Source organism: Mycobacterium sp. ACS4331 (assembly GCF_001667265.1).
GTDB lineage: Bacteria > Actinomycetota > Actinomycetes > Mycobacteriales > Mycobacteriaceae > Mycobacterium.
This window is the reverse complement of the sequence record NZ_LZHW01000031.1, coordinates 115,343-173,013: the sequence shown is the minus strand read 5'-3', so window position 1 is coordinate 173,013 and position 57,671 is coordinate 115,343. Positions and strand designations below refer to the sequence as shown.

The window sequence follows — 57,671 nt, the reverse complement described above, 5'->3', positions numbered from 1 at the left end:
CACGTCACCGTGGCAGATCGCGAAGTCGGTGCTGATCTTCCTCGGCGTCCCGTTGTTGGCCGGGTACCTGTCGCGGCGCCTGGGGGAGAGGGCCAAGGGGCGTGACTGGTACGAGTCGACGTTCCTGCCCCGCGTCGGACCCTGGGCGCTGTACGGTCTGCTGTTCACCATCGTCGTGCTGTTCGCCCTGCAGGGTGAACAGATCACCAGCCGCCCAACCGATGTCGTGCGCATCGCACTGCCGCTGCTGGCGTACTTCGCGATCATGTGGGGAGGCGGCTACCTGCTGGGTGCAGCCCTGCGGCTCGGGTATCCGCGCACCACGACGCTCGCGTTCACCGCGGCGGGCAACAACTTCGAACTCGCCATCGCGGTCGCCATCGCCACGTACGGCGCGACCTCGGGTCAGGCGCTGGCCGGAGTGGTCGGCCCGCTCATCGAGGTGCCGGTGCTCGTCGCACTCGTCTACGTCTCACTGGCCCTGCGCCGCCGGTACACCGATCGCACACCGCAGGAGAGCGCGCCATGACAGCCAAACCCGCGGTGCTGTTCCTGTGCACCCACAACGCGGGCAGATCCCAGATGGCGATGGGCCTGTTCGCACATCTTGCGGGCGATCAGGCGGAGGTCTACTCCGGCGGGTCCGAACCCGCCGAGAGCGTCAACCCGGCCGCGGCGCAGGCCATGGCCGAGATCGGCATCGACATCACCGGCCAGACACCCCAGCGCTGGACCGAGGAGATGGTGCGGGCCGCCGACGTCGTCGTCTCCATGGGCTGCGGCGACAGCTGCCCGCTGTTCCCCGGAAAGCGTTACGAGAACTGGGAACTCGACGATCCCGCGGGCCAATCGGTCGACGTGGTGCGGCGCATTCGCGACGACATCGACAGCCGCGTGCGTCACCTTCTGCACGACCTCGACATCGCCGTCGCGCGTTGACCTCCTGCGGCCTGGGTGCTCAAGTCCACCTGACCGTCGCGGTGGCGACCTCGCTCAGCGCCTCGCCGTCATCGACCACGTAGGTGAAGGTCCAGGTCACAGGGACAAGCAGGCCCCCCAACAGGCCGCCCGGCACCCACCCCTCGATCACGAAGGTGCCGTCGGGAAGAAGCTGGAAATGTGTGATGGGCTGCAGGTCGAGGCCGAGCAGTGGATTGTCGATGGACGTCGGTGAACCCACCAGGAATGCGGTGAGATCCGAACGCGGATTGTCCACATCGGTGTCATTGTCGAGAACGTTTCCAGTGAACGTCATCGACGTGAGGCCCAACACTCCCGGCGAGGTTCCAAACATGTCGTCGTTGGCGACCGGGGCGTCGTTCACCGCCTGAATGTGGAATGTGAGGGTCGAGGTTGCGGTGGAGCCGGACTCATCGATCACGGTGTATTCCACAGTTTCGGTTCCGGCGAAGTCCGCGTTCGGCGCGTAGGCGAACTGGCCGTCGGCGGTCACCGTGAGCACACCGCCCACAGTCACGATCGTCGTTGTCCCTCCCGCCCCCACCGGCTGGCCCCCGATCGAGTGGAGCGTGACGTGTTCACCGTCCACATCGACCCCGGTCGGCAACAGAGCACCGGTCACCGCCGTGTCTTCGAGGGACTGAATCTCCACGGCGGGGGCCTCTGGCACGTCATCGACCGCGTGGATCGTGACCGGCACCGCGACCGAGGTGGTTGCACCCTCGCTGTCGGTGACGTGCACGCCGAACACATCGGTGCCGTTGTAGTTCAGGTCGGGGACGTAGACGAACGCTCCCGATTCGTCGACGGTGACGGTGCCGTGTTGTGGCGGCTCGTCGAGGCTGAACACCAGCGGGCCGCCCTCGGGGTCCACCGCCGTGATGACCCCGCTGACCGTCCCGTCCTCGTCCACGGTGACCTGAGGGACCGAGACCCCCGTTGGGGCGTCGTTCACCGGATTGATGATGAGACTGACGGTGGCGGTGGCGGCATTGCCGGCGGCGTCGTAGACGGTGTATGTGAACGAGTCAGTGCCGTTGTGGTTGGTCGTGGGCACATAGGTGATGGTGTTGTCGGGGTTCAGGGTTGCGGTGCCGTGCGAGGGCACAGAGACGTCGACGATCTGCAGGTGACCCACGTCGCCGGAGGTGTCATTGGCGAGCACGTCGACAGTGACGGCGTCGTCTTCGTCGAGAGTGACCTCATCGTCCTCGGCGTGCAGGTGAATCTCGGGCAGGAACACCTGGAACGTGGATTTGATGGCGCCCATGAGTTCGTACTCATCGCCGATGGTGTAGGTGAATTCATCCTCGCCGGAGAACCCCGGATTCGGGGTGTAGGTGAAGATGCCGTCGCCGTGATGGACCAGGGTGCCGTGAACGGGATCCGTGTATGAGATCACCGTCAGCGCGTCGTCGTCGGGGTCGAAGTCGTTGTCCAACACCGAGAATGTGACCGGGGTGTTGAACTCGGTCGTGATGTGCTCGGGAACCGCGACTGGGGCCCGGTTGGGCGCGGTGATGTCCAACGTGATGACGGCACTGCTGGTGTGGTTGAACACGCGGCCATGCAGGCCGTGCAGGTGCATGCCGGCGTCACTGATGGTGACGGTGAACTGATCGGTGCCGGTGTAGCCGGGATCGGTGAGTGTGTAGGTGAATTGGCCGGTCTGCTGGTCGACGGTGACGACACCGTGCTCCGGGGTGCTCACGGTGTAGGTCACCGGATTGCCGTCTGGATCGAAGCCGCCGAAGCTGATCGGTCCGCTGACCTGCCCGGCGTCCAGCGACAATTCGATCGTCTGGGCCACCACGCGTGGGCGCCGGTTGAAGAACGTGTTCTGGATCTCCCGAACGGCCCACGTCAGCACGTTCCAGAGGAACGGCGGTGCGGCGGGCACACCCGGGGACAGCAGGGGAGACAGGATCGCCGAGATCGCCGCGGAGACGACCGCGGGGACGGCCACCACAGCGGCGACGGGGATGGCGATGAGCCCAGCGAGCGGGTTGGACCGGCGGATCGCCGGCGGGGGCGCAGTTGTGGTCTGGCTCGCCTGTTCGATCTCTGGTGCGAGGGGGGAGTCCTCCACCGCGGCGGGGTCGGAGGGATCGAGGGTGGACGCCTCCGGGGGTGACGTCGTCGTGGACTGTGCGCCGCTCGTGGTGTGGGCCAGTGCTCTGGTGCCGTTGTCGGTCTGGATGTCGGTCCCGTTGTCGGAAACGTTGTCGGGAAGGATCACCTCGCCGACCGGCGGTGTCGAGATGTCAGTGCTGTCAGGGTCTTTGGGGCTTTCCCCCTCGACTGGAACCGGGGTGGGCTCCTCCACGATGACGACCTCGGGTGTCGTAGTCTGAGGCACGGATTCGGCTGGAGTCTGCGCCTGCAGCTCCGCGGTGGTCGTCGCGATGTCGCGCGGGTCCAGGGTCGCCGCGTCCTGGGCTTCGCCGGACACCGAGCCGGAGGTCTTCGAGTCGGTGTCGTTCGGCGCTTCGATGTCTGCGCGCGCGGTGCCCAGAGTGACCCCGTCGAGTGTTGTCTCGGCCGGTGAACTCACGTCACCTGTGCCGGTGGCTGCCGCGGTCCTGCTTCGCGTCCTCGGCAATGTCGGCCGGACCGTGGTCTCGGTGGATCTCCGGAGCCTGGGCGACCTCGTCTCGGTGCTGTCACCGTTGTCGCGCTGTGAGGAGGCGGATTGTCCAGCAGTGGAGTCAGACGTGCCCGAGCCCGCCTCTGTGTCGGCGTGCGCGATGCCGATGCCATGAAAGGTGCTTGCGGCAAGGCCGACGCCCAACGCGACGGCCAGTGCGCCCACTCGGCCGACATAGCGGGAGCAGTCGGCTGTCGATTGGTTGCGGGGGGTGGATGTGGGCACGGGGGCTCCTCGCTGCAGGGGAGTGGGCATGACTGATCGATACCCAGCGGTGTCCGGGACAGCGGACCCGAAAAGCCCTGCAACAGAGGGGCGGTGGCGCTATCGCCAGGGCCCCGGAACTCTGTGCAATCCGGCTGTGCGGACCGGGCGGTCCGCGCAGGTTCAATTTACCCACGCGTCGACGAGTTTGCGGGCCGAAACTGTGAAATTGCTGTATCCGCCTGAACTGTGTTCGGCCGTCGAACTGGGGACTTGTGACTCTGGTGGTCCGCATCGTGGCGCCGCACCGTGGAGGCGTGCCACTGCTTCGATCGTGAGTTGTGCTGATGTCGAACAAGAACATCCCGGACGACGACCCCGTGCTGGCCGCCCTCGCGTTGGCCACGCGGGCCCCCTCGGTGCACAACTCCCAGCCATGGCACTTCCGGGTCGGGTCACACAGCATCCAGGTCCACGCCGACACCGCCCGCCGCCTGCCTCACACGGACCCGGACAGCCGCGATCTCATCGTCAGTTGCGGTGTGGTGCTGCATCACTGCACGGTCGCGTTGGCGGCACTGGGGTGGCGCGCCACCATTCAGCGCATTCCCGATCCCGCACAGCCGGACCACCTCGCGGCTCTGCAACTGCACCGGGGGCCGCCGGACGCGGTCGACATCGCCATGGCGGCGGCGATCCCGCGGCGACGGACCGACCGGCGGCCCTACAGCACCTGGCCCGTGGCGCTGGGCGACATCGCGCTGATCGGGGCCCGCGCCGCTCGGCTCGGTGTGGTGATTCGGCGATGTGAGGTGGACGGCCCCCTGCGTTCAGTTTTCGCCGACGCGGTGCCCGCACCTCTCACCGACGATCGCCACCTCGCGGAGTTGCCGTCGTGGAGGGGGCACTACGCGGCGACCAGTGGTGTGCCCGCGCGCAACGCTCCGGCACCCGACCCGACCGACCGACTGCCGGGCCGGTTGTTCGCCGGTCCCGCCCCGGATGGTGGCGACCACGGTGTCCTGGTGGCGATGGGCACACGGGGGGACGACGACGTGGCACGGCTTCGCGCGGGTGAGGCCACCAGCGCTGCGCTGTTGACGGCCACCGCCAGCGGGCTCGCGACATGTCTGATGTCGGAGGTGTTGGAGGTGCCCGAAACCCGCGCACGGCTGCGGGAGGCGCTGTTCGACCACGCCCATGTCCCGCAGACGCTCCTTCGCATCGGATGGCCCTCGGTGAACTCAGATCCGCTGCCGGCCACGCCGCGTCGGCCACTGACGGAGATGGTGTTCAGGTTGGACGGCTCCCCGTTCAGGTAGCCGGCAGGATGGCCCGATCACAGCAGGGGTGCCCACCAACGCAGCTCGGTTCCTCCGGATTCGATTGCCGCCACTGACATTTCACCACCGCAGTCCTGTGCGCGCTTTCGAAGGTTGGCCAACCCGCTCTCGGTGCCGGTGTCGCCGATGCCGGAACCGTTGTCGATGACCGCGATGCACAGGTCGTCGTTCACGCTGACGCGGATGGTGATCTCGGTGGCGTGACCGTGCCGGACCGCATTGCTGACCGCCTCCCGGACCACCGCCTCGGCGTGGTCTGCCATGTCGGCCTCGATCACCGACAGCGGACCGCTGTAATGCGCCACCGTGCGGACTCCCGCGGTGTCGAACTGGGCCAGCACGTCGTCGAGTCGTTGCCGCAGCCGGGTGACGGTGCCGCCCTGCAGGTCGAAGACCGTGGTCCGGATGTCGGAGATGACCTTCTGCAGATCGTCGACGCATTGGGCGATCCGGCCTTGGACGTCGGTGGATCGTGCGCGTGGGATGGTGCCCTGCAGTGAGAGTCCAACGGCGAACAGTCGCTGAATGACCTGGTCATGCAAATCGCGAGCGATGCGATCGCGGTCGGTCAGAACGTCGAGGTCATGCATCCTGCGCTGCGTGGTCGCCAGTTCCCACGCCAACGCCGCCTGGTCCGCGAAACCGGCGACCATGTCGAGTTGTCCGTCGACGAACGGCGGACTCCCGGGTGCTCGCAGCGCGAAGAGGACCCCGGCGATGCCCTCGGAGGTCCGCAGCGGAAGCACCAGCGCTGGACCCGCCCCGCCGAGCACCCCGGACAGCACATCGAGTGCATCCGTTCGGAACGGTTCGAGCTCCGAGATCGCCTGCCCGACAGACGTTCCCGCCACGGACATCGAGGCACCGGCGACAGCGTCGAGGTCAACTGACCCGGCCACCGCGGTGATCAGCAGTTCGTCGGTGCTGCCGTGCGGGACGTCCTCGTAGGCGGGCACAGCGACCACAGTGGCGTCGGCGTTGGTCAGCTTCAACGTCTCGTCGGCGATGAGCTGGAAGACCCGGGCCGGGTCGGACCCGGACAGCAGCTCGGTGGCGATGTCGCGGGTGGCTGCGATCCAGGCCTGCCGGGTCTGCGCCTGCTGGTACAGCCGGGCATTCTCGATCGCAATGCCCGCGGCCGCGGCGAGCGCCTGTGCCAGCACCTCGTCGTCCTTGTTGAACGGCCGCCCCGTCCGCTTCTCGGTGAGGTACAGATTCCCGTACACGGTGTCCCGGATGCGCACTGGAACCCCGAGAAAGGTCCGCATCGGGGGATGGCCCTGGGGGAATCCGACCGATTCGGGGTGATCATGAATGTCGTCCAGCCGGATCGGTGTCGGGCGGTCGAAGAGCAGGCCCAGGACACCGCGGCCCGACGGCAGAGAGCCGATGGCCTCCCGGGTGGGATCGTCGATGCCCTCGTAGACGAATTCGATCAGCTGGTGTCCGGCGCCGCGCACGCCGAGGGCGCAGTATTCGGCGTCGAGCAGTTCACGGGCGGTGTGCACGATGGTGCGCAGCGTGTCGTCCAATTCCAGCTGTGCGGTGACCGTGAGTACGGCGTCCACCAGGCCGTCGAACCGGTCACGGCGGTTGATGATCTGTTGTATCCGGTCCTGGACCTCGCACAGCAGTTCACGCAGTCGCAGGTGCGACGACGCGTCACGCAGTGTCTCGTCGCCGTTCTCCCCGGGTGATGCCCCCATCCCCACTCACCGATTGTGTCACTCGCGTCTGCGGTGACAGCGGATTTCCGCTGTCAATCGTGCCGTGGCAGTCGGTGCTGGTCCTGATGGATTCTGGAGACGAACACCGCGGCCTGCGTCCGGCGTTGCATGCCGAGTTTGGCGAGCAGCCGCGACACGTAGTTCTTGACGGTCTTCTCCGCAAGGAACATGCGGTCGGCGATCTGCCTGTTGGTCAGTCCTTCGCCCAGCAGATCCAGCAGCACCCGTTCCTGCGGGGTCAGCCTCGCGGTGGGATCGGCCGGTCTGTCCAGGCCGCGCCGCAGTTTGGCCATCAGGACCGCGGCCGCGCGATTGTCGAGCAGCGATCGCCCCTCCCCGACATCCTTGATGGCCTGGGCCAACTCCATTCCCTTGATGTCCTTGATGACATAGCCGCTGGCGCCGGCCAGGATCGCGTCCAGCAGCGCCTCGTCTGAGGTGAACGACGTCAACATCAGGCAGTGCAGGTCCGGAAGCTCGGACAGCAGCTCACGGCACAGTTCGATGCCGCTGCCGTCGGGCAGACGAATGTCGAGGACAGCGACGTCGGGCCGCGCCGCCGGGATCCGGGCTCGCGCCTCGGCCACCGAACCCGCTTCGCCGACCACCGTCAGGTCCGCATCGGTGCTCAGCAGTTCGATCAGGCCGCGGCGGACGACCTCGTGGTCGTCGACGAGAAAGACGGTCACCATCGGGCTGCTCCTTTGACGAGCCGAGTCGGGCGGCGCCTCCCGTTGACCGGCCCGTCGCCATTGTGGACCCATGACCTCGCATCGCGCTGCTGACCGGGCCGATCGGCGGTGCCGGATCGAGCTGGCAGGATCAGGTCACGGCCACGCCGACGAGATGACCGATTGCGTAGGTGAGGGCCAGTGCCAGCCCACCGCCGACGAGATTGCGCACCATCGCGCGCTGCTTCGGTGCCCCACCGAGCGCCGCCGAGACGGCGCCCGTGCACAGCAGGGCCACCAGCACCGCCACCACGGTCACGGGAACTCGCCACGACAGTGGCGGTAGCGAGATGGCAAGCAGGGGAAGCAGCGCGCCGATGGTGAACGCCAGCGCCGAGGAGGCCGCAGCCTGCCAGGGATTGGTCAATTCGTCTGGGGTGAGGCCGAGTTCGATCTCAGCGTGGGCGGCGAACGCGTCGTGCTCGGTGAGTTCCTCGGCCACCAGGCGAGCGGTGCCCGCGTTGAGTCCCTTCGCCTCGTACAGCGCGGCCAGTTCGTCCAACTCCGCCGCCGGGTCCTCACGCAGTTCTCGGCGTTCTTTCGTGAGAAGCGCCTTCTCCGTGTCGCGTTGAGTACTGACCGACACGTATTCGCCCAATGCCATCGACACCGCACCCGCTGCCAACCCCGCGATTCCGGCGGTGAGGACGGGGCCGCGCTCGACAGCGGCGGCCGCCACGCCGACGACGATGCCCGCCGTCGACACGATCCCGTCGTTGGCGCCGAGGACTCCGGCCCGCAGCCAGTTCAGTTTCGAAGACACGGAACCCACATGGGGCTCCGCCGGATGGGCGGAATTCACCATGGAAGGAAGGTAGTCAGCGGCGCAGCCCTGTGCCAGCAAAGATAGCCTGTCATAACCCAGGTCCGGTGTGACGCAGCGACTTCGCGGGGGTGGTCCTCGCCGCGGCGCGGGGCGTTCCCGCGGGATGAATCAGAGTCGGTGCGCGGCGGCGGCCAGCGCTGGTTGAATGAGTGTGCGCGAGGATCGGGGTGGTCGGTGCGATGACAGCGGAGCATGCGAACGACACGGCCGGGCGGCTGCGGCCGTGGGCGGAACCTGCGCTCGTCGTCCTGACAGTGGGGGCGTTGGCCGGCGGTGGGGTGGCCTGGCTGGCGGGCGCGGACGCCGTCGCGGACCGATGGTGGATCGCGGGCACGGTGATCGCGGTGGTGCCCGCGGTCGTGTGGGTGCTTGCGGCGCTGCGCCGGGGCAGGCTCGGCGTGGACCTCATCGCCGTCCTCTCCCTCGTCGGCACTCTGCTCGTGGGGGAGTACCTCGCCGGTTCGCTCATCGCGGTGATGCTCGCCGGAGGGCGGGCCCTGGACGCCGCTGCGACGCGGCGGGCATCTCGGGATCTGCGGGCTCTGTTGGAGCGCTCGCCGCGGTTCGCCCGCCGCCGAGTCGGCGCCGAGGTCACTGTGATCCCGGTGGCAGAGGTGGCAGTGGACGATGTCCTCGTCGTGGTGTCCGGCGACGTCGTGCCGGTGGACGGCAGAGTCCTCAATGACCTTGCGGTGCTGGATGAGTCGGCGCTGACCGGAGAGTCGCTCAGCGTCGAACACAACCGCGGAGATCTGGTCCGAAGCGGTGTGGTCAACGCTGGTGCCGCCTTCGAGTTGCGGGCCACGGCGAGCGCCGAGGACAGCACCTACGCGGGGATCGTGCGCCTGGCGCAGCAGGCCGGAGCGGAGAACTCGCCGGTGGTGCGACTCGCCGACCGATACGCGGCGTGGTTCCTCCCACTGGCGCTGGTGATGGCGGCGGCAGCCTGGCTCGTGAGCGGGTCGGCGACGCGCGCGGTGGCGGTCCTGGTGGTTGCCACGCCGTGCCCACTGCTGTTGGCCGCGCCGGTGGCGATCGTGTCCGGGCTGTCCCGGGCATCGCGTGCCGGTGTCGTCATCCGCGGCGGCGGAGCCCTGGAGAACCTCGGCCACGCGACAACTCTCGTGATGGACAAGACGGGCACCCTGACGATGGGTCAGCCGACGGTCATCGACGTTCTCACCGCGCCACAGTGTGCCGCCGACGAGGTTCTGGGGCTGGCGGCCTCCGTCGACCAGGTGTCCCCGCACGTGCTGGCCGAGGCGATCGTCACCGAGGCGCTGGCCCGCGGACTGCGCCTCACGCTGCCCGGCGATGTCGCTGAGGTGGCGGGTCGAGGAGTCACCGCGACCGTGGCGGGAAAACGCGTTGGCGTCGGGAAACTGGTCGAGGGCATTCCCACCAGCCCCTGGGCGCAGTCCGCGGTGAACCGCGCCCGCCTGGACAGCGCCGCGCTGACGTGGGTGAGCGTCGACGGGACGCCGATCGGGGCGATTCTGCTGCGGGATCCGCTCCGCCGCCAGGCCCCTCGTACGATGCGGCGACTGCGGCAGGCCGGCTTCAACCGGCTGGTGATGCTCACCGGCGACCGGGTCGAACCCGCGCGCGAAGTCGCCACGGTGCTCGGCCTCGATGAGGTGTACGCGCACCAGAGCCCGGAAGACAAGGTCGCGGCGGTGCGCGCCGAGAAGCAGAAGGCCGTCACCGTGATGGTGGGCGACGGTATCAACGACGCCCCGGCGCTGGCCGCGGCGACAGTGGGTGTCGCGATGGGGGCACGAGGTGCGACCGCGTCGTCGGAGGCCGCCGACATCGTGCTCACCACCGACCGCCTGGACCGGCTCGCCGACGCGATGGACATCGCCAGGCGCTCGCGGCGCATCGCGGTCCAGAGCGCGGTGGTCGGGATGAGCCTGTCACTGCTGGCGATGGCGGTCGCCGCGGTCGGCCTCCTGCCCCCAGCGCTGGGTGCGTTGCTGCAGGAGGCGATCGATGTGGCCGTCATTCTGAACGCGATTCGCGCGGTGCGTGGCGATCCGGACGCCCAGCTGACCCTGACGTCGAACACCGAAGCACTCCTGCGCCGCTTCTCGGCCGAACACGACGAGCTGCGGGAGGTGATCGCACTGGTCCGGGACAGTGCGGACCGGCTGGTCGAGGCGCCCGACGCCCGAGCGCTCGCAGCCGTCAAGGACGTCGAAAGGCAGTTGGAGCAAAGGATTCTGCCGCACGAGGAGGCGGAGGAGAATCAGCTGTATCCCGCGTTGGCCACCCCGCTGCGGAGCAGCGAGGCGACCGCGACCATGAGTCGCACGCACGCCGAGATCCGCCGTCTCACTGAGCGCATCGGCACCCACGTGCAACTGGCCGAGTCGGCCGGCGGCATCCAGCCTGACCAGGTCACCGACCTGCTGGCCTGCCTGTATGGCCTGTCCACCCTGTTGCGCCTGCACTTCGTGCAGGAGGAGGAGAACTACTTCGCGCTCGCCGATGACGAGGACGGCGGCTGAAAGCCCACGCTGCGGCCCCTGTGGTGCTCACCGACCGCACGGGAGCGGATGCCCAGCAGCATCCGTCTCTCCATGACGAAATGCGGTATGTCGAACCAGAAGTGGCCCGCCAAACCGCCGCACCCGCGCGCCAGGAGCCGAACACCGCCCTTCGCCGGAACAAGCGTGAAGCTCCATGTGCCGCGGGCCTTGTGCCCCTGCATCAGGCGGGTGAAGTCGGGCCTGGACACCAACACCAGGTGTGAGCCCGGCACCACCTCGGCGACCAGCTGGCACGCCGCCTCGCCGTAGCGGCGGGCCAGCCAGATGGTGTCCCCGACATGCAGGCGTTGCCACTCCAGATGAATGTGCTCGGCATTGTGGATGTCGGCACCCACGGCGCGCTCCAACCAGGAGTAGCTGTAGAACCCGCCTCGGTCTTCGCCGATCTGCGCCAACCACGGCCACACCGAATGGGGCGAAGCCGGGATCCAGACGGCGCGGGTGGTTCGCGGAACGGGGGAGTCGACCATCTCGTCGCCAGGCAGGGCGCCGACGACCTCGTCGGGAGTGGCGCCCCAGGTGTAGATCCACGGTCGCACCCAACCTCGATAGACCGCGGCCACCCACACCGCGGCCATCGCCGCGGCGATGCCGAACCGCTGCTTGCCCATCTCCACACCATCGCACGGACGGGCCGGTCTGCAGCAGGGTCGAAGGACCGCAGTCACAAGGTCCTTTGCGGGAGTCGCGGGCCCCGATCACCTCCGCGCGGCCGCTACTGCGAGTTGACCGCCTGATCGAAGACGAATCGGCGGCCGCTGACACGCACGGGACGGATTCGGACGTAGTGCTCCTTGTCGCTCGACACCCACGGGCGCAACCCGGTCTGCCTCGCCACGTCGATCTCTTCGTCGGAGTGCAGGATCCGGGCGACACCCCTGACGATGACGCTCCAGCCCTGCGCGTCATCGTGGGCGTCGACCTCGAACAGCACATTGCGGTTGATGGCCGAACTGACCAGTTTCGTGCCCTCGGCGGTGCGGAACACCACGCTGCGGTCCTGAACGGCGAAGTTCACCGGGAACACTTCGGGTTCACCGTCGGCGGCGGTGATCAGCCGTCCCAGCGAGGCGCTGGACATCAGAGTCCAGCACTCACTCTCCGGCAGAATGTTGGCGAGTCGGTTCCCGTCGGTCATGGTTGGTCAGATTACGCAACGATCGCCGGCCGGGATGCCCGAGGGCGGACCCATCGTCTGAACAGCGCACGGACATCGTGGGGGTTGAAGAAGGGACCAAAGCCCGTCGTCGGCGGTGCGGTTGCGGCAGGCTGTTCTCTGTGGGGCCGCGTTCGGGGTGCTTGAGCCGCCAGGAGGTCAGTCAATCCTCGGTCCCGGATGTGCTCGCAGCGCTGGGTGCGTCGACGGATGGCCTGTCGACTGAGGAGGCCGCCGCCCGACGGGCCGAGATGGGGTCGAACTCGGTTCGCACCCATGGCGTCAGCGTGATCCAGCTGCTCGGACGCCAGTTGAAGAACGCTGTGCTCGCGCTGCTGGCGGTCACGGCCGTGGCATCGTTCTTCCTCGGCGACAGCACCCAGGCGATCATCATCGGCGTCATCCTCGCCGTCAGCGTCGGCCTGGGATTCGTCAACGAGTACCGGGCCGAGCGCGCCACCGCGGCGCTGCACTCCCGCATCCGGCACACGGCATCGGCCCTGCGCGACAACCAGATGACCAAGGTCGATGTCGTCGACCTGGTTCCGGGGGACGTGATCCGTCTGGAGCTGGGTGAACTCGTGCCCGCCGATGTGCGTCTGCTCGAGGTCAACGGACTGGAATGCAATGAGAGCATCCTCACGGGCGAGTCCACCGCCGCTGAGAAGTCGGCAACCGAGCCCGCTGGGGCCGATCTGGCGGACGCGTCGAATCTCGCCTTCATGGGAACCGTGGTGAGCGCGGGCAGTGCCACTGCCGTGGTGTACGCGACCGGAGCCGACGCGGAGTTCGGCCGGATCGCGGCGGGCCTGGGGGAGCGCGAACCGGAGACCGAGTTCCAGCTCGGCCTGCGACAATTCTCCTACCTGCTGTTGCGAGTCGCGCTGACGCTGACGGTCGTCATTATCGCGATCAACCTGTTGCTGGACCGCCCGTTGATCGAGTCCGCGCTGTTCGGTCTGGCGATAGCTGTCGGTATCACGCCGCAGCTGTTGCCGGCCGTGGTCAGCACCAGCCTCGCGGCAGGTTCGCGCCGGCTGGCTCGGCGCCGAGTCCTGGTGAAACGACTGGTGTGCATCGAGGACCTCGGCGACATCGACATCCTGGTCACCGACAAGACCGGCACCCTGACCGAGGATCGGATCGTACTGATCGATGCCGTCGACCCCGGCGGTGACTATGCGGAGACGGTGCTGCGCCTCGGGATGCTGGCCACCGAGATCGACCCGTCGGTCGGGGGGACGTGCGCCAACCAGCTCGACGCGGCGTTGTGGGACGGTCGCGGGCCCATCGCGGATGCCAGGCGGATTGCGCTCCTCCCGTTCGACCACACCCGCCGGGCCACCACAGCGCTCGTCGAGGACTCGGCCGGACGCACCCTCGTCTGCAAGGGCGCGCCCGAGCAGATCATGGCGAAATGCGGTTCGTCGCCGGTCGTCGCCCATCAGACCCTGGCTGCCCTGTTCGCCCAGGGCAGGCGGGTGGTCGCGGTCGCTACGCGCCCGGCGCCGGAACTGTCCAGCGTGTCCGCCGCCGATGAGGAAGGTCTGGAACTTCGCGGCTTCCTGGTCTTCGCCGACACGCCCAAACCGGCCGCCCGCGAATCGCTTCGGCAGCTCGCGGCGTTGGGTATCGAGGTGAAGGTCGCCACTGGCGACAATCCGGCCGTCGCTGAAAAGGTCTGCGCTGAACTGGGTCTGCCGATCAAGGGGGTGGTCAGCGGCACCGATTTGGAGGGGTTGACCTCGGGTCAACTGGATGCCGTCACCGCCGACAGTACGATCTTCGCCCGCGTCTCACCGGAGCAGAAAGCCCGGGTGATCTCCTCGCTTCGCCGCCGCGGGCGGTCGGTGGGCTTCCTCGGGGACGGCGTCAACGATGCACTCGCGCTCCACTCCGCGGACGTGGGTATCTCGGTCGACAGTGCCACCGATGTGGCCAAGGATGCGGCCGACGTTGTGCTGCTGGACAAGGATCTCGGCGTGCTGGCGACGGGAGTGGCCGAAGGTCGGCGCATCTTCGCCAACACGATCAAGTACGTCCTCATGGGGACCTCGAGCAACTTCGGCAACATGTTCAGCGCGGCAGCGGCCTCGGCGGTCATCACCTTCCTGCCCATGCTGCCCAGCCAGATCCTGCTCAACAACCTGCTCTACGACACGTCGCAGCTGGCGATTCCGACCGACCGGGTCGATGAGGAACAGCTGCGCGCTCCATCGCACTGGAACATCGACTTCATTCGTCGCTTCATGCTCACCTTCGGGCCGATCAGTTCGTTGTTCGACTTCCTGACCTTCGGCCTCATGCTCGGGGTGCTGCATGCCGGACCGGTCGAGTTCCGCACGGGTTGGTTCGTGGAGTCGCTGGCCACCCAGACCCTGATCATCTTCGCGGTGAGGACGCGGCGGGTGCCGTTCCTCCGCAGCCGGCCGAGCACACCGCTGGTGCTGGCCACAGCCGCGGTGATCACCGCCGGCGTCGTGCTGACCGTATCGCCGCTGTCCGGGTCTCTCGGGTTCACACCGTTGCCGTGGCAGTTCTTCGTCGCGCTGCTGGCGCTGGCCGTCGCGTACCTGATCCTCGTCGAGGCGGTCAAGACGGCGTTCTACGCTGAGCCCGGACTGATCACGGCCCGATTGGGTCGGACCCGCGGTCATGCTCATCGGGTCCATCGTCGCGCGGCGCGGTTCAACTCACGCTGGGCGAGGGTTGCTTCTCCATCTTCGGGCGGGTGAGTCGCGGACCTTCGGGTCGGGAACGGGGTTGTCCAGACCGGGGCCGTTGCGTCAGCGCATGGAGTCCAGGTAGAAGACCTCATTGCCGGTCGGATAGCCCCCGCCGATGGTGGCGATGTGGACATGGTCGAAGTGATTGGCCGTCTCGTTGCCGTAGTCGGCGGTCCAGCTGGGTGCCCCGATGCCGGGGTAGTAGCCCTGCCGCCAGATGACGTGCAGCACGCCCCACCGTTCGGCGTTGGCCAACGCCAACCCGGCGATCTGGTTGCCCAGGTCGATTCCGGTCTGGCTGCCGTGGTTGGGAATCATGACGTCGATCGCAAGCCCGTTGGGATGCCACTTCAGCGGATCCTGACGGTAGCCGCCGATGGTCTTGATCTCGGGGAACATCGCGCTGATGGCCCGGGCAACCCAGATGGTCTTGACCTGCAGTCCCCCCTCCGGGGCCACGCCCCGCGGCAACTCGAGCTGGAACACCTTGGGGTCGGGCGGGCGGGTGGCCGCGAGCAGCTCGGCATGCGCCGGCGCGGGTGCTGCCATCCCTGGAGTCGATGGCGCCTGGGCCGCCGGTTTCGCGGCGTGAGGCTTCTCGGTGTTGGTGCCCTGCACGTAGAGCATGCCTGCGGACAGCGCAACGGAGGCCATGATCGCCAGCCAGCGACCCCGTCCGTTCCCCAGCAGCTTCTTAGGCACGGAAAGCACTTTAGCGCTGTGGATCGCGGGCAAAGTGCGGAACCGGCGCCCGGAGTTGGGATGTCGACGCGGAAGGCGGCTGCCGCCCCGCACCACGGGTTGCGGGGCCACCGCTGGATAGGGTGCACGAGTGGCGGATCTGGTCTTGACCGAGGAGTTCGGTGAGGCCCTGGCGCGGCTGGCCGCCGGCGAACACCTCTTCCTCACCGGCAAGGCCGGCACGGGTAAATCCACGTTGATCCGGCACTACATGGCCACCACCGACCGCAACGTGGTGGTCCTCGCCCCGACCGGCATCGCGGCGCTCAACGTCGACGGATACACCATCCACCGGCTGTTCGGGTTCCGCACCACCACGACGCTGGGCGATGTCACCGGCGGCGCCTACCGGCCGGGCAGGTTCGCCAAGACCCTGGCGTCGCTGCAGACACTGATCATCGATGAAGCCTCGATGGTGCGCGCGGACGTCTTCGACATGGTCGCCGCCGCGCTGCGACGGTACGGTCCGATCCCCGACACCCCGTTCGGCGGCGTCCAGATCGTGCTGGTCGGCGACCTGTACCAGCTTCCGCCGGTCGTCGCAGAAGGCGAGCAGCACTACTTCTCCACCACATATGCGACGCCGTACTTCTTCTCCGCGCGCAGTTTCGAGAGCGCGGTTTTTCCGACGGTGTCCTTGACGACGGTGTTCCGCCAGCTCGGTGACGACCGGATGACGGCCATCCTCAACGAGATCCGTGAAGGTGTGCTGCTCGGCCATGCGCAGGAGCACCTGAATTCACGCGTCGACGGTGACTTCGTGCCGCCCGAGGATGAGTTCTGGTTGACGCTGGCGCCGACGAATCGGCTTGTGGCGGCGCGCAACCGGCAGCAGTTGGAGCGCCTGCCCGGTGACGAGATGGTGCACCGCGCAACCGAGACCGGCGACCTGTCGCTGTTCGACAAGCCGATCGAGGAGGAACTGCGGTTCAAGGTCGGCGCCCAGGTCATGATGCTGAACAACGACCCGCGCAATCGCTGGGTCAACGGATCCATCGGACGGGTGGTCGGTGTCGGCTACGACCGCTACGGCGCGGTGGTCGACGTCGAGTTCCCAGACGGCACAGTGGCTGACGTCGCGCCGTTCGTCTGGGAAGCGACCCGGCCGGTCGTCGACGGCGGGTCGCTGCGCCGCGAGGTCGTCGGCACCTTCACCCAGTTGCCGTTCAAGCTGGCCTGGGCGATCACGATCCACAAGAGCCAGGGCCAGACCTTGGACCGCCTCGTCGTTGACCTGACCGGGGGCATGTTCTCGACCGGGCAGTTGTATGTCGCGTTGAGCAGGTGCACGTCGCTGGCCGGCCTGGTGCTCAAACGCCCTGTGCTGCCGAAGGATCTGAAGGTGGACCGGCGCATCGCCCGGTACCTGCGCGGATCGGCGGGTGGGGGGCAGGCTCGGCGGTTCTGCGCGATCGGGCTGCTGACAGTCGGCGACGAGGGCCGGATGTCCCGCCCGCGACCCGTGGAGTTGGCTGTCGCGTTCGACGACGGTACCGCGGTGTCGACCCTGATCAACCCGCAGCGGGATCTGGCCGACGCGAGGACCGCCTACGGCATCGGGGTCTCCGATGTGCTGTTGGCCCCCACGCTGCGCGAGGCGTGGGCGGTGATCGCGCCGATGTTGGCTGGGTGCACACCCGTCGGCGTGGGCGTGGACGAGACTCTGGGTCTGATCGACTTCGAACTCAAGCGCCTCGGCCACGTCACGCCGATGCCGTTGGGCGTCGAGCTGCGCGGAGCCCGGGTGACCGGTGACACCGCACTGGAGCGCGCCCGCTCTTTGTTGAAGGCCCACGCCGCAGCCGAGGTCTCGACCGGGTCCATCCCGTTCGACGAACCCGATGCCACCGAGATCCAGTCCGGCCTGCTGCTGAGCCGCGATCCCGGGGTGCCCACGCCGGTGGCGCGGCATCTGCCTGCGCTCTCGGCGCTGCTGAGGCTCAGCCGTCAGGTGGGTGCGGTGCTGCTCGGCGAAGAGGCCTCACCAGCAGCTCCCGACGGCGACTGGGATGCGGCGGCAGCGCAGGCGGTGGCAGACCAACTGCGCACCGCGGCTGGCCGAACACCGTTGCCGGAACAGGTCGTTGCGCGTCTGCACCACGTGTCGGCGCTGCTGGGAATCGATGTCGTCGCCGGCGTGGCCGACGCCGTGCGCCACGACATCGGTGAGGTGTTGGTGCCGGGCGCGCGCATCTGCTTCACCGGCACCGCGATGAACGACTCGGGTTGTGTCGTGGACCGTGAGGAGATGGAGCGGATGGCCGCATCCGCAGGGTTGGCGCCGGTGCGCACGGTCACCAAGACCCGATGTGAGGTCCTGGTGACCGCCGAGGCGGGCACACAGTCCGGCAAGGCGCGCAAAGCTCTGGACTACGGCAAACCGGTGTTCACCGCCGATGAGTTCTTCGCCTGGATCGAGCGGACCCGCACCGCATATTGACTGTGCCGCCCATCGGGAGTAGGCCTGAACCGACGGGCGGGGGCAGTCATGGATGTCGACTATTGCGTGGTGGGGGCGGGGTTTGCGGGTCTGACCGCGGCACTTCGACTCACCCAGGCCGGTCACTGCGTGGCACTGCTGGAGGCGCGAGATCGGGTGGGCGGGCGCACGTTCACCGAAGCCCGCGAAGATGGAACGTGGATCGACCGTGGCGGCGCGTGGATCGGGCCGGGGCAGGACCGCATCTATGCATTGATGGATGAGTTTGACGTCCTCAGCTGCAAGCAGTACGTCGACGGGGACGCGATGATGTTCGTCGACGGCAGGTCGTATCGCTATAAGGGCACGATCCCGTGGTCGATGAGTCCGTTCGCCGTCGCCAACATCGGGGCGGTGTTCCTCGAGCTCAGTCAGATGTGCAGAACCATCTCGCCGGAGGCGCCGTGGGATGCGCCGAAGGCCCGCAGGTGGGATCAACTGACATGGGCGAAATGGCTTGACAGCCACACCTTGTCGAAACCCGCACGGCTGCTGCTGGAGTCGAGTGTCGCGGGCCTGTACACGTCGGCGGCGTCGGAGATCTCGCTGCTGTTCGTGCTCTACCAGATGGCGTCCGCAGGTGGACCAGGGTTTGTGCTCGGGGTGAAGGACGGCGCCGAGGACGCCCGTCCCCTCGGCGGCATGGGGGCGATCCACCGGGCGGTGACGGCCGAACTCGGCGACACCGTGCACCTTTCTCAGCCCGTGCGGGCCGTCAGTCAGGACGCCGAGGGCGTGACCGTGCGGGCTGAGGACATGGTGGTCCGAGCTCGCCGGGCCATCGTCGCGGTGCCGATCTGCCTCGCGGCCCAGATCATCTACGACCCGATGCTTCCCGTCGATCGGTCGCTGCTGCACCAACGGATGCCCAGTGGGGCGGTGTTCAAGATCGCCCTGGTGTACGACGAACCGTTCTGGCGGGCCGACGGGTTGTCCGGCCAGTCCTTCTCACCTGGATCGCTGGCCGGTCTGACCATCGACTCCTGCACGCTCGCGGCTGAGCCCGGCATCCTGACCGTCATCACGGAGGGTCCCGCGGCGCGCGTGCTGTGCGCCATGTCCGAGGGGGAGCGCCGCCGCGCCGTCCTCAGCGCGGTGGCTCAGCGTTTCGGAGGCAGGGCCTTGGCGCCGCGGGACTGGATCGAACACAACTGGACCGTCGAGCGGTATTCCGGCGGCGGCATGATCTCGCACACCCCGCCGGGCGTGCTCACCGAGTTCGGTCCGGCGTTGCGCGCTCCCTGCGGGCGAATCCACTGGGCCGGTACGGAAACCTCGGCGGTCATGTACGGGTTCATCGACGGCGCGGTGCGTTCGGGCGAGCGGGCCGCGGCCGAGGTGGTGCAGGCCGAGACGTCCACCTCGGGCACGCCTGTGTGACGGAGTTCACCAAAGAGCTTGGGCCACAGTCACTGTGGACTGAGTGCGCAGCAGCTTGCCAGCCCCTTCACAGGGGCGCCGTTCGGTAAGCTCGACCAGGTGTCGCGAGTGTTCTCCACTCTGGTGCCGGTGTGGGTCACCGTCACCTACGCGACGGTGCTCGGTCTGGTCTCCACCGTGCTGTGGGTGCTGGGCCCCGAGGTGCGCGACCGTGTGGTCGGTCATCTGAGCACCAATGTGGAGAACCTGGGCCACGGTCATGTGGGCACGCTGCTCGGAAGCGCCTTCGTCACGGCCGAGGGCCCGATCTATCCGCTTCTTCCGGGTTTGGTGTGCCTGCTCGCGCTGGCCGAGCTCCTCTGGCGCGGCAGGCGCCTGGTGCAGGCCTTCATGCTCGGCCACGTCGGGGCCACCCTGATCGTCGCTGCCGGACTCGCCGCCGCGATCAGGGCCGGCTGGCTGCCGCTGTCGACCGCCGGTGCGACCGACGTCGGCCTCAGCTACGGAGCCGTCGGCGTCCTCGGCGCGTTGACCGCGGCGATGCCGACGGGATGGCGTCCGGCCTGGGCCGGCGGCTGGTTGACCGTCGCGTGGGTGGTGGCGTCGATGTCAGGATGGGACTTCACCGCCGTCGGGCATGCTGTCGCTCTGGTCCTGGGGATGCTGCTGTCGACGCGGCTCCATGCGGATGCGCACTGGTCCGCGCTGCGTCGGGTGCTGCTCGGGGTCGGCATCGCCTTCGGCCTTCTGCTGCTGGTCGGATCCTGGCTGTCGACGGCCCCCGCCGCGGTGCCCGCCGGACTGGGGGTGGCCCTGCTCGCGCTGTGGCCGATCCGCGATCGGCGGCGGAGTTCTCGCACTGATCCGATCCACGGCAAACCTGTGGCTCAGGCGATCTCCGTGACCTCCGGCCGCTGCCGCCAGGCGTCGAGCACGGGGGCGACGGCCTCGACCAGCATGGGCAGCTGAGTCGCCATGGCCAGCACCGCCACGCTGGCCAGTTGGCCCGCGGTCTCGGTCAGCCGGAGCACCCGCTGGTCAACATGGCGCAGCCCGAGTTCGGTGGCCGCCGCATCGTAGGCGGCCACGGCCTCCGGCCCGGCCATGGCCAGATCGGACTCAACGGCACCCACGCAGACCATCTCGAAGTCCGACCACAGCAGGCCGTCGGCAGTGGGGATCATGTTGTAGTACGGCGCATCGCCGTGGATCGGCTGGACCGTCACCCCGGGAAATGCCGCCTCGAACGTCTCGCGGTCGGTGAGCACCGGCGCCAACACCTCCCACTCACGTTGTGCCCGAGCCAGATCCGTGGCGTCGACCAGGCCAGGCAGATGCTCCAGCGCTGCCAGCGATGCCGGAATGTATGCGCCGAACGGCGTCCAGAAACCGAGGCCGCTCCCGTCGTACTCGCGAAGTTCGGCGTGCAGGCGTGCGGTGTAGGAGGCCCGGTGCACCAGGTCGAGTTCGGGTTCGGGCATCTCCTCGACCATGCCCCAGAACGTGATCGAGAAGCCGTCACGGGGCACGGGCTCGCGCGGCACCAGTGGGCTCGGCCCCACCACGGGGCAGCCACGGTCGGCCAGCCAACGCGCCACGGCCAACTCGGCGCACTGCTGTGCGGTCTGAAGATCAGGAGCGTCCAGATAGGCCTGCGGCAGCACGGTGGGAACCCGCGCCACCACCGGCGATGGCGCCAGATGCACGATGACGGAGAACATGTCGTGGAGCACGCGCGGACTCTCGACCGTCAGGCCGAGATCCGTGGCAGCCGCCGTGGCGGCGGCGACGGCACGGCTGGTCCGCCCGGCGAGGTCGTCTGGCGTGAGCATCCCTCCCAGTATCGGAAGGGATCACGCCCGCGTCGAATGAATAAATCAGACCGGGGCAGGAACGCGCGCCTTGGCCGCCGAGGCGCTCATCTCCTGGCGCAGCGCGGTGAAGTCCGAGATCGTCTTGGTCGACACGGTCGCGACCGGGCGGGCGTTGCGGCCGGTCGCGTCGGTCTTGGACACCATCACCACACTGTCGATGTAGGGCTGGATCGTCGTGGCGTTCTGCACCGTCGCGACGATGACCAGTTGGAAGCCGAACTTGCGGAACGCCTGCAGGGCCTGCTGCGCGAACTGCGGGTCGGACTTGGAGAACGCCTCGTCGAGCATCAGCTGGGCGAAGACCGGCCGGTTGTCGTCACTGTCGGGATTGGCCAGGTTGAAGCTCAGCGCGCCCGCGAGGCAGAACGCCATCAGCTTCTCCTGCTCACCGCCGGAGTTGTCGCCGGCGTTGCTGTGCGTGCGGATGAGCTCGTCGCTGCGCACATCCCATTCCGCGCAGTCGAACGTGAAGCGGTTGCGCACGTCGAGTGCATCGCGTGTCCACGCCTTGTCCTCAGGGGCGGTGGAGGCCAACCGGTTTCGCAGCCGGAGAATGTCGGCGTACTGATCGAGAATGGCCTGCTTGTCACCCAGGCCGACCTCGGCGATGCGGCGTGAGATGGCCCTGACGATCTCGGTCAGTTCGGCGACCGCGGGAAGATGCCGCGGCGTGGCACGGAGTGTCAGCCGGGTGCCGCGGTTGAACTCGACCGCCGCCAAACCCGTGTTGACGCGGGCGATCTGCTCACTGATGCGCCGGGTCTCCTGCTCGGCGACGCGGTGCAGCGTCAGGATCGCGTCGGGCGCCTGCTCGGTCACCAGCCGCATCATGCGCTCGTAGGCCTCGGGCAGTTCACGCTCATCGATGTGCCGGCACAGCGCCACATAGTCGTGCAACCGCTCGTCGAACACCTCGCTGTCGTTCGGGATGGCATCCGGGAACGCGGTGTCGAAGGTGTTGAGAATGCGCGCCAGTTCGTCGTAGGAGCGACGGCGGCTCTCGCGCAACTGTTCCCGCTCCCGGCGCACCGCGGTGAACAACGCATCGCGATGCGGTTCCGGGTCAAGCAGTTCCAGTGTCACCGGCACGTCGGCGGCATAGCGGTGCAGAAGTTCGGTCAACGGCTCGGAGACGAACGCGGGGGTCAGCCGCTCCTGCAGTTCCAACAGTCGGGTCCGTCGGGTGTCCAGGTCGTCCCGACGGGTCTGGATGGCACCGCGCCGGGTCATCAGCGCCTGAATCTCCTCCCAGCAGGCCTCCGCTCGCGCGTTGAGGGCCTCGATGTCGGGATGGTCGGCCATGAGCAGTTCGAACTGCTCACGCAGGCGCTCGGCGTGCCCGTCGGCGGTCTCGGTGTCCACCTGATTCCACTGCGGGAACTGATCGCAGATCGCCTTCCCCGCAGCGGCCCGGTCCCGCCACTGCTGGCGTTCGGCCGCAAGGTCGTCGGCGTTGCGCCGGGCCGACTGGTAGGCTTCCTCGGCCGCCGCGAGGTCGAGGGTCAGCGCGTCGATCTTCGTCGCGACGTCCCCCTGATAGATGTACTCCGACGGCTTGATCGGGCGCCGGTCATCCTTGACCGCCAGACGCTCGGAGTCCTTGTACAGGCCCGAGTCGGTGACGGCGCGCCGGAACCGGGGGAACGCGTCGGGGGAGTCGACGCAGACGTGGTCACCGGCCGCGGAGATGATGTCGAGCGCCTCGGCCGCACACGGGTGATCCGGGTCGACGACGAAAAGCTTGCCCGCCAACGTGTTCGGCGCGGGAGTGACCTCGTCCGAGCCCGGGCGCTGACGGCGGACGTGGTGCAGTTGCAGGCGCCCGCGCATGTTCGTCTCGTTGACGAACCGCAGGACCGCCGCGTAGTGCTGATCGGGGACCAACAGGCGCAGGCCAACGCCACGAAGCACTTTCTCCACGGCCACGCGCCAGCGGCTCTGCTCGGGCCGCAGATCCAGCAGTTCGGCGATGTAGGGCAGCTCACCGGGATCGACACCGACGGCCGAGCAGATGTGTTCGCGCATCATCAGGGCCGACTCCGGCAGGGCCGAGCCGACATGCTGCACGCGCTGAAGTTCCTTGGCGGCGTCGTCGCGGGCGATGCGCGCAACCTTCTGCGCGTACTCGGCGTCGGTGGACCGCTCGCGGCCACGTTCCAACCGGGCGAGCAGTTCGTTGGCCTGCGCGCTGAGTTCCTCACGCAGATTCCAGAACTCGTCGGCGGTCTCGGGGATGTCCAGACCCTGTGCGGTGAGCAGCGACTCGTAGGCGGCTCGGCGCCGTGAGATCTCCTCGGCCTTGGCCTCGGCAGCGGCCACCTGCGACTGCAGCGGGCCGATGCTGGAACTTGTGCCGCTGATCTGCGCGTTGAGCGAGTCCGCTTCGGCCTTGGCCAGATTCAGTTGCCGGGTGACATCCTCGTACTCGTCGCCGAGTTGATCGATCGTGGTGTCCAGCGCCTCGATCTGTGCCGGGCACTGCGACAGGCGGACGTGGTCGGTGTAGGCCCGCACCATCGGCTGATCGACCAGGTCGATGATGCCGAGGTCGGTGGACTCGCTGGCGTAGCGCTGCTGGATCTTCTCGATGTCGCCGAGGATCTTGCGTTTGCGCTGCGCCACCGCGAGCAGTTCGCGGGCCTCCACCAGCGGGTCGATCTGCTTGAGCGCCTCGGGAAGCCGGGCCAGGCTGTCGGGTTCGTCGAGCATGAACTCGCGGACGAACTGCTCCAACCCGCCCACGCTCTTGAGCGACTTCGCCTTGCCGAGCAGCTGCTGTGCGGCGTCGGACCCGCGGATGCCGATGGTGGCGTAGAGGTGGGCCAGATACTGCGACTCCACCTTGGTGGTGAACCGCCAGCCGTCCTCCTTGAACACACCGGTGTCGAATCGCCCTGCAGCCCAACGGTTGCAGACCTCTTCGATGTCGCGGTCCCCATCGGAGAGCACGAACCTGCTCGACGAATCCGAGCGCGATTCGCCCGTCAGCCACTTCAGCACCAGACCCGTGACGGTGCGTCCGCTGTCACTGCGGTAGGTGACGGCCACGGCCGACCACACGGTGCCGTCGCCGCGCAGGTACATCACCCTGCTGGTGGATCCGTCGCTGCGCTGCCCCCAGGCACCGCGGACGTACTTGTCGACGGTCCGTCGTCCCGCGCTGGACCCCGCGGCCGAGTTGTCGCCCGAGGCGTTGAAGTTACGCCGGTTGAACGGCAGGAACCCCAGCGAGATCGCGTCCAGCAGAGACGATTTACCGCTGCCCGAGGCGCCGGCGATCAGCGCGCCGCCCGCACTGAACGGGATCGAGTGGTAGCCGTCGAACACACCCCAGTTGATGATCTGCAGCCGCGAGAGGTGGAACTGCTCAGTCGTCTGCGTCATCGGTGCCGTCCTCCTCGTCCTGCGCCTCCTGCGGAGCGCCGCCCCGCAGCAGAAGCTCGAACTGCTGCTGCAGTTCGGTGATCACCGACGCCGTCATGACCGCGGTGATCACGGGGCTGATGGTGTAGCTGTCCTCGTCGTCACGGCTCTTGCGGAGGATCTCCAGCGAGGCCAACCGCGCGATCGCCGCGTCGATGCGGGCCGTGAAGGTGACGGTGTCCCGGTCGGTGTCGTTGAGCACGCCGGAGAACAGGCCGTGCATCTCGTCGCGGCTGATCAGCACGGCCTGATCACCGGAGGCCCGCATCATCTGCGCCAGGTGCAGCGCCAGGATCGAGTCATAGGTGCCCAACGGCTCGCGGCGCAGAAGCTTGACGCCGCGCGCGGAGTCGTATCGGGCCTGCTCGATGAAGGCGACGCCACCGTTGTCGAACACCCCCTCGACCACGCGCAGCATGAGGTCCAATTCGGACAGCCGCACATTCAGCTGGTTGCGGTACTCCAGCACCCAGCTGTACACGTCGGGTTCGGTCTCGCTGCTGAGGTAACGCCGCGTCAACAACTGCTGAAGCGCCCAGCAGGCGCGGTCGGGCAGCTCCGAGACGTCGCCGTCGAACCGCGGCCGACGGTGATGCGGCGGACGGGCGGTCTGATCGACCTGGGGCAGCGACGAGAAGTCGATGTCGGGTTCGGTGGTCATGTCGCAGCTCCCAGGAGGCTGGAGACGGGTTCGGTGAACATCAGGTCGGGCACCTCGATCTGCCGGTCCCGGCCGTCCAGGGACTGGAACCGCACGGTCACGGATTCGGCGGCGGCCGAGGCGTTGGGCTGTTTGAGGGCCCACGACCACAGCACGATGACGTGTCCGAGGTAGGCCGAGTCGAGCATGGACACGGCGTCCGGCAGCGACAGCGGTGCCTCGGTGATCGCGGCGTTGATCATGTCCGACATCGCGGGCGCGTCCACCTGCGTGGTCAGCGCCGCGAAGCTGGTCAGGTCGAGTTCACCGTGCGCGGCCTCGGCCGGCTTGGGGGCCGACAGGTCGCTGATCCGGAAGCTCAGCGCACCGACCGAACTGATGGTGTGCCGGGCCAACGGCACCTCGATGTCGAGACGGGAGTCGGTCAGCGACGACTTCAGCAGTGCCCGGGCCGCGGCGATCGCGTCGTTCAACTGGCGGGCCACGCCCCGGCTCTGCTCCAGGGTGCCGTACGCCGTGAAGCGTTTGACCCGCTGGGCGCAGCGCTGCTGGATGCGCTCCACCTCGTCGATCTGGTGTCCGACGAGTTCGAAGAAGCCCGCCATCATTCGGCGCAGAGCGGGATCGAGGGCCGGCAGCGCCTCGGCGACCGCGGCGACGTCGGCCTCGAACTCGGCACGCTGGTCGGGGTCGTTGATCATCCGCAGGAACGCCCGGTGAGAGTCGCGGCCCTGCGACTCCCAGGCGGCCTGGTAGTCGGCGTACATCTGGCGCTGCCGATCGCGGTATTCGATGTTGCTGTCGATCGGCTCGTCGAGCGCGGCGGTCGCCTGCTCGATCATCGTCCCGTACTGGCCGATGTCGGTGATCAGGCGCTCCATCTGCAGCGCGATGGCCCTGGCCTCGTCGTACATATCGGTGACCTCGAGGTCCGACTGGGCGCCGAGGTCCAGGCCCTGGTCGAGCTTGTCGAGTTCGGCGTTGAGCCTGGCGATCTCGGCCTCGATGCTCGCTCTGATCCGATCAGGGTCATTGCAGACCCGCACCGCGACCTGCTTGAGCCGTGACGCGATGCCGTTGATGGAGCCGCCGGTGGCGATGGTGTCGTTGCGGCGCATCCCGCGCAGGAAGTCGAGTGCGCGCCGGGCCTCCTGGGTGAGGTAGCAGACGTTGCGGTCGTGCCCGTCGCGCTGCTCGATCACGCGGTGCAGCCAGCCCTGGCTGGCCCACGTCTTGATCAGCGCCAGCCCGGACTGTCCGTCCGGATGGTCCAGGTCGTCGAGGTCGCGTTCCAGGGCGACCACGAGTTCGGTCTCGGGTACCAGGCCACCGGCCAGATGACGCTCCATCAGGGTCGCGTAGACGCCCAGGTTCAGGGTTGCGAGCAGGCGGATCGTGGGGGAGGACTGGATGTCGCGATTGAGTTCCAGAAGCTCGTCAGCCGACATCATGGTGTTGTCGTCCAATTGGCTCCCCTGCATCGACTCCCGGCCGATCCAAGATAGGCCACCGCGGGGCCATCAGAGCGGAGCGGGGGCGTGGTTGCCGGGTGGTGTCGGCCTCAGTGCTACCGGAGTTGCCGGTGGGGTTTCTGTGACTTCCAGTGGGGTGCTTCTGACGTCGGGCGGGTGAACGCGGGCTGTTCACCGCACTCCTCTGGCGATGGGCGTGGGTTCCCGTCGCGCTGAGCGGGGACCGGTGAACACGGAACCCCGAGGTTCGCCGGAGCCCTCGGCGGCGAAACGGCAGCGGACTGGCTTTTATTTATTTTCCAGGTATGGTCGCGATTGACGCTTCGATTGTGACTAATGCAAGGGAGCAGAGAATGGGTGTCAAGTCCAAGAACGGCGGTATGAAGAAGCCGCAGATGTCGCTCAAGGAGCGGCGGGCCGAAAAGCGTGCCAAGGTCGCCGAGGCGCAGGGCGTCGTGTCCCGCCGTAAGCACGACCGCGTCTGAAACAGACTGCACTGCAAGGTCGGCCGGGGAATTCCCCGGCCGACCGGCTCACATCTGTGGGCGGACGATCTGAGCCGGGCGGGCGGTGGCACGCAAGGTTCTCCACCTGAATTCTGGTGTGGCCATAAAATGGCGCATTTATGGAGTTCGTGCTTTTTCTCGAATTTGGAGGCGGGCTCATGGCTGCGCGGAAAATGCTTTCCACCGCGGACGCGGTTTCGTCGGCTCCGATCGTGGTGATCGGCCGTGCCGGCGACCTCTCGACGGCCATCTCCTGCGCGCTGGAGGGGGCCGGCATGACGGCGACGTTCGTGGGTGGGCCACTGCCGTCGCCGGACGCGGGGCAGCGCGGACCCGAACTCGACGACGTCCCGTCCGACGCCGAGGCCGTCGTGGTGCTTGTGGACCACGACGCGGTCGTGGACATCGTCGGCGGGTACGACTCGTGGTGGAAGCGCCGGGCGAACCGCACCCGCGAAGGTGACATCTGCGGCGTCGTGACCGATGCGGTGCTCGGCATCGGCGGGCGTCGGCTCCTGGTGCTGTGCGACGGTCGGGAAATCACCTCTCACCAGCGATCTCGGGTCATCCGCTGGGTGCGACAGCTGACGCTGCGCATCCACTATGAATGTTCGATCAACGGCCTCGACGGCCTGGCGATCGCCTACGAGGTCGTCGTGGATGACGCTGAGGTGCAGCGGGTCGCGCGATCAGTGGTGCAGTGGCACCTTGGTGTGACGGGCGGCACACCGAACCCCGTCGCGCCACACTGAGCACCCCGCGCGATACTGGTAGCCGTCACACTGGGGTAGCCGCCATCGCGATGGCGACGGCCGTGACATGACCTAAAACTGAACGCCGGGAGAGAATCAATGAGCGCCGAGCAGCCGACCATCATCTACACGCTGACGGACGAGGCGCCGTTGCTTGCGACCTACGGTTTCCTCCCGGTCATCCGCACTTTCGCCGACGCTGCCGGCATCGACGTCAAGACGAGCGACATCTCGGTGGCTGCGCGCATCCTCGCCGAGTTCGGCGACTACCTCACCGACGAGCAGAAGGTGCCCGACAACCTCGCTGCTCTCGGCGAGCTGACGCAGGATCCGTCGGCCAACATCATCAAGCTGCCGAACATCAGCGCCTCGGTGCCCCAGCTGCTGGCTGCCATCAAGGAGCTCAAGAGCAAGGGCTACGACCTGCCGGATTACCCGGGTGACCCGAAGTCCGAAGAGGAGGAGGCGATCAAGGCCCGTTACGGCAAGATCCTGGGCAGCGCAGTGAATCCCGTGCTGCGCGAAGGGAACTCGGACCGTCGCGCGCCCAAGGCCGTCAAGGAGTATGCCCGCAAGCACCCGCACAGCATGGGCGAGTGGAGCCAGGCCTCGCGCACCCACGTCGCGACCATGAAGACCGGCGACTTCTACCACGGCGAGAAGTCGATGACCCTGGACAAGGCGCGCAACGTACGCATGGAACTGGTCACTGCGGCAGGGCCGACCATCGTGCTCAAGCCCGAGGTCAAGCTCGATGCCGGTGACGTCATCGACAGCATGTACATGTCCAAGAAGGCGCTCATCGCGTTCTACGAGGAGCAGATCGAGGACGCCTACAAGACCGGCGTGATGTTCTCGCTGCACGTCAAGGCCACGATGATGAAGGTCAGCCACCCCATCGTGTTCGGGCACGCGGTCAAGGTGTTCTACAAGGACGCGTTCGCCAAGCACGGCAAGCTCTTCGACGAGTTGGGCGTCAACGTCAACAACGGCCTGTCGGACCTGTACGACAAGATCGAGGCGCTGCCGGCCTCGCAGCGTGAGGAGATCATCAACGATCTGCACGCCTGCCATGAGCACCGGCCGGAGCTGGCGATGGTCGACTCGGCCAAGGGCATCTCGAACTTCCATTCCCCGTCCGACGTGATCGTCGACGCCTCGATGCCGGCGATGATTCGCCTGGGCGGCAAGATGTACGGCGCCGACGGCCGCACCAAAGACACCAAGGCGGTCAACCCGGAGTCGACCTTCTCCCGGATGTACCAAGAGGTCATCAACTTCTGCAAGACGCACGGCCAGTTCGACCCGACCACCATGGGCACCGTGCCGAACGTCGGTCTGATGGCGCAGAAGGCCGAGGAGTACGGCAGCCATGACAAGACCTTCGAGATCCCCGAGCCCGGCTACGCGCGCATCGTCGACAACGACACCAATGAGGTGCTGCTGAGCCAGCAGGTCGAGGAGGGAGACATCTGGCGCATGCCGATCGTCAAGGACGCCCCGATCCGGGATTGGGTCAAGCTGGCCGTCACTCGGGCCCGGCTGTCCGGGATGCCGGTGGTGTTCTGGCTGGATGACGAGCGCCCGCACGAGAACGAACTGCGCAAGAAGGTCAAGACGTATCTGGCCGACCACGACACCGAGGGCCTGGAGATCACCATCCTGCCGCAGGTCTGGGCCATGCGGTACACACTGGAGCGGCTGATCCGCGGCCAGGACACCATCTCGGCCACCGGCAACATCCTGCGCGACTACCTGACCGACCTGTTCCCGATCCTGGAGCTGGGCACCAGCGCCAAGATGCTCTCGATCGTGCCGCTGATGGCCGGCGGCGGGCTGTACGAGACCGGTGCCGGCGGTTCGGCGCCCAAGCATGTCAGCCAGCTGATCGAGGAGAACCACCTGCGCTGGGACTCGCTGGGCGAGTTCCTGGCCATCGGTGCCAGCCTGGAGGATCTGGGCAACAAGACCGGCAACGCCAAGGCCAAGGTGCTTGCTGAAACGCTGGACACCGCGGTCGGAAAGCTGTTGGACGAGAACAAGAGTCCGTCCCGCAAGACCGGCGAGCTGGACAACCGGGGCAGTCAGTTCTACCTGTCGCTGTACTGGGCTCAGGCGTTGGCCGCGCAGAGCGAGGACAAGGAGCTGGCCGAGCAGTTCGCACCGTTGGCCAAGAGCCTGGCCGAGAACGAGGAGACCATCGTCGCCGAGCTCAACGAGGTGCAGGGTCGCGAGGCCGACATCGGTGGCTACTACTACCCGGATCCGGAGAAGACGGCTGCGGTGATGCGCCCGAGCAAGACGTTCAACACCGTGCTGGAGTCCGCCCGGACGTAGTCCGCGGACGGGTGGCACGTGTGGGTGGGGTGCTGGAGTCCGCCCGGACGTAGTCCGCGGACGGGGAGTAGGGTCAGTTCATCGGTGACCCACGCATGCGGAACTCTTCTCCGCGTCGTCGCCGGTTTGAACTGATCTGACCGATTCGCGGTCAAGACGGGAGCGTCGCGTGACGCTTATTTCGTGCCGGGGTTGTCAGCGGGCCGCGCTCTGATGCGCCGGTCGTGGACGTTTCCGGGGCGCCGGCCGACCGCCGCGTCGATGAGCGGTTGTCGATCCGATGCCTGCTGACAGGCCGGCGTCGCAGATCGCGTCGGCCGCACTGGGACCGCCGTCGTTGCCGCCGGCGGTGTCGTCCGTCGAGCAGGCGCACCGCCTCGTGCTGTGTCCGCAGGAGTCTCCGCGCGCCGGCGTCGACGGGGTGTGGTGGCCGCGGTCATCCAATTTGAGGACCGAACTGCCGGATCTGGTGGCCGTGTTCAGCAGATGGCTGGGCACAGTGCACCGGGTGGTCTACGACCCCACGGCGTGGCAGTCGGCGCCCTCGCGGATCATCCGCCACAATTCGGCGGTCACGGTCGATCCCTACCAGATGGTCGACCGCGAACTCGTCTACCTGCTCGGGACGCATTCCAGGGACGCGGTCCTGTTCGCTGTCCCGTCGTCGTGCGCGGATGGCGTGGCACGCCGGGTGCTGCGCCGGGCCGAGACGTCCGCGACGCCACTCGGCGCTCGTGATTTGAGACAGATCTGCGCTGAGTCCTCGCAGGTCGACGCCGGCTGATCAGGCGGGCTTTGCGGTCAGCGGAATCGTGACGGTGCCCTCGCAGGCGCCGGTGCTGATCGTGGTCTCGAACGATCCCTTGAGTGTGCCGTCCGGTTGCGGCGTGTAGGTGGTCACGGACTTGGCGGGGTCATAGGTGATGGTCCCGTCGGGCAGCAGGCAGTCCCAGTTCCAATTGTTGGAACGCGACCACACCGAGCCCGTCCAATCGAAACGCATTGCGCGCGTGACATTCTCCTTGGGCACGGGGCCGTCGGTCGCCGAGGCGACGCAGGTTCCAGAGGAACAGTCCGTGCTGAACATGTAGGACGCCGTGTATGGCGTCTCCGTCTGTGTCGCGGCGATGCTGGTTCCGGTCTTCTGGTCGGTGTGAAAGGTGACCTTGTACCGGCCGCCCCAGAACGCCTCGTCGGCGGCCTGGGCGGCGGGCACTGCGACCACTGCCGCGCCGGAGAGAGCGGTGGTGACGATCAGCGTGCGGATGGCGGGCCTGCTCATGGCTCCACTGTGACAGATGTGACCCACGGTGACGCAGTGAACCGCTGCGATGGGGGCCGGGTCACCCAGCGTGCACCCACGTACGGTCTGTGGGTCGCAGACCGTACGTGAGTGCGCGCTCGACGGAGGAAGGAGAAAAGTAGTCCTACTCACGTAAGCCGGGGCTCGCGTGGGGCAGGCTTTCGGCATGCCCCTCACCGTGCCCACGCCCGACCGCGCCCCCGACGCCTCCGTCTCGGCCCGCCGCGGAGGCGCTGCCGCAGCCCCGGTCGGACGGGATCGCGCCGTCGACGTCGCCCGTCTGGCCGCACTCGTCGTCGTCATGTTCGGGCACTGCGCACTGCTGCTCGCCACGATCACCGATCAGGGCCTGTGGGTGGGGAACATCCTCGGGGAGCTGCCCGCGATCGCGCCGATCACCTGGCTGGTGCAGGTCATGCCGTTGTTCTTTCTCGCAGGCGGCGCGGCTGGCGCATACGGCTGGAAGCCCGGAACGCCCTGGGGCGCATGGCTGTTCACTCGTTCGCAGCGGCTGTGCCGGCCCGTGTTCTGGTATCTGGCGGCGTGGACCGTGGGCCTGCTGGCCACGCGGGCCGTCCTGGGCGCTGAATCGGCCGATGGGCTTGGACGTGAGAGCGTGGCGCTGCTGTGGTTCCTCGGTGTCTACCTCGTGGTGCTCGGCTTCGTGCCGGCGTTGACGCACCTTCGCAGCGGACGGGCCACGGCTCTGGTCCTCGGGGCACTGCTGCAGGCGACCGCAGGGGTCGACGCGATCCGGTTCGCTGTGGGAACCCCGGAATCCGGGATCGCGAACTTCGTCATCGTCTGGCTCATCCCCGTGGTCATCGGTGTGGCCTATGCCCGCCGCCTGATACGACCGCTGACGGCCGCCCTGGCGGCCCTGACAGCATTGGCCGGCCAGGTCGCGCTGGCTGCGGCGGGGGTCTACGAGGTGTCGCTCGTCGTCACCGGAACCGAGCGCATGTCGAACGTCTCGCCGCCGACGCTGCTGCTTGCGCTGCAGTGCACCTGGATGTCGTGCGCGTTCGTCGCCGCGGCGGGGTGGGTGAACCGATGGGCCGCGCGGCCCGGTGTCTGGCGCGTCGTCGCGGTCGGCAACGGGGGAGCGATGACGCTCTATCTTTGGCACATCCCGGCGATCGCCGTCGCGGCCTTCTCGCTTCACGCGGTCGGTCTGGACGCCTACGACGTGCACGCCCCCGCGTTCTGGGGTCTGCTGGCGCTGCGGGGGCTGGTCTTCGCCGTGGTGATGGCAGTGCTGTTCCGGCTGCTGTCACCGCTGGAACACCGCCGTCTGCCCTGGTGGGACCGTCCCGCCACGGCCCGCGGCATCCGATCGGTGGCGGCGGGGACACTGGTGTGCGTCGCGGGTGCGCTGCTGGTGCTGATGGCGAAGAACGGATTGGCCGGCGGCGCGGGATGGGCGGCATTGGGCGGCTTTCTGGTGGCCGCGGCGACGGCCCGGATCTGCGCTGCGCCCAAACGCCCGGAGGCAGCTGAAGCCGGCTGATACGGGAATCACCACCTCGAGCGGTGTGGGGGACGGGTGGCCGAGGACTCGCCGCGTTTGACCCTGCGGCGGACGGGTAGTCGCTCCACACCGGCGTATGCGAGGAGAGCGGTCAGATGAAGGCAGTGACGTGGCAGGGCAAGCGCGATGTGCGAGTCGAAGAGGTGCCCGACCCGAAGATCGAAGAACCGACCGACGCGATCATCGAGGTGACGTCGACCAACATCTGCGGTTCCGATCTCCATCTCTATGAGGTTCTCGGTGCGTTCATGAACCCCGGTGACATCCTGGGCCACGAACCCATGGGCGTGGTCCGGGAGGTGGGTGCGGGCGTGGAAAACCTCAAAATCGGTGACCGGGTGGTGATTCCGTTCCAGATCTCGTGCGGTCACTGTCACATGTGCGGTCATCAGCTGTACACACAGTGCGAGACAACTCAGGTGCGTGACCAGGGGATGGGCGCCGCACTCTTCGGCTACTCCGAACTCTACGGTTCGGTGCCCGGCGGTCAGGCCGAACTTCTCCGCGTGCCGCAGGCGCAGTTCACCCACATCAAGGTGCCGGTGGGTCCGCCGGATTCCCGATTCGTCTACCTGTCCGACGTGCTGCCCACCGCATGGCAGGCCGTCGAATACGCCGACATCCCGGAGGGCGGTTCGGTCACCGTGCTTGGGCTTGGGCCCATCGGGGACATGGCCGCCCGGATCGCCAGCCGCCGCGGACATCGTGTGTTCGCGGTGGACCGTGTTCCCGAACGGTTGGCCCGAGCCGAAGTGTTCGGCGTGCAGACCATCGATCTCGAAGGGGTCGACGGATCGGTGGGCGAGCTCATCAGGTCGGAAACCGATGGCCGCGGCACCGATGCGGTGATCGACGCGGTGGGGATGGAGGCGCACGGGTCGCGGGTGGCCCAGATTGCCCAGCAGGCCACCGGGCTGCTGCCCGACGCCCTGGCCAAACCGATGATGCGGAAGGCGGGCATCGACCGGCTCGACGCGCTCTATACGGCGATCGACGTGGTTCGGCGCGGCGGCACCATCTCCCTGATCGGGGTGTATGGCGGCATGGTCGATCCGATCCCGATGCTCACACTGTTCGATAAGCAGGTGACGCTGCGGATGGGGCAGGCGAACGTCAAGAGGTGGGTGGACGACATCATGCCGCTGCTCACCGATGAGGACCCACTCGGCGTCGACAGCTTCGCCACTCACGTCCTGCCACTGGACGAGGCACCCAAGGCCTACGAGATCTTCCAGAAGAAGACCGATGGGGCGGTGAAGGTCATCCTCAAGCCCTGACCGGGCCATCCACAGCCGTGCCGTGTCCCGCCCGGGATGTGTCGCAGAGGTTCGGTAGGGTCTCGCTCCGTGAATTCGAGCGCTGCCCTCAAGTCTGTGAACGCCCGCCTCGCCGAGGAACTGGAGATCAGAGAATCCCAGGTCGCGGCGGCGGTAAGCCTGCTCGACGACGGCGCCACCGTGCCGTTCATCGCGCGGTACCGCAAGGAGATCACCGGCAGCCTCGACGATGGCCAACTCCGCACTTTGGAGGAGCGCCTGCGCTACCTGCGCGAACTCGACGAGCGCCGGGCCGCCGTTCTGGCCTCTATCGAGGAGCAGGGCAAGCTCACCGACGAACTGCGTGCGGCCCTGCTCGCTGCGGACACCAAGGCCCGTGTCGAGGACATCTACCTGCCCTACAAGCCCAAGCGCCGGACCAAGGCGCAGATCGCCCGGGAAGCCGGTCTCGAGCCCCTGGCCGAACGCCTGCTCGCCGACCCGACGCTGGTCCCCGAGACCGAGGCCGCGGGATTCCTCAACGACGACGTGGCCGATGTCGCCGCGGCGCTCGAAGGTGCCCGTCACATCCTGGTCGAACGCGCGGCCGAGGACGCCGAACTGGTCGGCGCGATCCGCGAGAAGTTCTGGTCCAACGGGGCCCTGCGTACCGCGCCCTGGTCGGAAGAGACCGTCAAAAGTGCTGACGCACAGAAGTTTCGGGACTACTTCGATTTCAGCGAACCGCTGGAGAACATGCCGTCGCACCGAGTGCTCGCGGTGATGCGCGGCGAGAAGGAGAAGGTTCTGGCGCTCACCTTCGACGGGGGTGAGGACGACGGATACGAGGTCATGACCGCACAGGCGCTCGGCGTCGACCTCACGGCCGATGCCCCAGGTACTCCATGGTTGGCCAGCACCGTCCGGTTCGCGTGGCGGACCAGGCTGATGTTCTCCGCGTCGGTCGACGCCCGGGTGCGTCTGCGCCAACGGGCCGAGGAGGAGGCGGTGTCGGTGTTCGCCAAGAACCTCAAAGACCTGCTGCTGGCCGCGCCTGCCGGTGCGCGCACCACCCTCGGACTGGACCCGGGTTTCCGGACCGGCGTGAAGGTCGCCGTCGTCGACGGCACCGGCAAGGTCGTCGACACGTGCGCGATCTACCCCCACCAGCCCCAGAAGCAGTGGGACACGGCCAAGGCCACGCTCGCCGCATTGGTGGCGCGGCATGGTGTGGAGTTGATCGCGGTCGGCAACGGCACCGCATCCCGCGAGACCGACGCCCTGGCAACCGAACTCATCGCCGACATCCGGGCCGCCGGGGCCAAGCCACCCGCGAAGGCCATGGTCAGCGAAGCCGGCGCCTCGGTGTATTCAGCCTCGGCCTACGCCGCGCACGAACTGCCCGAACTCGACGTGACCCTGCGCGGCGCGGTGTCCATCGCCCGGCGCCTGCAGGATCCGCTGGCCGAGCTCGTCAAGATCGAGCCCAAGTCGATCGGGGTCGGCCAGTATCAGCACGACGTCACCCCCGGCACGCTGGCCCGCAGTCTCGACGCGGTGGTGGAGGACGCGGTGAACGCGGTCGGCGTGGATCTCAACACCGCCTCCGTCCCCCTGCTCACGCGGGTGTCGGGCATCTCCGAATCGCTGGCGGAGGCCATCGTCGCGCATCGCGACAAGACCGGCCCCTTCGGCAGCAGGCGCGGTCTGCTGGAGGTTCCGCGTCTGGGCCCCAAGGCTTTCGAGCAGTGCGCGGGATTTCTTCGGATTCGCGGGGGAGACGATCCCCTCGACGCGTCAGGCGTGCACCCCGAGGCCTACCCGGTGGTGCGGCGCATCCTCGACCGCGCGGGTGTGACGCTGGCCGAGATCATCGGCGATGAACGCTCACTGCGCGCCCTCAAACCCGCGGACTTCGCCGACGACAAGTTCGGCGTCCCCACGGTGACCGACATCCTCGCAGAGTTGGAGAAGCCGGGACGTGATCCGCGCCCCGCGTTCACCACCGCGACGTTCGCCGCCGGCGTCGAGAAGGTCGCCGACCTGAAGGTGGGCATGATCCTCGAAGGTGTCGTCACCAACGTCGCCGCCTTCGGCGCGTTCGTCGACGTCGGCGTGCACCAGGACGGGCTGGTGCACGTCTCGGCGATGTCCGACCGCTTCGTCTCCGATCCGCACGAGGTGGTGCGGTCCGGTCAGGTGGTGCGGGTCAAGGTCGTCGACGTGGACGTCGAACGTCAGCGCATCGGTCTGAGCCTGCGCCTGAACGACGAGCACCGCGGCGAACGAGGCAAACCGGCGCGTGACAACCGTGCGGCCTCCGGTGGTGGAGGCCGCGGCGGTCAGCAGCGAAACAACAACCGTGGCAAGGGGGCCGGGCGACGCGAGGCAAGCGCCCCGGCCGGGTCGATGGCCCAGGCGCTGCGCGACGCAGGGTTCGGGCGGTAGGGCTCAGTCCTCCTTGCGGATGAGCCGGCCCAGTGCCTCGCGGTCCGGTGCCAGGAGTTCGTCGATGCGTGGCTGGTTGACGTCGGCCACGATGATCTCGCCGACCTCCTGGTAGACGTTGCTGAAGATGCCGTGGGACTTCATCTTCTCGGTCTGATAGATGTTGTCCTCGGTGGGCGTCACGTAGTAGACGATCTCGGGCTTGAACCTGTGGATCAGCCAGAGGTGGATCACATCCATCAGCCGCTTCTGACGCATCTTCTCCGCGAATGTGTTCTGATCACGGACCGTCAGGATGTTGCGGCCATGCCGGTCCTTGATCGGATCGACGACCACGTTGGCCAGCGGATCCTCGCCGTCGCCGAGGATCTGGAGGTCCAGCACGTCGGACCCGGCGCGCCGTGGCCGGAGTTGGACCCGCAGGGTCTCGCCCAGCTTGTAGTGCTCGGCCCACATGGCCAGCCAGTCCTCGAGCAGCTTCTTGGGCACCTCGGTCTGGACCAGGTGCTGATGCTGTGTGGAGCCCTTGCCCATCGCCTTGGTGGTCGCGGTGCGACCCGACGAGGCCGCCAGTGCGGCGTCGCTGCGCGGGCCGCCCACGAGTGTCTGCGGGGTGCGGTAGGGCGATTCGACCAGGCGCATCTTGCGCTGCAGCCTGGCGAGCGCCAGCATGCCCTCCTGCCGCAGTGAGGTCGCGAACTCCTCGCACGCGACACCGTCGACCTGATGGCCGCCGTAGGTGATGAAGTTGAAGACGAAACCGAGCTTGCCGAGTTCCTCGGGGAAGGCCCGCATCTCCTCATCCGTCATACCGGTGGTGTCCCAGTTGAACGACGGCGAGAGGTTGTAAGCCAGCATCTTGTCGGGATAGACGGCATGGATCGCATCGGCGAACTCGCGTGCGTCGGCCAGATCGGCGGTCTTGGTCTCCATCCACAGGATGTCGGCAAATGGTGCTGCCGCAAGGGATTTGGCGATCGCGTAGGGGATGCCGCCGCGCACCTGGTAGTACCCCTCAGGGGTCTTGACGCGCTCGCAGTCCCACGCCACGTCGGCACCGAGTTCGCGCGCCTTCTCGCGGGCCGAGTACAGGGACGCCCGTTCGGCGAACTTCCGCCACTCGGCGGCGCTCATGCCGGCCGCCTCGCCGTCGCGCTCTCGGAACTCCAGCAGTTCGGCGACGGCTTCGCCGTAGGTGTTGAGTCCGGCATCCTCCTGCCATGCTTCGACAAAGCGGGATTCGGCCTTGTCGAACAGCGCGTCGACAGAGGTCTCCGTGCCGTCCAACCATGCCCTGGCCGACTCGGCGACCAACGCGCCGATGCCCTGGCGGTCCAGCCAGGCCTCCGCGGTTGCGTACTCGCCCTCCGGCAGTGCATAGAGCATGTGGCCGTTGAGGTCGGTGACGCCCTCGTTGTAGAACCGGCGCATGAGCGCCAGGAAACACGACTTGTAGGACGGCACTTTGAGGTTGGTGGCGCCCAGCAGGAACGGCTGATCTCGTTCGTCGGCGCGGCTGTCGATCAGGTTCGCGGCCTCGGCGTCGGTACGCGCGACGATGATGCCCGGCACTCGCATGATGTCGAGCTGGAATCGTGCGGTGTTGAGTCGCTTGATCTGTTCGTCGGACGGCACGAGCACCTTGCCGCCCTGGTGCCCGCATTTCTTGGTTCCGGGACGTTGGTCCTCGATGTGGTAACCGGGCACGCCGGCCTCGACGAATCGGCGAATCAGGTTGCGCACATGTGGATCTCCGCCATGACCGGTGTCGGCGTCGGCGATGATGAAGGGCCGATAGTCGTACTCCGGTGTGGTGGCGCGCTGCTGTTCAGTCATCCGCAGGCGCAGATACTGCTGATTGCGGTCGGCGGTGAGCAGGGCTCGAACCAGTCCGGCGGCCTCCTCCGGCACCTGGCTCAGCGGGTAGCTGGCGAGGTCGGGGCCCGGGTCTTCGCTGATCGACCCCTTGGCCGAGGTTGCCCAGCCGCCGAGGTAGATGCCTTCGATGCCCATGCGTTTCATGACCACCGCCTGGCCGGGGGAGTACGGCCCGAACGTCGTGATGCTCTTCTTCTTGGCGAACAGCTCGCGCAGGTGGGGGTGGAAGGCGGTCGCGGCCTCGCGCGCGATCGGGTAGTCGGACGGGATGGTGCCGCGCTGCTCGGCGACCTGCCGTGCTGAGTAGAGGCGGATGATGCCTTCGAACCGTGGGCTGTCGAAGTACGCCTGGGTGGCGGCGACGTCCTGCTCGAATGATGAGCTGAGGTCCGGGTGGGTTTCGATGGTCGACATGAGCAGTGCTCCTCTTCGAGCTCGGGTATGACTCGATTATCCAGAGCCGAGCGGGGTGGGCGGGGCGGATCCGGGTGCAGAGTTTCCTGTGGGTCGGTATACCCGCGGCCAGTCTTCGAGAATCCCTTCTGTCCCTTTGGTTTCTGGTGTCACATTGCGACGATTTGTGTCGGTGGGTCGAACTAGTGTTCGAGTATGACGTCAGTGGCCGCCCTGCTCTCTGAGCTTGAGGCTGTCCACGCCCGCCTGGCCGCCGCGTCCGTCGATGACCTCTCCGCCACGCAGGTGCTGACCGTGATGGAACGCCTCCAGAAGGTCGCGTGGGCTGATGCGGCTGTCGACCACAAACTCATCACCCGGCTGCAGGAGTGCGGGCCCGACGAGTTGGGTGGCGACAAGGTCGCCAAGGTCCTGACGCATCGGCTGCGGATCCCGGCCGAGGAGGCCCGCCTACGCGTCGCCGACGCCGAAGTCCTGGGACCACGACGGGCGATGACCGGCGAGGTGCTGGAACCGGTGCTGCCGAACGTCGCCGCCGGTGTGGCCGAGGGCCGGGTCGGACCCGCCCACGTGGACAGGATCCGGAAGTTCTTCAAAGCACTGCCCGACCACGTCGATCTGAGTGCTCGGGTGGAGGCGGAGCGGTTGGCCGCCGAGCACGCCGCCACGATGGGTGTGCCCGAGCTTCGGGCCGCACTGGAGCGGATGCTGTTGTGGCTGGATCCCGACGGGTCGTTCAATGACGCCGACATCCAACGCCGCCGCGGTATCACCTTCGGCAAGCAGGGTCCGGACGGACTCATCCGAGTCAGTGGACACCTCACCCCGGAAGCGTGGGCGGTCTGGGAGCCGGTGATGGCGACGAAGGCCGCCCCCGGGATGTGCAACCCCGACGATGAGAATCCGTGTGTGTCGGGGCGGCCGTCGGAGGAGCAGATCCAGGCTGATCAGCGCACCACAGCCCAACGCCAGCACGACGCGCTGGTCGCCGCCGGCCGCATGCTGCTGGCCTCGAAGAAGTTGGGCAAGCTCAACGGCCTACCGGTGACCGTCATCGTCTCCACCACCTTGAAGGAACTCGCCTCGGGGGCGGGGTTCGGGATCACCGCCGGTGGATCGCTGTTGCCGATGCGCGACCTCATCCGGATGGCCTCCCACGCCTTCCACTACCTGTCGGTGTTCGATGACGACGGCCAGGCCCTGTATCTGGGGCGGGCCAAGCGGATCGCCACCCCCGCCCAGCGGATCGTGCTGCACGCCCGAGATCGGGGCTGCACCGCACCGGGATGCACCGCCTCGGCCTACCAATCCCAAGTTCACCACGCCGTCCAGGACTGGGGCCAGGGCGGAGAAACCAACATCGATGAGTTGGCTTTGGCGTGCGGGCCCGACAACCGCAAAGTCGGCCCCACCAAATGGCAGACCCGCATGCGCCGCGGGCGGTGTGAATGGATTCCGCCGCCGCATCTGGACAATGGTGGACCACGGGTGAATGACTACCACCACCCCGAAAACCTCCTCGCACCCCGCGATCCGGAGGACAACCCAGGCGGCCCCGACCCACCCGACCCCGTCTGAGGCGAGGTTGGTGCGGGCGCCCCCTCCCGGCGGAACAGTCCGGCGGGAGGGACACGGTGCGCGTTCGACGCGGACCTGGAGGCGATGAAGTCCGGCAGGCGCAGGCCCCGACCCCAGCTGGCCGGCCGGGGTCGGAAGAACGGTGCATACGGCCTCGGCCCACCGCTGCCCGGAAAGGCAGTGCGCGCAGCCCAATTGGCGGAAGGGAACGAACGCGGCGCCGTCCCGCCTGACACAAGGACAGCGGACGCACCGCCGGTTGGCGAGGGAGCGTCGCCCCGGACAGAACCGTTCGGCTGTCCGATGGACCGAACCCCCGTGACGCAACACCGAACGCAGACCGGACCCGGGCCGGAGCCCAGGGCCGGACCCCGGGATTGCAGAGCACCAACCATCCCGATGGCGGCCGAGCAGTCTCAGCCCACCCTGGCGGAAACAGTGCCCGATGACGGTGCGGCCGAATCTCCACGCCCACGCATTCACCGGTGTAAGACAGACCCCATGACTGGTTCGCACGCCCGCGCGTCGCGCGAGGCGGGGTGGGTGAACTGATGTGCCGTCTGTTCGGCTTGCACGCCGGCCGACCCGTCACCGCGACGTTCTGGCTCCTGGACGCGCCGGACAGCCTGGCCGCGCAGAGCAGGCGCAACCCTGACGGCACGGGCCTGGGAGTGTTCGGGTCCGATGGGCAGCCGGTGGTGCGCAAGCAGCCGATCGCCGCGTGGCGCGACATCGCCTTCGCGACCGAAGCCCGTGAGATGTCGGGGACGACGTTCATCGCTCACGTCCGCTACGCCACCACCGGCCCGGCCAAGGACGTGAACACCCATCCGTTCCTCCAGGACGGCCGGATCTTCGCCCACAACGGCGTGGTCGAGGGCCTCGACCTCCTCGACGCCCGGCTCAGGCAACTCGGCGGCGCAGACCTGGTCCGCGGCGACACCGACTCCGAGCGCGTCTTCGCGCTGATCACGGCATCGATCCGCGGCCAGGACGGCGATGTGGGCGCGGGGTTGGAGGAGGCACTGCACTGGCTGGCCGAAAGCGTCCCGATTTACGCGGTCAACATTCTGCTGGCCACCAAGACCGACCTGTGGGCGCTGCGCTATCCCGACACCCACGAGCTCCACCTGCTCGACCGGACCGCCGGCGGTCAGGGCGAATTCGCCATGCACAGCACACGAATAACGGCGGACAGTCCCCACCTGCACGACGCGCCCGCGGTGGTCTTCGCCACTGAACCGATGGACGAAGGACCTTGGCGCATGGTGAAATCCGGCGAGTTGGTCCACGTGGGCGCCGACCTGACCATCACTGGTCGCACGGTGTTGCCCGACCCACCGCGTCACCTGCTCACGATGTCCGACCTCAGTCCCACCACGGTGCAGGCACAACACCCGCCAGCCTGACGCAGGCGTCGACAGCATTGCCCATCGCCGGGCAGACCGTCGTCAGGAATTGAGCGCGTCGGCCTCCGCACGAGCGGTGGCAGCGTCGAGGCAGGCCGCCGCGGCCTCCTCGACGGCACTGTCGGCGAACCAGATGGCGGACAGCGCGTACGCCTCAGCGTCCTCTGCGTGCCGTTCGGCGGCCTTCGCGTCGTGTTCCTCCTTCTTCTGCTCGATGTTTGACCGGACCTTGTCGATGTGGGCCTTCCATTGGCTGCGGAGTTCTGCCCACTGCGACGAGATCCTTTCTCCGGCGTCGTCGGCCTTCTCCTTGACGTGCTCCGCGGCCGACGCGGCACGTTCGCGCGCAGCGGCGGCGTCCGCCTTCAGTTCTGCCTTCTCCTGGCCCGCGGAGGCCTTGAGTCTGCTCGCTGATTCCTTCGCCTTTTCGGCGAGTGCATCGAATTTTTCGCTCAGACGATTGTCGGCCATGCGGTGCTCCTGACTCAGACTGTCGGCTCAGATAAGCGGAGCCGCTCCCGCTCCAGCGTGGCATTGTCGAACCGGCCCGGACCACACACGAAACAATGACGTTTCAATCCTGCCGCCCACCGACACGTAGCTCAATGACTGTCGCTGCGCGACAGCGGAACCCATTCCTCGCGAGGCGCGGGTTGGTGCGACGACGGGAAGTCCTCCAGCGCACCGGCACCCGAGACGTGCGCATCCCATTCGGCGAACGTCAGCGGCGAACGGATCCACGCGCGCAACAGACTGTAGGTGGCCCGCATCGACTCGATATGGGTTCTCTCCCATCCGTGGCTGCCGTCGACGCCGAATCCGACCAGGGCGGCCCTGGTGTTGGCGCCGGCCTCGATGGCCGCAGCGGCATCGGAACGGTAGTACCGGAACACGTCACGGGTGTAGGGGATGTGGTGCTCCTCGGCGAGCCTGCACAGCTTCCTGGTCAGGTGATAGTCGTAGGGGCCGTGCAGATCAGACATCGGGATCGTCACGGTGTCCTCCCGAGAGTTCTGCCCGGGGGCGCACACCGCGTTGTCCACCGTGACCATCTCCGCGATGTCCGGGGGCAGACCGGTGCTCGCTCCGTGCCCGACCTCCTCAGAGATGGTCACCATGACCGCGGTGCGGTGCGGCAGCTCAACGGGATTCTCGGTGAGGTTCTTCATCAGTGTGAGCACGACGGCGACGCCGGCCTTGTCGTCGAGGTGGCGCGACACGACGAAACCGTCCTCGGTCAGCACCGGGTTGGCCATCAGCGGCGCATAGTCACCGATCTGGATGCCCAACCGGATCAGGTCGTCGCGGCAGGACACCCTGCGGTCGACGCGGACTTCGACGTGGTCCCAGTCGGTGGCCTGGGTGTCCACCTCGTCGCCGAAGGCGTGGCCGCTGGCCTTGAGCGGCAGGATGGTTCCGGTGATGAACGCGTCGGCGTCCTCGGTGAGGATCCGCACCTGCGCGCCGGCGGCGAATCGCGCGGAGAAGGTGCCGACGGGAATCAATTCGAGCCGGCCGTTGTCCTTGAGTCCCTTCACCATGCAGCCGGTGGTGTCCGCGTGCACGACCAGGGCCCGGTCGGTGGTCGCCGACGCTCCTGGGAGTTCGACGATCAGCGCCCCTCGCCGGGTCAGCGAGAACGACAGGCCGAAACCTTCGAAGATCTCGCCGATCATCCGCATCACCGCATCGGTGCGCCCCGTCGGGCTGGGCGTCTGCAACAGTCTCAGCAGCGTGTCGAGCATCCACGTGCTGTCGGCTTCGGTCATGTCGGCGTCTCCGAGCATGGCGTCTCCTCTGCGCCGGGGGCCGTCGAGTCGCCGTGGGTCGCGGGCTGCGCCGGGGAAACAGACCCCCGCCCTCGAGGCTAACCGCGGCCGGTTCCGGTTCGCAGCGGTTCGGGGTCAGGGTTACGGAGTCGTCGACGGAGGCGCTCGGCTAGAACGAGTCCTCGGGCAGGTCCATCGCGTCGAGGCTGACCGACTCCACCACGGCCCGATCCGAGCTCAGCCGGGGAAGCACCGACTCCGCGAAGAACGTCGCCGTGGTGACCTTGCCGGTGTAGTACGCGCGATCCCTGTCCGACGGACTGGCATCCAATGCCTCGAGCGCCACCTCTGCCTGATGCAACAGCAGCCAGCCGATGAAGACGTCGCCGACGGCCAGCAGGAAGCGCACCGACTCAAGACCGAGCCGGTAGAGCTGGCGGGAATCCTGTTGGGAACCGGACAGATAGCCGATCATGGCGCCCACCATCGCCTGCAGATCGCCGAACGCGGCCGCAAGCAGTTCCCGCCCACGCGCGAGCTCGGGGCGCGCAGACTCGCGATCCAGAAACCCCTGGATCTGACTCGACACATGCGCCAGCGCACGCCCCTGGTCGCGGGCGATCTTGCGGAAGATGAAGTCCTGCGCCTGAATCGCCGTCGTGCCCTCGTACAGGGAATCGATCTTGGCATCGCGAATGTACTGCTCGATCGGATAGTCCTGCAGGAAACCCGATCCCCCGAACGTCTGCAACGACTCCGTCAGGCACTGATAGGCACGCTCGGACCCGACGCCCTTGACGATCGGCAGCAGCAGATCGTTCACCCGGTGCGCCATGTCCGCGTCCGCGCCGGAGACGATGGCCGCGGCCACGGGATCCTGGTGGGCGGCGGTGTACAGGTACAGCGCCCGCAGACCCTCGGCATAGGACTTCTGCACCAGCAGTGCCCGACGCACGTCGGGGTGGTGCAGGATGGTGACCCGCGGAGCGGTCTTGTCCGTCATCTGGGTGAGATCGGCACCCTGTACCCGGGTCTTGGCATAGTCCAGGGCATTCAGGTAACCCGTCGACAGCGTCGCGATGGCCTTGGTGCCCACCATCATTCGCGCGTACTCGATCACCTTGAACATCTGCGCGATGCCGTTGTGGACGTCGCCGACCAGATATCCGACCGCTGGGGTGCCGTGCTGCCCGAACGTCAGCTCGCACGTCGCGGACACCTTGAGACCCATCTTGTGTTCCAGCCCCGTGACGAACACACCGTTGCGCTCACCCGGTTCACCGGTCTCGGGGTCCGGCAGGTACTTGGGGACGAAGAACAGGCTCAGCCCCTTGGTGCCGGGCCCCGCACCCTCGGGCCGCGCCAGCACCACATGCATGATGTTCTCGAACAGATCGTCGGAGTCACCGGAGGTGATGAAGCGCTTCACACCGTCGAGATGCCAAGTGCCATCGGGCTGTTCGACCGCCTTCGTGCGCCCAGCACCGACATCCGAGCCGGCGTCGGGTTCGGTGAGCACCATGGTGGCACCCCAATTGCGCTCGCTCGCCAGTGCGGCCCAATGCTTCTGCTGCTCGTTGCCGATCTGGTACAGGATGTTGGCCAGGATGGGCCCGGCCAGGTACATGAACGCAGCCGGCTGCGCACCGAGCGGCAGCTCGTTGACGGCCCAGGCCACCATGGCGGGCGCGGGCACGCCGCCGACCTCCTCCGACAGCCCGATGCGGAACCACTCCCCCTGCTGCCACGCGCGGAACGAGGTCTTGAACGCCTCGGGAAGCGTGACGACGTGGGTGTCGGGGTCGAACGTCGGCGGGTGCCGATCGGCCTCGGCGAACGACTCCGCGAGGGGACCCTCGGCCAGGCGGGCCGCCTCGGCCAACATCTCGCGGACCGACGGCCCGTCGAGGTCCCCGAACTCTCCGGTCGCCAGCACCTTCTCCAGATCGAGCACCTCGAAGAGGTTGAACTCGAGATCACGCACGTTGCTCTTGTAGTGCCCCATGACCTTCGCCTCACCTGCGGTTACACCACCTGCGTTCCGCAGCCTAGTCCTGCGTACCCGTCGGTAACCTCGAAACCGCGGGGTTCCGTCAGGTCAGCGCACACCCTGCGGACGGGCAGTCCCGGTCCCGCTAGAGACCCTGCAGGTAGACAGCCTTGGTCGCAGTGAACTCCAGCGCGCCCTCGACACCGATCTCGGAGCCGTAGCCACTGTCCTTCATCCCGCCGAACGGCGCGGAGGGGGTCTCGGAGAGGTAGCTGTTCACCCACATCCGTCCGGCCTCCAAACCGTTGGCACACTTGAGTGCCCGGCCGATGTCCGTGGTCCAGACCCCGGCGGCCAGACCGTAGTCGGTGTTGTTTCCCTTCGCGATCGCATCGTCCTCGTCGGTGAACGTGTCGATGGTCAACACCGGACCGAAGATCTCGGTCTGGCAGATCTCCATATCCTCATGCACCGAGGTCAGGATGGTCGGCGGGTAGAAGTAGCCCTGCTCGGGGGCTGCCTTCACGGCGAGGACTTCGGCTCCGTCGGCGAGGGCGCGTTCCACCAGACCAGCGACTCGCTGCCGTTGACGCTCGGAGATGATCGGGTTGATGTCAGACTCCCGGTCCCCGACCGGACCGACCTGCAGCCCCTGCAGCCACTCCGCGGCCGCGGCACAGAACTCGTCGAAGATCGTCTCCTGCACCAGGATGCGGGCACCGCCGCAGCATTCCTGACCGCCGTTGACCAAACCCGCCATCAACACGCGTTCAACAACTTTCGGAATGTCGACGTCGTCGAAGACGATGTTGGGGCTCTTCCCGCCGAGCTCCATCACCACGGGCCGGCCGATCCGTGCCGCCGCACCCGCCACGGCGCGTCCGGCCGCGGTCGAGCCGGTGAAGGTGATCTTCGCGACCGCGCGGTGCTCGGCAAGTGCTGCCCCGGTGCGATCGTCACCGGCGACCACGTTGAGGACGCCCGCAGGCAGTCCCACCTCGTCGGCAAGGCGGGCCAGCAGAATGGTGGTGAGCGGTGTCTCGGGGGCCGGTTTGACCACCACGGTGCACCCGACACAGAGCGCCGCCGCGACCTTGCCGGCCGCGATCACCAGCGGATAGTTCCACGGCGTGATCGCGGCCACCACTCCCACGGGCTCGCGCACGGTGTACGCGACCGTCTCACCGTCGGGCATGGGGACCTGCTGGCCGAAGCGTTGCATCGCCACTCCTGAGTAGAAGTGGAACAGGTCGCCCGAGGCCACCACCTCCGCGCGTGCGTCGGCCACCGGTTTCCCGGCGTTGCGGGACTCGATGGCTGCGATCTCATCGGCCCGCTCGATCAGAGCGTCGCCGATGAGTCGCAGCAACCGTGCGCGTTCCGCTGGTGCCGCCGCCCGCCACGCCGGCAGCGCACCCCGCGCAGCACGCACCGCCGCGTCCACCTGATCAGCGGATCCAACCGGGACTGACTCGATCAGCTCACCGGTCACGGGTGCCCGAACCTCGGTCCGTTCGCCGTCCGACGGAATGAGGTGGTGGCCGTTGACGAAGTGACCGTAGGACATCTGCTGGTCGGGCCCTGCCATGGTTGATCGCCTGCCTTTCGTTGTGGACTCCGTCGATGACGGACGACTAGTCGCGGACCGCCAGGACCATCTCGATCTCGACCGAGATCCCCATCGGCAGAGCACCGAGACCCACCGCAGAGCGGGTGTGCAGGCCGGCGTCGCCGAAGATCTCCGCCAACAGATCGGAGGCGCCGTCGATCACCTTCGGCTGCGCGGCAAACCGCGGGTCGCTGTTCACCATGCCGAAGAGCTTGACGACGCGGACGACGCGGTCCAGGGTGCCCAGGGCGGCGCGCGCGCTGCCCAGGGCGTTGATGATCGTCAGCCGAGCGGCGGCCTGAGCGTCGGTGACGCTGACCTCGCTGTCGACCTTGCCCCGGTACAGGTACTCGCCATCGCGGTACGGACCGTGACCCGAGACGAACAGCAGATCACCGTGCTGCACCGTGGACAGATAGTTGCCGACGGCCGGCGGGGACTCCGGCAGGACGATTCCGAGTTCGGCCAGCTTCTGTTCAGGGGTCACATCAATCTCCTCTTCTCGGACGGGCGCGCCGTCACTTGGTGGGCTCCACGCGAATGAGCTCGCGGGGGTACTGTGTCAGTGCTTCGCAGCCGGTCTCGGTCACCAGGACCGTCTCCGACACACCGATTCCGGCGACATCCGGAATCATCACGTTGGGCACGATGTGGAAGACCATGCCGGGTTCGAGCGGCCGGGTCTCCATGTGCCGCAGGCTGTAGATGTGGCCCTCGCCCCAGTCCGGCGGGTAGCTCACGCCGATCGAGTAGCCGCTGCGGTTGCGGTGAATGTCGCCCCAGCCGGCACCCTTGATCACGTCGCGGTTCGCCAGATGCACCTCCTGCCCGGTGACTCCCGGCCGGATCGCGGCGATGAGCGCCTCGAGCGCGTCGGTCACGACGGCGACCGCGGAATCGACTGTGGCACGGATGGACTGGGGAACCTCGCCGACAACACCGACGCGGATCAATCCGGCACCGTACCGGCCTGCGCTGCCGCCCGGCTCGTAGAAGAGCATGTCGCCCTCCTGGATCGGTCGCCCGCTCCACGTCGCGTGTGGCTGCGCGGTCCGGGGACCGGTGGCCACGAACGGCGCAAGGCTGGGGTAGGACGAGCCTGCCGAGATCATGGCGTGATAGAGCGCGGCGGCAACGTCGTCCTCGGTGGACCCGACCCGGGAGGCGTCGAATGCGGCCGCCATCCCGGCCTCGGTGAATCGGCATGCGTGGCGGATCAATTCGATCTCGGTCGCGGACTTCACCAACCGGAGGCCTTCGACCAGACCACTGATCGGCGTCACCCGGCCATCAAGCGCGGCCGAGATTCGTGCAGCGATTCCTGGTGAGACCGACCAGGTCTCCGCCTCAGTCGCGACCCGCGGGCCGAACCTGGCCGCGACGCTGGCGACCACCTGAGCGATGTCCTCGTGATCGCGGTAGCCCACGTAACCGGTGAGCCACGTCTGCATTTCGACGTTGGGCGTCTCGAAATGGCGGATCACCAGAACCGGATCGGCATCCACGGAGGCCACCAGGCACTGCGGGAAGTAATAGCCGAGGGTGTCGAAGCCGGTCAGGTAATAGATGTTCTCCGGCGCCCAACTCAACAGAGTGTCGACGCCCGCGGCCGCCATGGCCTCCTGCAGCCTGCCGTACCTCTGCCGATGCTCAGCGTGCGATATCTCGAAATGCATGCGCATCCTTCCACCTGTTGACCAGGTTCTGTGACTGTTGTGCCGGGGGGATTTCGCCGCGATCTGCGGCTGCAGCTACATACAGCTTAACCACATTGTGCATAATCAGTCAATCAAAGTAGCTGTCGAATTCTGTTGTACGCGAGGTCTTTTGGCTAAATCGGCCGCGTCAACGCGGCGCGACGACGCGCTGCCGTTGCGTGCCGAGATGCTGGATGCCCGTGGTCAGCACATCGCCCGCGCTCAGCCACACCGGCGGGTCGAATCCCATCCCGACACCGGCCGGCGTCCCGGTGTTGATCAGGTCACCCGGCTCGAGGACCAGGAACTGGCTGAGGTAGTGCACGATGGAGTACGGATCAAAGATCATCTGCGCGGTGTTGCCGCGCTGCCTCGCCGTCCCGTTGACGTCGAGCCAGATCTCGAGTTGTCCGACGTCCGGGAGTTCATCCGGTGTCACCAACCACGGACCGGCCGGGTTGAACGTCTCCGCGGACTTCCCTTTGATCCACTGCCCACCGCGTTCGAGCTGAAATGCACGCTCGCTCAAATCGTTGACCACGGTCCAGCCGGCGATCACGTCCTTGGCCGCGTCGACGTCGGGCAGGTAACTCGCCCGGCGTCCGATCACGATTCCAAGCTCGGCCTCCCAGTCCACCTTCGTGCCTCCGCGTGGGATCCTGACGTCATCCTCGGGGCCCACCAACGTGTTCGGTGACTTGGTGAACACCACCGGTTCAACTGGGATGTCCAGACCGGCCTCGATGGCATGGTCCACGTAGTTCAGTCCGATGCAGAGGATCTGATGCGGGCGCGCGATCGGAGCGCCTATGCGGCGGCCCGCCAGCGACTCGACCCGCTCCCCGGATTCGGTCCGCTCGGACACGATCGCACGAATCCGCTCGATTCCACCGGATTCGAAGAAGGCCCCGTCGAAGTCGTCGACGACATCGGACAGATCCACATAACGTGAATCGTCCACGACGACACCGGGCTTCTCCTCGCCCGGATGACCGACTCTGAGCAGCTTCATCAGCGGCTCCTTTCCTTCAAGAGTTGGAACGTCCCTGCAGAACACGCTCTTTCGACCCTCATCGGCCGACCACCGAACTCCACTCCCGCGGATCGACATTCGAACCGCACAACACCACGACCACACGTTCGCCCGGTTTGATCACGCCCTCCTTGAAGGTGGCCGCCCAAGCGCACGCGGCGGCCGGCTCGACACACAGGCGCAGTCGGTCCCAGACGTCCTGCTGGGCGACGACGAGGTCGTCCTCGGTCACCTCGACAACCGGATCCCCGGCAGCCGAGAGGACGTTGAACGCGATCTCTCCGATGACCGGCGCTCCCAGTGCATCCCCGGAGAGGCCGCCCACCTCCACCCTGGTCGGTTCGCCGGCCTCCAGCGCCGCCGCGAGACTGCGGCACGTGACCGGTTCGGCGGCAACCACCCGGGCCGCACCGCCGAGGGCAACGGTGATTCCGGCGGCCAGCCCACCGCCGCCGACGGAGACCACCACCGCAGCGGTGTCGGGGCGCTGCGCCATCACCTCGAGCCCCAGAGTGCCTTGGCCGGCCACGGTTCCCGGGTCATCGAAGGGGTGGACGAACAACGCGTCGTGGGCCTCGGTGAACCCGGCGCACGCCTCGACGGCGTCTGAGAAGGTCCCGTCGATCAGATGCAGTTCGGCACCGAGCGATTCGATCAGCCTCAGTTTGTGTGCCGGCGAGGACTTCGGCAGGAAGATGTCGACGGGCAGACCGAATGTCCGACCGGCCAGCGCGACCCCGGCCCCGTGATTTCCGCCGGAGACCGCCGTGACTCGGCCGTGTCGGCCCTCGTCGAGGGCGATCCGGTTCGTGGCCCCCCGCGCCTTGAAGGACCCCGACAGCTGCAGGAACTCCAACTTCACCGAGATCAGCTCGCCGTTCGGGCCCGGCGGCAGGTCGAGCATCGGCGTGGTCCGGATCCGGCCGCTGAGGCGCTCCTGCGCCTGACGGACCTGCTCGCGGCTCACCGTCCGCAGCTGACTGTCGGTCATCGCAGCACCTCCTGGCGCGCCGTGCTGGAGGCACCGTCGAGCACGCCGTCGATCAGCACCGCCTTTGTCACCCTCGTCAGGATGCTTGCTGCCGAGCTGAATTCGTCGAGGGACAGTCGCTCGTCGGCGCAGTGGCATTCGCCGATGTCTCCGGGCCCGAAGGTCAGCGCCTGCATCCCGCCCTCGTTGACCAGGTTGCGCGTGTCGCTGCCGAAGGGCATGCCCACGGCGACCGGTGACCCGCCGACCTCGTCCCGCAGACACTGCAGCATCAGCTGCGCGAACGGCGAGTCGGCGTCGATCTCGGCCGGGTCCGCGGCCAGCAGGGTCGTCATCTCGATCTCGACGTCCTCGGGAAGCCCTGCGGCAGCGGCCTCCTGGAGGTGCGCGTTGAGGCGCTGTCCCTCGGTCACGGCGGACTCCCCCGGCACCAGGCGCCGGTCGATGAGGATGTCACACCAGTCCGGGATGGCGTTCTCGCTGGCACCGGCGCGCACCACGGTCGGGGTGCACGTCCCCGGCGGCAACATCGGATGCGTGACGCTTCCGACGCCGGCCCGGTACTTCTCCAGTGCTCCGATCACGTTGGACACCGCCCAGATCGGGTTCCGGCCGTACTCCGGTTTACTGGCATGGCCGGCCCTGCCCTTGACCCTGATGGTGTAACGGCCCACTCCCCTGGTCGCCGTCGCGACCTGCAGACAGGTCGGTTCCATGACGATGCCGTAGTCGCCGACGTGGCCCGCTTCGACGAGCGCCAAGGTGCCCGGCTCACCACGCTCCTCGCCGGCGGCGAAGTGTGCGATCAGCGTCCCGCGCTGCTCGGCGGGTACGTCGCGGGCCAGGTTCCGCAGGATCCCGATCGCGATCGCGAGGCCGGCCTTCATGTCGCAGGCACCTCGCCCATAGATGAAACCGTCCCGGACCTCCGCCTCGAATGGCTTCGTGGTCCAAAGGTTTTCATCGTCGATGGGCACCGTGTCGGTGTGCCCGTTGAGCACCAGCGTCGGGCCGCCGCGTTTTCCGGGCAGCACCGCGGCCAGCGACGGGCGGCCGGGCTCGTGCTCGACGACGTGCATCTCGACGCCGGTACCGTCGAGCAGCTGCCGGATCCGTTCCACCACCGCCCGCTCGTCGCCGCCCGGGTTGATGCTGGGGATGCGCACCAGCTGCTGCAGGACCGGTACCAGGTGGTCGAGGGAGGTGAAGTCCTCCCCGTCGTTGACGTCAGCGGACACTGTTTCTCCCAAGTGAAGTTCCAGACTCGGCGTCGAAGAAGTAGAGCGACGCGGGGTCGATGGCCAATTCGCACAGTTCGCCCTGCCGGACCTGCACAGCACCCGGCAGGCAGGCCGAGAGCGTCACCTCACCGTCGCCGTGCGCGGACTGGATCTGCACGATCTTCTCCGAGCCAAGGTCCTCGATCAGGCCGACGCGGCCGGTGATGCGCGGCGCCTCCCGGTCCCGGCACTGCTCCGAGGCCTCGAGTGCGGTGGGCCGAACGGCGACGGTGATCGGCCGGTTGTTCCACTCGCGCCCCAAGTCCGGACAGCGCACGGGCAGCGCGGCACCGCACACCTCGACGCGTCCGTCGCGAAGGACGACGCCGTCGATGAAGTTGATCGGCACCCGCCCGATGAACCCGGCCACGAACCGGTTCGCGGGGTTCTCGTAGAGGTCGGTGCCGGTGCCGACCTGCTGCAGCACACCGTCCCGCAGGACCGCGACGCGGTGCCCCAGGGTCATCGCCTCGACCTGGTCATGGGTGACGTAGACCGAGGAGACCCGCAGCCGGTCGCGCATCTGCGAGAGTTCTGTGCGGACCCGTCCCCGAAGCTCGGTGTCGAGGTTGGACAGCGGTTCGTCGAGCAGGAAGGCGCTGGGTTCCCGCACGATGGCGCGTCCCATCGCCACCCGCTGCCGCTGGCCTCCCGACAGCTGCCCCGGCCGGCGATCCAGCAGTTCCTCGAGACCGAGCTGCTGGGCCGCCCGCGCGATGCGGGTGGCGATCTCGGCCTTGGGCACCTTGCGGGTCTTCAGACCGAACGCGATGTTCTGGCGCACCGTCATATGCGGGTACAGCGCGTAGGACTGGAACACCATCGCGACATCTCGGTCCTGCGGCGCCAGCGAGGTGACATCCCGTCCGGCGATCCGGATTGAACCTCCGCTGACTGAGGTGAGCCCGGCGATCATGCTGAGGATCGTGGACTTTCCCGAACCCGAGGGCCCGACGAGGGCGACCCACTCGCCGTCCTCGACCGTGAGGTCGAGATCTTTGATCACCGAGCGCCCGCCGTAGGCCTTGGACACCGATTCCAGGTGAATTGTCATTTGACTGCTCCGTCTACGAGACCTCGGACAAAGAACCTGCGCGCGATGAGGAACAGAATGATCATCGGAAGGACCGAGATCGTCACCCCCGCCATCGCGATGGGCACGTCGACCCCGCCCTGCCGTCCGGGTGAGAGGCCGGCGAGGCCGACCATCAGGACCCGGAGATCCTCGCTCTGCCACATGATCAACGGCACGAGCAGGTCGTTCCAGGCCATCACCGAGGTCACCAGGGCGACTGTGCCGATCGCCGACACCGACAGCGGCGTCGCGATCCAGATCAGCTGGCGCCAGTACCCGGCGCCCTCCATCTGCGCGGCACGGAAGAGCTCACTCGGCAGGCCCCGCATGAAGGTGAACATCATGTAGATCCCGAACGGAAGTCCGAGTCCGGCTTCGACGATGATCGCCGACGGGAACGTGTTGATCAACTGCAGGTCCACCATGATCAGGAACAGCGGAACGACGATCACGATCGCCGGCACCGACATCAGCACGATGGTGGCGATCAGGATCCACCGGGCGCCGCGGAACTTGATGTGGGCCAAGGCGAAACCGCCCATCACCGAGAGCACGGTGACGATCACCGCCGAGGACGCACTCAGGATGAAGCTGTTCTGCATCTGCAGACCGAAGTCGAGTCGGGTCCACACCGTGCGGAAGTTCTCGAACGTCGGATCCGTGGCCGGGGCCAGCGAGGCCGGATTCTCCTCGAATTCGCTGCGGCTCTTGAATGCCGTGATCGCCATGAAATACAGCGGGGCGATCGAGAGCAGCGTGGCGATGATCATCACCAGGTGCTCGCTGATCCGGACCCGCATCCGAGCAAAGCGAGATCCCAGGTACGGAACCTGGTTCTCGTTCGGGTCTTTGGGAGATCGTGCTCGCCGAACCGAGCCGAGTCGCTGCACTCTCATCCCCTTCATTCCAGATCCAACGACGTGCGGCGTACCCGGAAGATCACCAGGATGCCGACCACCGCCATGATGAAGACCGCCACCGCCGCGGCCAGACCGGGCAGATTGGCCAGGAACACCTGGTTGTAGAGATAGGTCTCCAGCACGTGGTTGGACGGATCATTTGCACCCTGCGACAGCACGTAGACGTAGGCGAAGCTCCAGGCGAAGACCTCGACCACGCTGAGGATCGCCACGAACTCGATGGCCCCCTTGAGCTGGGGAAGGCCCACGCGAAGGAAGGTTCTGGTCCACGAGGCGCCGTCGACGAAGGCGGCCTGAAAGATGGTGCGGTCGACCGCGGCCAGGCGCGACGAGAAGATGATGAAGGTGAAACCCAGTCGGCTCCAAACGATCACGGCCATGATGCTCCACATCGCGAAACCGGGCTCGGTCAGCCAGCCGTGCTGCAGATCGGAGAATCCGAAGAATCCCAGGACCTGGTTCAGCGGCCCGTTGGCGTTCAGGATGTAGACGAAGATCACGCCGACCGCGGCGATCGAGGGTATGTAGGGCAGGAAGATCGCCGTCTCGTACAGCTTGGTGGCGGTCAGTCCTCGGTAGGCGATCGCCGCCAGGACGAGTCCGAGGATGATCCGGATCGGGATGCTGACGAGCAGAATCAGGTTGTTGCGGAACGCCACCCAGAAGTCCGAGTCCTCGAAGAGGGTGGCGAAGTTGGTCAGCCCGACGAACTGCCCGTTGAGGCGGAAGCTCTCGATCACCGAATCGACTGCCGGGTAGACGATCACCAGCGTCATCATCAGTACCGCGGGTGACACCAACAGGAATGCGGCAATCAGCCTCTTGCGCTGCGAGCCCAGCTGCGTTCGGCGCCCGGCGGCCCTCGTGATGCCGGTCATGACTCGGTCACCGTTGCGACCCCGGGGTCGCCACGTAGAACTCTCCGCGTGCGATCACCGGAGCCAGCATCTCCGGAGTGCCCAACTCGTCGGGGGATGCGAGACTGATCGGCCTCCGCGTCGGGCCGGGATAGCCCAGCTTCTTCGTCACTTCAGTGGACATGTAATAGGCGGCGTTCATAGCGAAAATCATTTTTTCACAGGCGATTTCGTCGGCCTCGTCGGACAGGTCGACGAACCCGCTCTCGGCGGCGGTGCGCGCCAGGGTCACCACCGCCTCGACCAGGTCGGCATCCGCCGCCAGGACGGCGTCGATCAGGTCCAGGTGGGCCCCGACGCTGCGCCCCGACGGCATCGTGGCGGTGCCGGGCAGCAGCGCGTCACACCACATCTCCAGTCCGCGTCGGGTGACGTCGTCGATGTCCACACCGTTCGCCGGCATCGGCCTCACAACGGAACCTCCTGATTAGATGCGTTCTCGATCAGATGCTCGACGGCACGGGCCGCGAACGCGACGATGGTCGACGTCGGGTTCACCGCCGACGACGTCACGAAGACGCTGCCGTCGAGGATGTACAGGTTCGGAACGTCGTGCGCCTGGCCGAATCCGTTCACCACCGAGGTCGCCGGATCATCGCCGCAGCGGGCCGTTCCCAGCATGTGCCAACCCGTCTCGGGCATCCAGTTGATGATCTTGGTCTCCACCGCACCCGATGCCTCATGGGCTTCGCGGGCCCGCTCTGCGTTCCACTCCAGGTTGCGCCGACTGTCCTCCGAGATGGAGTAGACGACCTTGGGAGCCGGCAGCCCGGAACTGTCCACGATGTCGTCACTGAGCGTCACGTAGTTGTTGTCGTCGGGGAGGTCCTCGATGGACACGCCCCATTCGAACGCCCTGCCCAGCGCCCGCTCCACCAGCGCCTGACCGGCGGCACCCGTGCGCTGTTCGCGGGGCAGGTCGTCGTAACGGCGCAGAATCTCCATCGGGCCGGTGATCGGCTGCGCCGACCAGCGGGCGCCGCGCGCGAATCCCCGGCTCAGATCCGTCTCGGCGAACTGCAGCGAGTAGATCGGAGCCCCGTACGGCCCGAGCCAACTCTCCAATGGTTCGTCGTAGACCCCCATCACCGCCAGGAACGGATGCATCATCAACCGCCGTCCGACCAGGCCGGAGGAGTTGGCGAGGCCGTTGGGGAAGCGGGCGGACGTCGAAAGCTGCAGCAGGCGCGGGGTTCCGACCCCGTTGGCGCACACGATCACGATCGGCGCCGCGGTGTGGTGCTCGACGCCCTCGGCGTCGATCCACGTCGCGCCGCTCGCGAGGCCCGCCTCATTCACGGTGATCTCCCGGACTCGTGCGTTCGTCACCACGCGCGCCCCGGCCGCGACGGCGGCGGGGAGCATGGCCACGTCGAACGAGGCCTTCGCGCCCTCCGGGCAGCCGGTCATGCAGGTCGCCCAGCGGCTGCAGGCTCCGCGATCGCCCACCGTCCTGCTCATGATCGCGTTGATCGCGGGCCACCAGTGCCAGCCCAGCTTGTTCATGCCCTCGGCGGCCTTGATGCCCATGCGTCCCATGGGCAGACCGGGCATCAGCTCTGACTCATTGGGGGGATAGGCCGGATCGCCCGGAGTGCCGGAGACGCCGACCGTCTCCTCCAGCAGGGCGTAGTAGGGCTCCAAGTCCTCGTAGCTGAACGGCCAGTCATCGGCCATGCCGTAGAGACTGTGCAACTTGAAGTCCGACGGGATGAACCTGGGCCACTCGGCGCCGTAGAGGATGGTGCTGCCGCCCGCGGCGTTGAAGTTGAGCGGGTACACGTCGGAATCCGCCACGTCGATCGGGTAGTCCCAGCTGCTGCGTCGCACGTTGGGGTTCGCCGACCATGGCCCATTGGTGAGTACATCGCGATCGGGGCGCTCGCTGGGGTAGTCGGCGCGGCCCACCCAGCCGCCCTGCTCCAGGACGGTGACCTGGAATCCGCTCTCCGCCAACATCCGGGCCGCTGTGGAGCCCGATGCTCCCGCCCCGATGATGAGGACGTCAGGATTCCCAGCCTCGTCCGTTTTAACCGCGGACACGTAATCTCCTTACAGTTCCAGTATTTTGGCATC

At 67.3% G+C, this 57,671-nt stretch carries 44 protein-coding genes and 1 pseudogene (1 of these 45 cut by a window edge); 17 read left to right on the top strand and 28 right to left on the bottom strand.

The annotated features are described in order from the left end of the window. Positions 1 to 939, top strand: a pseudogene (arsB, locus tag A5727_RS08840) (ACR3 family arsenite efflux transporter) (it extends 557 nt beyond the left edge of the window). A gap of 19 nt (positions 940 to 958) precedes the next feature. On the opposite strand, the gene A5727_RS08830 reads toward arsB, so the two are convergent. Then, on the bottom strand, positions 959 to 3,514 hold the full coding sequence (locus A5727_RS08830) for a cadherin-like domain-containing protein (protein WP_068247726.1): 2,556 nt from the start codon (positions 3,512 to 3,514) through the stop codon (positions 959 to 961). A 13-nt stretch (positions 3,515 to 3,527) separates the two neighbouring features. Between A5727_RS08830 and A5727_RS27825 the strand changes: the two genes are divergently transcribed. Together A5727_RS27825 and A5727_RS08820 are read left to right on the top strand one after the other, a co-directional pair. Beyond that, complete coding sequence (locus A5727_RS27825) at positions 3,528 to 3,722, top strand: hypothetical protein (RefSeq protein WP_197507621.1); 195 nt, start codon at positions 3,528 to 3,530, stop codon at positions 3,720 to 3,722. Between the two features lie 436 nt (positions 3,723 to 4,158). Continuing rightward, positions 4,159 to 5,133 carry an Acg family FMN-binding oxidoreductase gene (locus A5727_RS08820; RefSeq protein WP_068247914.1) on the top strand — a complete coding sequence of 325 codons (975 nt, stop codon included), beginning with the start codon at positions 4,159 to 4,161 and terminating at the stop codon, positions 5,131 to 5,133. 17 nt (positions 5,134 to 5,150) lie between these two features. Here A5727_RS08820 and A5727_RS08815 read toward each other — a convergent pair whose 3' ends face one another. The 3 genes from A5727_RS08815 to A5727_RS08805 all read right to left on the bottom strand — a co-directional run bounded on the left by A5727_RS08815 (position 5,151) and on the right by A5727_RS08805 (position 8,417). After that, positions 5,151 to 6,860, bottom strand: a complete 1,710-nt coding sequence (locus A5727_RS08815) for a sensor histidine kinase (protein WP_068247720.1) — start codon at positions 6,858 to 6,860, stop codon at positions 5,151 to 5,153. A gap of 53 nt (positions 6,861 to 6,913) precedes the next feature. Beyond that, positions 6,914 to 7,573 (bottom strand): response regulator, encoded by a 660-nt coding sequence (locus A5727_RS08810; protein WP_068247716.1) that lies wholly within the window; start codon positions 7,571 to 7,573, stop codon positions 6,914 to 6,916. 130 nt (positions 7,574 to 7,703) lie between these two features. Beyond that, on the bottom strand, positions 7,704 to 8,417 hold the full coding sequence (locus A5727_RS08805) for a VIT1/CCC1 transporter family protein (protein WP_068247713.1): 714 nt from the start codon (positions 8,415 to 8,417) through the stop codon (positions 7,704 to 7,706). A gap of 200 nt (positions 8,418 to 8,617) precedes the next feature. On the opposite strand from A5727_RS08805, the gene A5727_RS08800 reads away from it, so the two are divergent. Continuing rightward, positions 8,618 to 10,948, top strand: a complete 2,331-nt coding sequence (locus A5727_RS08800; RefSeq protein ID WP_068247911.1) for a heavy metal translocating P-type ATPase — start codon at positions 8,618 to 8,620, stop codon at positions 10,946 to 10,948. On the opposite strand, the gene A5727_RS08795 is transcribed toward A5727_RS08800, so the two are convergent. After that, positions 10,912 to 11,601: a hypothetical protein gene (locus tag A5727_RS08795; RefSeq protein WP_068247908.1), complete on the bottom strand. Its 690-nt coding sequence runs from the start codon at positions 11,599 to 11,601 to the stop codon at positions 10,912 to 10,914. The genes A5727_RS08800 and A5727_RS08795 overlap by 37 nt on opposite strands. Positions 11,602 to 11,705: 104 nt before the next feature. Beyond that, complete coding sequence (locus A5727_RS08790) at positions 11,706 to 12,128, bottom strand: pyridoxamine 5'-phosphate oxidase family protein (RefSeq protein WP_068247710.1); 423 nt, start codon at positions 12,126 to 12,128, stop codon at positions 11,706 to 11,708. Positions 12,129 to 12,289: 161 nt separating this feature from the next. Between A5727_RS08790 and mgtA the strand changes: the two genes are divergently transcribed. Beyond that, on the top strand, positions 12,290 to 14,881 hold the full coding sequence (mgtA, locus tag A5727_RS08785) for a magnesium-translocating P-type ATPase (protein ID WP_231991996.1): 2,592 nt from the start codon (positions 12,290 to 12,292) through the stop codon (positions 14,879 to 14,881). Positions 14,882 to 14,932: 51 nt separating this feature from the next. Here mgtA and A5727_RS08780 read toward each other — a convergent pair whose 3' ends face one another. Then, positions 14,933 to 15,574, bottom strand: coding sequence for a VldE C-terminal domain-containing protein (locus tag A5727_RS08780; protein ID WP_068247707.1), 642 nt, complete (start codon positions 15,572 to 15,574; stop codon positions 14,933 to 14,935). A gap of 130 nt (positions 15,575 to 15,704) precedes the next feature. On the opposite strand from A5727_RS08780, the gene A5727_RS08775 reads away from it, so the two are divergent. From A5727_RS08775 to A5727_RS08765, 3 genes are all read left to right on the top strand, one after another. Then, the gene (locus tag A5727_RS08775; protein WP_068247704.1) at positions 15,705 to 18,053 is read left to right on the top strand and encodes an AAA family ATPase; all 2,349 of its coding nucleotides are present in this window, start codon (positions 15,705 to 15,707) and stop codon (positions 18,051 to 18,053) included. Positions 18,054 to 18,101: 48 nt separating this feature from the next. Continuing rightward, positions 18,102 to 19,472 (top strand): flavin monoamine oxidase family protein, encoded by a 1,371-nt coding sequence (locus A5727_RS08770; RefSeq protein WP_068247701.1) that lies wholly within the window; start codon positions 18,102 to 18,104, stop codon positions 19,470 to 19,472. Between the two features lie 99 nt (positions 19,473 to 19,571). Continuing rightward, a complete protein-coding gene (locus A5727_RS08765) occupies positions 19,572 to 20,441 on the top strand; it encodes a rhomboid-like protein (RefSeq protein ID WP_157521286.1) in 870 nt (289 codons plus the stop codon). On the opposite strand, the gene A5727_RS08760 is transcribed toward A5727_RS08765, so the two are convergent. The 4 genes from A5727_RS08760 to A5727_RS08745 are packed head-to-tail and all read right to left on the bottom strand — an operon-like array spanning position 20,360 to position 26,911. Next, positions 20,360 to 21,304 (bottom strand): aminoglycoside phosphotransferase/kinase family protein, encoded by a 945-nt coding sequence (locus A5727_RS08760; RefSeq protein ID WP_068247695.1) that lies wholly within the window; start codon positions 21,302 to 21,304, stop codon positions 20,360 to 20,362. The two genes, A5727_RS08765 and A5727_RS08760, sit on opposite strands and share 82 nt — an antisense overlap. A gap of 45 nt (positions 21,305 to 21,349) precedes the next feature. Continuing rightward, positions 21,350 to 24,730, bottom strand: a complete 3,381-nt coding sequence (locus A5727_RS08755) for an ATP-binding protein (RefSeq protein ID WP_068247692.1) — start codon at positions 24,728 to 24,730, stop codon at positions 21,350 to 21,352. Beyond that, positions 24,714 to 25,430 (bottom strand): DUF4194 domain-containing protein, encoded by a 717-nt coding sequence (locus A5727_RS08750; protein ID WP_068247689.1) that lies wholly within the window; start codon positions 25,428 to 25,430, stop codon positions 24,714 to 24,716. Before A5727_RS08750 ends, A5727_RS08755 begins: the two co-directional genes overlap by 17 nt. Next, positions 25,427 to 26,911 carry a DUF3375 domain-containing protein gene (locus A5727_RS08745; protein ID WP_068247686.1) on the bottom strand — a complete coding sequence of 495 codons (1,485 nt, stop codon included), beginning with the start codon at positions 26,909 to 26,911 and terminating at the stop codon, positions 25,427 to 25,429. The genes A5727_RS08750 and A5727_RS08745 overlap by 4 nt, the downstream gene beginning before the upstream one ends. 344 nt (positions 26,912 to 27,255) lie before the next feature. On the opposite strand from A5727_RS08745, the gene A5727_RS28365 reads away from it, so the two are divergent. Next, positions 27,256 to 27,387, top strand: a complete 132-nt coding sequence (locus A5727_RS28365; RefSeq protein ID WP_286150049.1) for a hypothetical protein — start codon at positions 27,256 to 27,258, stop codon at positions 27,385 to 27,387. 179 nt (positions 27,388 to 27,566) lie between these two features. Further along, positions 27,567 to 28,160 carry a hypothetical protein gene (locus A5727_RS08740; protein ID WP_157521285.1) on the top strand — a complete coding sequence of 198 codons (594 nt, stop codon included), beginning with the start codon at positions 27,567 to 27,569 and terminating at the stop codon, positions 28,158 to 28,160. Positions 28,161 to 28,185: 25 nt separating this feature from the next. On the opposite strand, the gene A5727_RS28450 is transcribed toward A5727_RS08740, so the two are convergent. Further along, the gene (locus tag A5727_RS28450; RefSeq protein WP_082949696.1) at positions 28,186 to 28,260 is read right to left on the bottom strand and encodes a twin-arginine translocation signal domain-containing protein; all 75 of its coding nucleotides are present in this window, start codon (positions 28,258 to 28,260) and stop codon (positions 28,186 to 28,188) included. On the opposite strand from A5727_RS28450, the gene A5727_RS08735 reads away from it, so the two are divergent. Together A5727_RS08735 and A5727_RS08730 are read left to right on the top strand one after the other, a co-directional pair. After that, on the top strand, positions 28,260 to 30,497 hold the full coding sequence (locus A5727_RS08735; protein WP_068247681.1) for an NADP-dependent isocitrate dehydrogenase: 2,238 nt from the start codon (positions 28,260 to 28,262) through the stop codon (positions 30,495 to 30,497). The two genes, A5727_RS28450 and A5727_RS08735, sit on opposite strands and share 1 nt — an antisense overlap. A 280-nt stretch (positions 30,498 to 30,777) precedes the next feature. Next, positions 30,778 to 31,281 carry a DUF5994 family protein gene (locus A5727_RS08730; protein ID WP_068247678.1) on the top strand — a complete coding sequence of 168 codons (504 nt, stop codon included), beginning with the start codon at positions 30,778 to 30,780 and terminating at the stop codon, positions 31,279 to 31,281. Here the strand turns inward: A5727_RS08730 and A5727_RS08725 are convergent, their stop codons facing one another. After that, complete coding sequence (locus A5727_RS08725; RefSeq protein WP_068247675.1) at positions 31,282 to 31,779, bottom strand: Rv2253 family sensor-like surface protein; 498 nt, start codon at positions 31,777 to 31,779, stop codon at positions 31,282 to 31,284. 187 nt (positions 31,780 to 31,966) lie between these two features. On the opposite strand from A5727_RS08725, the gene A5727_RS08720 reads away from it, so the two are divergent. From A5727_RS08720 to A5727_RS08710, 3 genes are all read left to right on the top strand, one after another. Next, the gene (locus A5727_RS08720) at positions 31,967 to 33,310 is read left to right on the top strand and encodes an acyltransferase family protein (protein WP_082949695.1); all 1,344 of its coding nucleotides are present in this window, start codon (positions 31,967 to 31,969) and stop codon (positions 33,308 to 33,310) included. A 116-nt stretch (positions 33,311 to 33,426) separates the two neighbouring features. Continuing rightward, positions 33,427 to 34,608, top strand: a complete 1,182-nt coding sequence (locus A5727_RS08715; RefSeq protein ID WP_068247672.1) for a zinc-dependent alcohol dehydrogenase — start codon at positions 33,427 to 33,429, stop codon at positions 34,606 to 34,608. Positions 34,609 to 34,677: 69 nt separating this feature from the next. Then, on the top strand, positions 34,678 to 37,035 hold the full coding sequence (locus A5727_RS08710) for a Tex family protein (protein WP_068247669.1): 2,358 nt from the start codon (positions 34,678 to 34,680) through the stop codon (positions 37,033 to 37,035). A 3-nt stretch (positions 37,036 to 37,038) separates the two neighbouring features. Here the strand turns inward: A5727_RS08710 and aceA are convergent, their stop codons facing one another. Next, the gene (aceA, locus tag A5727_RS08705; RefSeq protein ID WP_068247666.1) at positions 37,039 to 39,327 is read right to left on the bottom strand and encodes an isocitrate lyase ICL2; all 2,289 of its coding nucleotides are present in this window, start codon (positions 39,325 to 39,327) and stop codon (positions 37,039 to 37,041) included. 195 nt (positions 39,328 to 39,522) lie between these two features. Here aceA and A5727_RS08700 point away from each other — a divergent pair, with 195 nt between their 5' ends. Both A5727_RS08700 and A5727_RS08695 read left to right on the top strand, forming a co-directional pair. Then, a complete protein-coding gene (locus A5727_RS08700; protein ID WP_068247663.1) occupies positions 39,523 to 40,905 on the top strand; it encodes an HNH endonuclease signature motif containing protein in 1,383 nt (460 codons plus the stop codon). A 551-nt stretch (positions 40,906 to 41,456) separates the two neighbouring features. Further along, on the top strand, positions 41,457 to 42,314 hold the full coding sequence (locus A5727_RS08695) for a class II glutamine amidotransferase (RefSeq protein WP_068247899.1): 858 nt from the start codon (positions 41,457 to 41,459) through the stop codon (positions 42,312 to 42,314). Positions 42,315 to 42,356: 42 nt separating this feature from the next. On the opposite strand, the gene A5727_RS08690 is transcribed toward A5727_RS08695, so the two are convergent. The 14 genes from A5727_RS08690 to A5727_RS08625 form a co-directional block, all read right to left on the bottom strand. Beyond that, positions 42,357 to 42,785 carry a hypothetical protein gene (locus A5727_RS08690; protein WP_068247660.1) on the bottom strand — a complete coding sequence of 143 codons (429 nt, stop codon included), beginning with the start codon at positions 42,783 to 42,785 and terminating at the stop codon, positions 42,357 to 42,359. Positions 42,786 to 42,916: 131 nt separating this feature from the next. Next, positions 42,917 to 44,101, bottom strand: coding sequence for an osmoprotectant NAGGN system M42 family peptidase (locus tag A5727_RS08685; protein ID WP_068247657.1), 1,185 nt, complete (start codon positions 44,099 to 44,101; stop codon positions 42,917 to 42,919). A gap of 151 nt (positions 44,102 to 44,252) precedes the next feature. After that, complete coding sequence (locus A5727_RS08680; RefSeq protein ID WP_068247653.1) at positions 44,253 to 46,088, bottom strand: acyl-CoA dehydrogenase; 1,836 nt, start codon at positions 46,086 to 46,088, stop codon at positions 44,253 to 44,255. 130 nt (positions 46,089 to 46,218) lie between these two features. Next, on the bottom strand, positions 46,219 to 47,661 hold the full coding sequence (locus A5727_RS08675) for an aldehyde dehydrogenase family protein (RefSeq protein ID WP_068247650.1): 1,443 nt from the start codon (positions 47,659 to 47,661) through the stop codon (positions 46,219 to 46,221). 46 nt (positions 47,662 to 47,707) lie between these two features. Next, complete coding sequence (locus A5727_RS08670) at positions 47,708 to 48,169, bottom strand: RidA family protein (RefSeq protein WP_068247646.1); 462 nt, start codon at positions 48,167 to 48,169, stop codon at positions 47,708 to 47,710. 31 nt (positions 48,170 to 48,200) lie between these two features. Beyond that, a complete protein-coding gene (locus tag A5727_RS08665) occupies positions 48,201 to 49,358 on the bottom strand; it encodes a M24 family metallopeptidase (protein ID WP_068247896.1) in 1,158 nt (385 codons plus the stop codon). A gap of 169 nt (positions 49,359 to 49,527) precedes the next feature. Next, positions 49,528 to 50,391, bottom strand: coding sequence for a fumarylacetoacetate hydrolase family protein (locus A5727_RS08660; protein WP_068247644.1), 864 nt, complete (start codon positions 50,389 to 50,391; stop codon positions 49,528 to 49,530). A 58-nt stretch (positions 50,392 to 50,449) separates the two neighbouring features. Then, the gene (locus A5727_RS08655; RefSeq protein ID WP_068247641.1) at positions 50,450 to 51,403 is read right to left on the bottom strand and encodes a pyridoxal-phosphate dependent enzyme; all 954 of its coding nucleotides are present in this window, start codon (positions 51,401 to 51,403) and stop codon (positions 50,450 to 50,452) included. Next, positions 51,400 to 52,641: a M20 family metallopeptidase gene (locus tag A5727_RS08650; RefSeq protein WP_068247638.1), complete on the bottom strand. Its 1,242-nt coding sequence runs from the start codon at positions 52,639 to 52,641 to the stop codon at positions 51,400 to 51,402. The genes A5727_RS08655 and A5727_RS08650 overlap by 4 nt, the downstream gene beginning before the upstream one ends. Then, positions 52,631 to 53,737 carry an ABC transporter ATP-binding protein gene (locus A5727_RS08645; protein WP_068247635.1) on the bottom strand — a complete coding sequence of 369 codons (1,107 nt, stop codon included), beginning with the start codon at positions 53,735 to 53,737 and terminating at the stop codon, positions 52,631 to 52,633. Before A5727_RS08645 ends, A5727_RS08650 begins: the two co-directional genes overlap by 11 nt. Next, entirely contained in the window at positions 53,734 to 54,558 is an 825-nt protein-coding gene (locus tag A5727_RS08640) for a carbohydrate ABC transporter permease (RefSeq protein ID WP_068247632.1), read from the bottom strand. The genes A5727_RS08645 and A5727_RS08640 overlap by 4 nt, the downstream gene beginning before the upstream one ends. A gap of 101 nt (positions 54,559 to 54,659) precedes the next feature. After that, positions 54,660 to 55,556: a carbohydrate ABC transporter permease gene (locus tag A5727_RS08635; protein WP_068247629.1), complete on the bottom strand. Its 897-nt coding sequence runs from the start codon at positions 55,554 to 55,556 to the stop codon at positions 54,660 to 54,662. A 7-nt stretch (positions 55,557 to 55,563) separates the two neighbouring features. Then, entirely contained in the window at positions 55,564 to 55,998 is a 435-nt protein-coding gene (locus A5727_RS08630; RefSeq protein WP_068247626.1) for a hypothetical protein, read from the bottom strand. A 5-nt stretch (positions 55,999 to 56,003) separates the two neighbouring features. Further along, positions 56,004 to 57,638, bottom strand: coding sequence for a GMC family oxidoreductase (locus A5727_RS08625; protein ID WP_068247624.1), 1,635 nt, complete (start codon positions 57,636 to 57,638; stop codon positions 56,004 to 56,006). Positions 57,639 to 57,671: the final 33 nt, after the last annotated feature.

Bases quoted from the DNA above. Each gene is read 5' to 3' on its own strand.
- A5727_RS08725 (WP_068247675.1), bottom strand. From the start codon at position 31,779: ATGAGCAGGCCCGCCATCCGCACGCTGATCGTCACCACCGCTCTCTCC.
- A5727_RS08795 (WP_068247908.1), bottom strand. From the start codon at position 11,601: ATGGGCAAGCAGCGGTTCGGCATCGCCGCGGCGATGGCCGCGGTGTGG.
- A5727_RS08755 (WP_068247692.1), bottom strand. From the start codon at position 24,730: ATGACGCAGACGACTGAGCAGTTCCACCTCTCGCGGCTGCAGATCATC.
- A5727_RS08760 (WP_068247695.1), bottom strand. From the start codon at position 21,304: ATGCTCACGCCAGACGACCTCGCCGGGCGGACCAGCCGTGCCGTCGCC.
- A5727_RS08715 (WP_068247672.1), top strand. From the start codon at position 33,427: ATGAAGGCAGTGACGTGGCAGGGCAAGCGCGATGTGCGAGTCGAAGAG.
- A5727_RS08735 (WP_068247681.1), top strand. From the start codon at position 28,260: ATGAGCGCCGAGCAGCCGACCATCATCTACACGCTGACGGACGAGGCG.
- A5727_RS08805 (WP_068247713.1), bottom strand. From the start codon at position 8,417: ATGGTGAATTCCGCCCATCCGGCGGAGCCCCATGTGGGTTCCGTGTCT.
- A5727_RS08730 (WP_068247678.1), top strand. From the start codon at position 30,778: ATGCCTGCTGACAGGCCGGCGTCGCAGATCGCGTCGGCCGCACTGGGA.
- A5727_RS08820 (WP_068247914.1), top strand. From the start codon at position 4,159: ATGTCGAACAAGAACATCCCGGACGACGACCCCGTGCTGGCCGCCCTC.
- A5727_RS08675 (WP_068247650.1), bottom strand. From the start codon at position 47,661: ATGGCAGGGCCCGACCAGCAGATGTCCTACGGTCACTTCGTCAACGGC.
- A5727_RS08695 (WP_068247899.1), top strand. From the start codon at position 41,457: ATGTGCCGTCTGTTCGGCTTGCACGCCGGCCGACCCGTCACCGCGACG.
- A5727_RS08640 (WP_068247632.1), bottom strand. From the start codon at position 54,558: ATGCGGGTCCGGATCAGCGAGCACCTGGTGATGATCATCGCCACGCTG.
- A5727_RS08800 (WP_068247911.1), top strand. From the start codon at position 8,618: ATGACAGCGGAGCATGCGAACGACACGGCCGGGCGGCTGCGGCCGTGG.
- A5727_RS08680 (WP_068247653.1), bottom strand. From the start codon at position 46,088: ATGGGGCACTACAAGAGCAACGTGCGTGATCTCGAGTTCAACCTCTTC.
- aceA (WP_068247666.1), bottom strand. From the start codon at position 39,327: ATGTCGACCATCGAAACCCACCCGGACCTCAGCTCATCATTCGAGCAG.
- A5727_RS08645 (WP_068247635.1), bottom strand. From the start codon at position 53,737: ATGACAATTCACCTGGAATCGGTGTCCAAGGCCTACGGCGGGCGCTCG.
- A5727_RS08655 (WP_068247641.1), bottom strand. From the start codon at position 51,403: ATGACCGACAGTCAGCTGCGGACGGTGAGCCGCGAGCAGGTCCGTCAG.
- A5727_RS08770 (WP_068247701.1), top strand. From the start codon at position 18,102: ATGGATGTCGACTATTGCGTGGTGGGGGCGGGGTTTGCGGGTCTGACC.
- A5727_RS08660 (WP_068247644.1), bottom strand. From the start codon at position 50,391: ATGAAGCTGCTCAGAGTCGGTCATCCGGGCGAGGAGAAGCCCGGTGTC.
- A5727_RS08720 (WP_082949695.1), top strand. From the start codon at position 31,967: ATGCCCCTCACCGTGCCCACGCCCGACCGCGCCCCCGACGCCTCCGTC.
- A5727_RS28365 (WP_286150049.1), top strand. From the start codon at position 27,256: ATGGGTGTCAAGTCCAAGAACGGCGGTATGAAGAAGCCGCAGATGTCG.
- A5727_RS08745 (WP_068247686.1), bottom strand. From the start codon at position 26,911: ATGCAGGGGAGCCAATTGGACGACAACACCATGATGTCGGCTGACGAG.
- A5727_RS08810 (WP_068247716.1), bottom strand. From the start codon at position 7,573: ATGGTGACCGTCTTTCTCGTCGACGACCACGAGGTCGTCCGCCGCGGC.
- A5727_RS08635 (WP_068247629.1), bottom strand. From the start codon at position 55,556: ATGACCGGCATCACGAGGGCCGCCGGGCGCCGAACGCAGCTGGGCTCG.
- A5727_RS08750 (WP_068247689.1), bottom strand. From the start codon at position 25,430: ATGACCACCGAACCCGACATCGACTTCTCGTCGCTGCCCCAGGTCGAT.
- A5727_RS08630 (WP_068247626.1), bottom strand. From the start codon at position 55,998: ATGCCGGCGAACGGTGTGGACATCGACGACGTCACCCGACGCGGACTG.
- A5727_RS08690 (WP_068247660.1), bottom strand. From the start codon at position 42,785: ATGGCCGACAATCGTCTGAGCGAAAAATTCGATGCACTCGCCGAAAAG.
- A5727_RS08665 (WP_068247896.1), bottom strand. From the start codon at position 49,358: ATGCATTTCGAGATATCGCACGCTGAGCATCGGCAGAGGTACGGCAGG.
- A5727_RS08815 (WP_068247720.1), bottom strand. From the start codon at position 6,860: ATGGGGGCATCACCCGGGGAGAACGGCGACGAGACACTGCGTGACGCG.
- A5727_RS08790 (WP_068247710.1), bottom strand. From the start codon at position 12,128: ATGACCGACGGGAACCGACTCGCCAACATTCTGCCGGAGAGTGAGTGC.
- A5727_RS08700 (WP_068247663.1), top strand. From the start codon at position 39,523: ATGACGTCAGTGGCCGCCCTGCTCTCTGAGCTTGAGGCTGTCCACGCC.
- A5727_RS08685 (WP_068247657.1), bottom strand. From the start codon at position 44,101: ATGCTCGGAGACGCCGACATGACCGAAGCCGACAGCACGTGGATGCTC.
- A5727_RS08740 (WP_157521285.1), top strand. From the start codon at position 27,567: ATGGCTGCGCGGAAAATGCTTTCCACCGCGGACGCGGTTTCGTCGGCT.